Origin of the sequence: Plantactinospora sp. ZYX-F-223, from assembly GCF_039649625.1 — a bacterium.
Classification (GTDB): domain Bacteria; phylum Actinomycetota; class Actinomycetes; order Mycobacteriales; family Micromonosporaceae; genus Plantactinospora.
Genome location: NZ_JBDJAV010000026.1, coordinates 1 through 57,671, shown reverse-complemented (window position 1 = coordinate 57,671; position 57,671 = coordinate 1). Strand labels below are relative to the sequence as shown.

The window sequence follows — 57,671 nt, the reverse complement described above, 5'->3', positions numbered from 1 at the left end:
GCGGGTCGGCGTACCGCCGGGAGGTGACCGAGGCGGTCAGGGTGCCCCGGCCGACGGCGGTGACCACGGCGGTCAGGGTGCCGCCGCGCCCGTCGGCGAGCAGCAGCTCCGCACCGGTACGCAGCCGCTGCACGGTCGCGGCGTGGTGCCCCTCCGGACCGTCCAGCGTGACGGAGTCGCCGGGCGGCAGCGATTCGACCAGGAACAGCGGCGCGCTCACGGCGAGCAGGGTAACCGGTCGTCCGGCCGGGGAAGCTGGCCGGCCGGACGACGCGCCCCTCAGGCGTGGCCGTTGAAGGCGTCCCGCATCCGGGAGAAGAAGCCGCCCTGCTTGGTCAGCTCGGCGACCTCCTCGCCCCGGGTCTTGGCGAACTCGCGCAGCATCCGCTCCTGCTCGGCGTCGAGCTTGGTCGGGGTACGCACGTCGAGGTGCACGTAGAGGTCGCCCCGGCCGGTACCGCGCAGGTGCGGCACCCCCCGGGCCCGCAGCCGCAGCGTCGAGCCCGGCTGGGTGCCCGGCTTGACGTCGACCGGCTCCTCGCTGTCCAGCGTCTTGATGGTCAGCCGGGTGCCGAGCGCGGCGGCGGTCATCGGCACGGTGACCCGGCAGTGCAGGTCGTCGCCCTTGCGGGAGTAGACGTCGTGCGGCCGCTCGTGGATCTCGACGTAGAGGTCGCCGGCCGTACCGCCGCCGGGGCCGACCTCGCCCTGCTGGGCCAGCCGGATCCGCATGCCGTCCTCGACGCCGGCCGGGATCTTGACGGTCAACGAGCGGCGGGTACGCACCCGGCCGTCACCGGCGCAGGTGGGGCAGGCGTGCGGGATGACCGTGCCGTACCCCTGGCAGACGGTGCACGGCCGGGACGAGACGACCTGGCCGAGGAAGGTCCGCTGCACCGACTGCACCTCGCCCCGCCCGCCGCACGCCTCGCAGGTGGCGAGATGGGTGCCGGGCGCCGTGCCGGCCCCGGAGCAGGTGGTGCAGAGCACGGCGGTGTCCACCGCGATCGGCGCCTCCACCCCGAACGCCGTCTCGTGCAGGTCGAGTTCGAGCCGCAGGATCGCGTCGGCCCCGGGCCGGGTACGCGGACGCGGCCCGCGCGCGCCACCCGCCGCCCCGAAGAACGCGTCCATGATGTCCTGGAAGCCGACGAACGGCCCACCGGCACCGCCCGGGCCGGCCCCGGGGCCGCCACCAGGGGCCAGCGGGTCGCCACCGAGGTCGACGATCTGCCGCTTCTGGTCGTCCGAGAGGACCTCGTACGCGGCGTTGATGTCCTTGAACTTCTCGTGTGCCTCCGGATCCGGATTCACGTCCGGGTGGTACTGCCGCGCCAACTTGCGGTAGGCGCGCTTGATGTCGTCGTCGGAGGCGTCCCGGCTGACGCCGAGAATCCCGTAGTAGTCCTTGGCCACTGCGTTCCGTGTCCTCATGTCTGTCTCGCGTTACCGTCCGCCGGTCGTCAGGGTGAGCTTTGGTGGTCAGTTCTGCGCCAGCACGTCGCCGACGTAGCGTGCCACGGCCCGCACCGTGGCGATGGTGCCCGGGTAGTCCATCCGGGTGGGACCCAACACGCCGAGTCCGCCGACGATGGTCGTACCCGGACCGTATCCGGTGCTGACCACCGAGGTGGCCCGCAGATTGTCGATCTCGTTCTCGTCGCCGATGCGTACCTGGAGGGTGTTCGGCTCCACCTCGCCGATCAGCTTGAGCAGGATGACCTCCTCCTCGAGCGCCTCGAGGATGGGCCGCAGCGACCCCTGGAAGTCGAGCAGCCCGCCCCGGGTCAGGTTGGCGGTGCCGGCCATCACGATCCGCTCCTCGTGCCGCTCGACCAGGGTCTCCAGCAGCACCGTGGCGAGCGTGGTCATCGCCGGGCGGAGCCCCGGAGGCACCTCGTCGACCAGCGCCTGGACCAGCGGCGGGGTCTCGGCCAGCTTCTCGCCGCCGAGCCGCTCGTTGACCAGCCGGCGCAGGTCGGTCACGTCGTCGGCGCTGATCGGGGTCGGCAGCTCGACCAGCCGCTGCTCCACCCGACCGGTGTCGGCGATCATGACCAGCATCAGCCGGGTGGTGGAGATCGGCACCAGCTCCAGGTGCCGGACGGAGGACCGGGCCAGGCTCGGGTACTGCACCACGGCCACCTGCCGGGTGAGCTGGGCGAGCAGCCGGACCGTACGGTGCACCACGTCGTCGAGGTCCACCGCGCCGACCAGGAAACGCTCGATCGCCCGGCGCTCGGCCGGGGTGAGCGGCTTGACCCGGGAGAGCCGGTCCACGAAGAGCCGGTAGCCACGGTCCGTGGGGACCCGGCCGGCGCTGGTGTGCGGCTGCCGGATGTAGCCCTCCTCCTCCAGCACGGCCATGTCGTTGCGGACGGTGGCCGGGGAGACCCCGAGCTGGTGCCGCTCGACCAGGGCCTTGCTGCCGACCGGTTCCTGGGTGGCGACGTAGTCCTCCACGATCGCGCGCAGCACGTCGAGCTTGCGGTCGTCGAGACCCATCCTCACCTCCCTGCGACGTCCCGGCCCCGGCTGGGCGAAACGACCGGGGCGGCCACGACGGTCGGGCCAGGTCCGCCCTGGCACTCGACTGTAGCGAGTGCCAGTCTACGACCAAGGCGTACCCGGCGCGATGATCGATTGGAAGGGCTATCCGAACCCGGACAACAGGCTTGCCAGCACACCCTACCCCGGTCGGCCTAGCAGGTACGGTCGGCCATTGTCCAGATTCAATCCGCCGGGCGGCTGGCGCCGGTTGAGCGGGAGTCCTACCGTGACCTCCATGACTGAACCGCCTCGCCCTCCCGGAGAATACGGCGGTCCGCCCCCGGACCCGACCGCCCCGATGAATCCGGGCCAATACCCGACGCCAGGCGAGGGGTACCCCCCGCCCGCCGCACCCCAGTATGGTGCGCCCGGCACGCCCCCGCCGACCTCCGGCGGCGGCACGTACCCGACCTCGGGCGGCGGGACCTACCCGACGTCAGGTGGCGGGACCTATCCGACCTCCGGTGGCGGTTATCCCCCGCCCGGTGGGTACCCGCCACCCGGCGGTTACCCACCCCCCGGCGGCGGTTACCCACCCCCCGGCGGCCAGCCACCGGGCGGCTACCCCGGTACCGGCTACCCGCCACCGGGCGGCTACCCGGGCAACCCGTACGGCGCCCCGGCACCGTCCGGCTACGCCAACAGCGACGAGAAGACCTGGGCCCTGATCGCCCACTTCGGCGGCATCGTGGTCGGCTTCATCGCCTCGCTCGTCGCGCTGCTCGCCAAGGGCAACGAGTCGCCGACCGTACGCGCGCACGCGGTCGAGGCGCTCAACTTCCAGATCACCTGGGGCATCATCTCGATCGTCTCGCTCATCGTCGGGACCTGCACCCTCGTGCTGTTCTTCCTGCCGTTCATCGCCTGGGTGGTGGTGCTGATCTTCTCGATCATCGCCGGCATGAAGGCCAACGAGGGCGTGCTGTACCGCTATCCGATGACCATCCGCATGGTCAAGTAGCCCCGACAGCGCTGTGCTGGCCCGTGCCGGAAACGGCGCGGGCCATCGCACTGTCGGGGCCGGGTCAGGGCAGCAGGTCCCGGACCACCGCGTCGGCCAGCAGCCGCCCGCGCAGGGTGAGCACGGCCTGCCCCGCCTCGTACGCCGCCCCGTCCAGCAGGCCGGTCTCGCGGGCCCGGGCCGCGCCGACCCGCCCCGCGTCGTCCAGCGCCGCCAGCGGCAGCCCGGTGGCGAGCCGGAGCCGGAGCAGCACCTCCTCCACCTGCCGCTCCCGCGCCGACAGCACCTCCCGGGCCTGCCCGGGGGACTGCCCCGCACCGAGTCGGGCCGCGTAGCTCGACGGGTGCTTGACGTTCCACCAGCGGACCCCGCCGACGTGGCTGTGCGCGCCGGGACCGAGGCCCCACCAGTCGCCGCCGGTCCAGTAGAGCAGGTTGTGCCGGCAGGCAGCAGCCGGCGTGCGGGCCCAGTTGGAGACCTCGTACCAGGAGAAGCCCGCCTCGGACAGCGCCGCCTCCGCGGCCAGGTAGCGATCCGCCGCCACGTCGTCGTCCGGGTACGCCAACTCGCCGCGCCGCATCCGGGCGGCCAGCCGGGTGCCGTCCTCGACGATCAGGGCGTACGCGCTGACGTGGTCGACCCCGGCGGCCAGCACCGCCGACAGCGACGCCGCGAAGTCCTCCGCGCGCTCCCCCGGCGTTCCGTAGATCAGGTCCAGGTTGACGTGGGCGAAGCCGACCTCCCGGGCCTCCTGCGCGGCCTCGGTGGCCCGGCCGGCGGTGTGCCGGCGGTCGAGGACCGCCAGCACGGGCGGGGCGGCCGACTGCATGCCCAGGGAGATCCGGGTGTAGCCGGCGGCCCGCAGTTCCTTGAGCGACTCCCGGGTCACCGACTCCGGATTCGCCTCGGTGGTGACCTCGGCATCGGCGGCCAGCCCCCAGGTCCGGTCGATGCCGTCCAGGATCCGGGCCAGGTCGTCCGGGGGCAGCAGGGTGGGCGTACCGCCGCCGACGAAGACCGTGTCGACCCGGGCCGGCGGCCGGTCGGCCAGTACCCGGGCGGCCAGCCGCAGTTCGGCGAGCACCTGGTCGGCATAGCCGTCCCGGCCCGCCGTCCCGCCGAGTTCGGTCGCGGTGTAGGTGTTGAAGTCGCAGTAGCCGCAGCGGCTGGCGCAGAACGGCACGTGCACGTAGACGCCGAAGCCGCGGTCGCCGACCGTGGCCAGGGCGGCGTCGGGCAGCGCCCCGTCGACGGGTACGGGCTCGCCCGCTGGGAGCAGTCCAGGCATATGACTAGTGTGCGGGCATGACCTCAGCCCCTGATCCGCTCGTCCGGGTCTCTACCACGCACGGAGTGACAACTCTCACCCTGGACAGCCCGCACAACCGCAACGCGCTCTCCAGCACCCTGCTCCGGCAACTGCTCGACGCGCTGGGCGCGGCGGCGGCGGACGACGACGTCCGGGTGGTGGTGCTCTCGCACACCGGGCCGGTCTTCAGCTCCGGCGCCGACCTCAAGGAGACGGCGGCGGCGTACCGCGAGGGCACGGTGCCGGTGGCGATGCTCGGTGACGTGCTCGCGGCGATCTGGGAGTGCCCGAAGCCGGTGGTGGCCCGGATCGGCGGGCCGGCCCGGGCCGGTGGCCTCGGCCTGGTCGCGGCGGCCGACATCGCGATCTGCGCCCAGGAGGCGACCTTCGCGTTCACCGAGGTACGGCTCGGGGTGATCCCGGCGGTGATCTCGGCGACCGTGCTGCCCCGGCTACAACCACGGGCCGCCGCCGAGCTGTATCTGACCGGGGACGTCTTCGACGGTCGTCGGGCGGCCGAGATCGGCCTGGTCACCACGGTGACCTCGGCCGAGGCGCTGGACGAGACCGTCGCCTCGTACTGCCTGGCGCTGGTCCGTGGTGCACCCGGGGCGCTGGCCGGGGCGAAGGAACTGCTCCGGCGCGGCACGGCGGAGAGCTTCCGGGCCGATCTGGCGGAGCTGCGCGACCTGTCGGTGCGGTACTTCCACTCCGAGGAGGGGCGCGAGGGCGTCGCGGCGTTCGGCGAGAAACGGCCCGCCCGGTGGGTACCCGGCGGCTGACTCCGGCTCCGCCGGCCCTGACTTGGCCGTGACCGGGTCTGGATTTTGGGCAGTCGAAGTAGGCTGTGTCCGACTATCGGGCAGGGGGTGGCGGTGCAGACTCGGGCCATGGTGGCGGCGGGGGTGGCGCTCGCGGCGGTTGCCGGTTTCGGTGTCTACCTGGGCGCCCGCGAGTTCGGGCACACCCTGCCGATACCCAGCGCCGCCCCGGGCTGCGTGGTCGAGGCGGACGGCCGGGTCACGCTGAACGCCGAGCAGATGGCGAACGCCGCGACCATCGCCGCGGTGGGCGTCCGGCGGGACATGCCGGAGCGGGCCGTGGTGGTGGCGCTGGCCACGGCGTTCCAGGAGTCCCGGCTGCGCAACCTGGCCGGCGGTGACCGGGACTCGGTAGGGCTGTTCCAGCAGCGGCCGAGTCAGGGCTGGGGCAAGCCGGAGCAGATCCGGGATCCGCGCTACGCCGCGACCAAGTTCTACAACGCGCTGAAGAAGGTCCGCGGCTGGGAGCAGATGGAGGTCACGGTCGCGGCGCAGCGGGTGCAGCGGTCGGCCTACCCCCGCGCCTACCAGCAGTGGGCGGACGAGTCCGAGGTGCTGACCCGGGCGCTGCTGGGCAATGCCACCGGCGCGGTGGCCTGCACGGTGGGCCGGGAGCCGGCAATGCGCGGGACCGCGGCGGCGGCGGCGCTGACCGCCGGGCTGAAGCTGGACTGGGGCCGGCTGGAGACGTCGGTTCCGGCCGAGTTGACCGGGCTGGCCGTACCGACGACGGATCAGCAGGTGGGCTGGCGCTACGCGCACTGGCTGGTGTCGCACGCCGACGACCACGGGGTGAAGACGGTGCGCTTCGGCGACCTCCAGTGGACGGCGGACGACGGCACCTGGGCGCCGGTCAAGGGCGCGCCGCCGACCCCGCACCAGGTGGTCGCCGAGGTCTTCACCGACTGAGCCTGCTCAGGCCGCGAAGCGGCACCGATCGCCCGGCGATTTTGTTGCACGACCGGGTCACCGCTAACTGGCAGTGATTGCACAAACGGCCAGATCGGCTCGTATACCCCTATTTTCCAACGGACTTGTTGCGCCCTGTCAGGGTCCGGCTGCCCTGCGTACCTCCGGATGGCCTGCGCCGGACGTACGGCGGAGCGCCGAGATGCGGATCTTGCGGAGGGAGCTACGATCGGCAGCCTGTGTGCTCAGAAGAGTTTCACCCTATGGGGAGGGGACGCGGTGTTCGACTACGGCGGCCGCACTGGCTACGAGCCGATCAGTGACACGGATCGCAAGGAGTTCCACGAGCAGGGCTTCCTGTTGCTCCGCAACGTCCTGACCGAGGACCACCGCGCGGCCCTGGAGGCCGCGGTCGACCGGGTCTACGCCGAGGAGAAGGCGGCCGGCAACACCACCAAGGACGGCACGCTGCACCTGCTGGGCTTCCTGGAGCGGGACGAGCTCTTCGGCGAGCTGCTCACCCACCCGATCGCGTTCCCCTACATGTGGGGTCTCGCGGGGTGGAACATCTACACCCACCACAACCACCTGGACGTGACGCCGCCGGCCCTGGAGCCGGAGAAGCCGTACTGGGGCTGGCACCAGGACGGCTACCGGCAGAACTCGGACCCGGAGACGATGGATCCGAACCTGCCCCGGCCGATGTTCTCGCTCAAGGTCGCGTACGTGCTCTCCGACCTGTCGGAGAAGGGCCGCGGGGCGACCAAGGTCATCCCGGGTAGCCACCTGTGGAACTCGCTGCCGCGCCCGGCCGACCTGACGGTGCACAACCCGGACCCCGAGGGCACCGTCGAGATCACCGCCAACCCCGGCGACGCCTTCATCTTCGACCGGCGCCAGTGGCACTCCCGGTCCACCAATCTCTCCACCATCACCCGGAAGATGCTCTTCGTCGGCTACACCTACCGGTGGATCCGGCCGCTGGACGAGCTGCACCCGGACAAGGACGGCGAGTGGTACCAGAACCGGACCCCGGTGCAGCGCCAACTGCTCGGTGAGGGTACGCACACCGCCAACTACTGGGGCATCAACTGGAACGGGTACGTCGACGACGAGATCCCGCTGCGCAAGGAGCTGAAGGAGCGCGGTCTGCTCGACCGCAGCATCCCCTGGCTGCGCTGACCGTCTCCGACGTGACTGTGGCGGCGCCGCCGGTCCAGCCCGGGCCGGTGGGGCCGCCACTTCGTTTTCGGGCTGTCGAGACAAAGCCCTCGGGCGGCCTGCCGGTGATTTTTTGTCCCGTCCACGGGACCCTTTGCCTAATGACACCGGCGCATAACCGTGGGTAATTCATCGACGGTATTGGCAGTTTTACCGACGCCATCCGGAGTGGCCTGGCACACACCACGCCGGGCGGGGCCGTTGTGCCGATCCGGGCGGGCACCGACGGCAACACGGTCGGCGGGCATTCGACTACGGAAGCGCCGGCCAACGCGACGGAATCGTCAAACCATTCATGTTCGGCCGATGGCCGGACCCGCCGTTCGGTGGGGCTAGCCCAGCCGACCGGACATCCGGTAGACGTCAACGAGAAGTGCCCAGAACTCGTTATTCAACGGCTGGCCCTCGTCGTTGGTCAGCCGGTGCGCCGGGCACTTCATGGTCGGGCTGGCCAGCTCCACGCCGTGCGGCGGGACGCTGCCGAACCGGATCCTCCGCTGGCCCTCCGGGCCGACGGCGCGGAACTTGTCGGGCCCGATCCGGAAGGCACCCCGGACGATGTCCGCGACGGTGAACTTCGGGTGCTGGATCTCCGTCGGGTCGCCCGTCAACTGCCTCATCCGGGCCATCTCCTGCTGGTCGTGCAGGACCGAGAGGCTGGCCAGCATGGATGTGCTGGCCCGCAGGGTGTCCGCCAGTTCCTCCCCGGACAGGCCCAGGGTCTCCCGCGCGTACGTCAGCGCGGACTCCAGGCAGATCAACGCCTCCAGCAGGGCGAGGCTGATGTTGCGCTTGAACTTGTGCCGCAGCGAGGCCGCCAACTCCTCGGCACCGGCACCGGGGCGCGGCACCAGCTGGTCCTCCCAGACGACCGCCTCCCGATGCGCGGCCACGACCGCGACGGCACGCTCCAGCACCGGCGTCGGGTGCGCGAACATGCCGTCGACCAGGTCCCGGAAAAGCTGGTCGAGCCTTTGCAGATTGTCGACGAGGTCCCGCCCCGGTGCGGTACGGCGCAATTCTGTCAGCGCATCGGAATCCCGCAACGCCTGGAACCACTCTTCGACCAGGGGGGTGTACGCCTCAAGGTACAGCGCGACCTTGGGATGCCGATCCGAAAGCTGTAGAGGTGACACCCTAACGCTTCCCGGGAGAGAGTCCGTGGACACTTACAGAGCGTAACATGGGGAGATCATTTGAGCAAATGCGAATGAACGATCACAACTATAGGCGGTGCCGGCCAGTCGATCACGACAGTCGATCGTACGGCCGTGGTGAATTTAGCGGTCCGTGGCAGTCGGCGCCAGACCGTCCGGTCGACGTACCGGTCGGCGGCGGAGTCGGCGGGCCGACAGGCCGGGCCGAGATGCCAGCGGGGCGCCGGCCGACTCGACCGGCGCCCCTTGCTACCGGAGAGCGGGGGGCTCAGTAGCGGCTGATTCGCCGACGGCGGCCGACTCCGGCCACCAGGGCCACCGCGACGGCGGCCAGTGCGACCTGGATCAGCAGCTCCATCCAGTCGATGCCGGCCGTCACGGTCGCGATGCCGGCGGCCCGGGCGATGACCGTGCCGAGCAGCGCGGCACCGACACCGATCAGCATGGTCAGCCAGATCGGCATGTCCTGCCGGCCGGGTACGACCAGACGACCGAGGGCGCCGATGACAAGACCGACGATGAGCGCGGTGATGATACCCCAGACGGTGAGTTCCACGGCCGTCCTCCTTCGGATGCGTCACACGTTGTTGTGGTGACTGCTAGGTTCCCGAAGGCTGAAAAGCTCAAACCGACCTAGGCGCCCAGACGTCGCGCCGCGTCCCGAACCGCCGCATCCATCGTGTCGAAGGCCAGCGGCGGCGGATCCACCAGGGAAAACCAGCTCAGCTCGGCAGACTCGGCCGGATCGAGCACGATCCTCGGGGCGTCCAGGGTGGCCAGGAAAAAGTGGTCGAGGACCGGCAGAATCTCGTCCTGGAACTCGTAGCTGCCGACGTACATGCCGAGATGGTCACCAAGGGTGATCGACACCCCGAGCTCCTCCCGGGCCTCCCGTACCGCCGCCTCCACCGGGTGCTCCCAGCCGTCGCAGAACCCGCCCGGCGTCTCCCACCGGCCGATCATCGGTTCCGCTGCCCGGCGCAGGGCCAGGAAGCGCAGATCCGCGACGTCCGGCCCTGCCCCGGGACCGGCCGGCCCTGCCCCGGGACCGGCCGGCCCGAGCGACGGAGCGCGGTCCAGGATGACGAGGCCGACGGTCGGGCGGGCGTTGACGAAGAGCTGGTAGCCGCACCGGGCACAGGTGGTCGGTGCGGGGCCGGGCAGTGCCGCCGCACACCGGGGACAGAAGGACGCGCCGGGGCCGTACCCCCGGGGAATCACTTCTTGCCGCCGCCCTTGCCGTCGCCGGAGTCGCCGGTGGAGAGGGCGGCGATGAAGGCCTCCTGCGGCACCTCGACCCGGCCCACCATCTTCATCCGCTTCTTCCCCTCCTTCTGCTTCTCCAGCAGCTTGCGCTTCCGGCTGATGTCACCGCCGTAGCACTTGGCCAGCACGTCCTTGCGGATCGCCCGGATGGTCTCCCGGGCAATCACCCGGTTGCCGATCGCCGCCTGGATCGGCACCTCGAACTGCTGCCGGGGGATCAGCTTCTGCAACTTCGCCGCGATGTTGACGCCGTAGTTGTACGCCTTGTCCTTGTGCACGATCGCGCTGAACGCGTCCACCGGCTCGCCGTTGAGCAGGATGTCGACCTTGACCAGGTCGGAGTGCTGCTCGCCGGAGGGCTCGTAGTCCAGCGAGGCATAGCCCTTGGTACGGCTCTTGAGCTGGTCGAAGAAGTCGAAGATGATCTCGGCGAGCGGCAACGTGTAGCGCAGTTCGACCCGGTCGGCGGAGAGGTAGTCCATCCCCTGCAACGAGCCACGCCGCCCCTGGCAGAGTTCCATCACCGCGCCGACGTAGTCGTTCGGGGTCAGCACGGTGGCCCGGACCACCGGCTCGTACACCTCGGCGATCTTGCCGGTGGGGTACTCGCTCGGGTTGGTGACCGTGACCTCCTTGCCGTCCTCCAGGACGACCCGGTAGACCACGTTGGGCGCCGTCGAGATCAGGTCGAGGTTGAACTCGCGTTCCAGCCGCTCACCGATGATCTCCAGGTGCAGCAGGCCGAGGAAGCCGCAGCGGAAGCCGAAGCCGAGCGCGGCCGAGGTCTCCGGCTCGTAGTTGAGCGCCGCATCGTTGAGCTTCAGCTTGTCGAGCGCGTCCCGCAGCGCCGGATAGTCCGACCCGTCGATCGGGTAGAGACCCGAGTAGACCATCGGCTTCGGGTCCTTGTAGCCACCGAGCGCCTCGCTCGCCGGCCGGGCGTTGATGGTGACGGTGTCACCGACCCGGGACTGCCGGACGTCCTTCACGCCGGTGATCAGATAGCCCACCTCGCCGACCCCGAGCGCGCCGGCCTTCTGCATCTCCGGGGAGATCACGCCGAGTTCCAGCAGCTCGTGCACCGTGCCGAGGGACATCATCTTGATCTTGTCGCGAGCCTCGATCCGGCCGTCGACCACCCGGACGTACGTCACCACGCCCCGGTACACGTCGTAGACGGAGTCGAAGATCATGGCTCGGGCCGGCGCGGTCGCGTCACCGACCGGCGGCTTGAACTGCCGGACGATCTCGTCGAGCAGGTACGGCACCCCCTCGCCGGTCTTGCCGGAGACCCGGATGCAGTCGCTCGGATCCACGCCGATCAGGTGCGCCAGCTCCTCGGCGTACTTGTCCGGCTGGGCGGCCGGCAGATCGATCTTGTTGAGCACCGGGATGATGTGGAGGTCGTTCTCCATCGCCAGATAGAGGTTGGCCAGGGTCTGCGCCTCGATCCCCTGGGCGGCGTCGACCAGCAGGATCGCCCCCTCGCAGGCGGCGAGCGACCGGGACACCTCGTAGGTGAAGTCCACGTGCCCAGGCGTGTCGATCATGTTCAGCACGGCCTCTTCGCCCTGCTGGTCGCCCTCCCGCACGGTCCACGGCATGCGGACCGCCTGGCTCTTGATCGTGATGCCGCGCTCCCGCTCGATGTCCATCCGGTCGAGATACTGTGCGCGCATCTGCCGGGGGTCGACCACGCCGGTGAGCTGCAACATCCGGTCGGCCAGCGTCGACTTGCCGTGGTCGATGTGGGCGATGATGCAGAAGTTCCTGATGCGGCCGGGGTCGGTGGCACCAGGGGAGTTCGCGCCGGAGTCGGGCGTCGGTGGCACGGCGGTCCGTTCTGGTTGGCTGACGACGATGGGCTTTCTATGTTCCCATGCCGCCCGGAGATGCCCGGCCGAGGCCGCCGGATCACCACCGCGAGTTCCGTCACCACGCCCGGCGGCGCCGCGAGAGCACCGAGCTGTCGGCCGGGGCGCGAACGGCTGCGGGCGACGCGGTGCCCCGGGGCGTGACGAAATCCCGGCGACGCGACCGGACCAGGGCAGACTTGTGACATGGCCGCCATCTCGGTACCGCCGCGACCGTACGACGCGACCGCCGTCCGGCCGGGCTGGGCCGATCTCCCCGCCGACCTGCGGGCGGCGATCACCGCCCGGCTGGGCGCCCGGGTCAACTGGGCCAGCACCGCCGGCGGCGGGTTCACCCGGGGGTTCGCCGGGGTGTTGCAGACGGTGGCCGGGGACCGGATCTTCGTCAAGGCGGCCTCCCTGGTCGACCAGCGGCACCTCAGCGACTGGTACGCCCGGGAGGCGGCGATCACCGCCGTACTGCCGGCCGGGCTCGCCGTCGCCCGCCCCCGCTGGACACTGACCGCCGCCGGGTACCACGTGATCTGCCTGGACGCCATCGACGGCCGGATGCCGGGGCTGCCCTGGACGCCGGCCGAGCTGGCGGCGACCCTCGACACGTACGCGACCGTCGCGGCGGCGCTCCGGGAGCCCCCGGTCGAGTTGGTGGCGCTGGGCGTACCCCGGCTCGCCGACCTCGCCCGGGCGGACCTGGCCTGGTGGGCCGAGCTGGCCACTGGCCGCGAGACCTTGCCGGACATCCCCGTCGCCGCCCGGCACCGGCTGACCGAACTCGCCGCGCTGGAGGCCCGGCTTCCCGGGTACGCCGACGTGCCGTCGATGATCCACGGCGACCTGCGGGTGGACAACGTACTGCTGGACCCGACCGGGGCCGCCTGGCTCTGCGACTGGACATGGCTCTGCTACGGGCCGCCCTGGTTCGACCTGGCCAGCCTGCTGGTCACCGGGTACGCCAGCGGGCTGGACGCCGACGCCCTGTTCGCCACCCATCCGGCGGCGCAGGACGCTCCGGCCGACGGGCTGGACGCGGCCCTCGCCGCACTGTCCGGATACTGGCTGGTACGCGCGGCGGCCGGCACCGGCACCGGCTCGCCGCACATCCGGGCGCACCAGCGCTGGAGTGGGGAGACCGCGCTCGGCTGGCTGGCCGAACGCCAGGGATGGCATTGAACGGCGCCAGGACGGCGGTGACCCGCAGCGGGACGGCGGGAACCGCAGCGGGACGGCGGAGCCGCGGTGCCGACGGCCAGTGCGCTGTTTTGGCCCCGGCGGGGCGTACCTGGTAACGTGGCTCTTCGCGCGTGCCGACACGGCCGCACTCTGACGTGCGTCGTCGCCCGCGCATCAACGGCAAACGTAACCCTAGCTACCAGGACGAGGCTGTCGCGTGGCGAACATCAAGTCCCAGATCAAGCGCAACCGGCAGAACGAGAAGCGCCGGCTGCGTAACAAGTCGGTCAAGTCGTCGCTGAAGACCGCCATCCGCAAGTTCCACGAGGCGACCGAGAGCGGCGACAGCGCCAAGGCGACCGAGCTCATGCGGGACGCCTCGCGCAAGCTCGACAAGGCGGTCAGCAAGGGCGTGATCCACCAGAACCAGGCGGCGAACCGCAAGTCGGCGATCGCCAAGCGGCTCCAGTCGCTCTCTGCCTGACGGCGGAACACCACACACCTGACGTGTGGCCCCCGAGCCGGTCGGCTCGGGGGCCACACGCGCTTCTTCCCGGGGCCACACGCGCTTCTTCCCGGGGCCACACGCGCTTCTTCCCGGGGCCACACGTGCTTCTTCCCGGGGCGGTCAGCGGTAGCGGCGTCTGGCCGACTGCCGGCTGGTGTCGATCGGATCCTGCCGGGAGAGCCAGCGCCGGTCCGGTCGCCGGTCCAGGCGTTCGGCCAGACCGCTGTTGCGGGCCCGCGCGGTTGCGGCGGCGGATGGTGGCGGTGCGGCCTGTCGGGTCTGCGGCAATCCGGAGCGCGCTCGACCGGCCTCCCACCCCGGGGCGTCGGCCCCACCGCCGTCGGCCCGGTCCGGCGCGGCCGGGTCGGCAGGGGGTCGACGCCGCCCGCCGAATTCCAGCCGGGCCCGGACAACCGCCGTCATGCTGAACGGGCGGGCGACCAGGAACCGGGCCGGCAGCCGGTTACCGAGGGTCCGGCGGTTCGGGGCGTCGGAGGTGCCGGATCCGGAAGTGGTCAACCGGTGGGTCTGTCCGGACTCGACCAGCGACCGCTTGGGCACGCTGGCCCGGCCGACCGCCGGCTGGATCTGCAGACGGAACCGTTCCCGTTCCTGGGCGGGCACCCGAGCCGCCGATCGGAGCACCGCCGCGGCCACCACGTCGTTGACCTTCACCATGACCGCGACGGTCGCGGGCAGGACGAGCACCCCCCACCAGCTCACCAGCTCGGCGAGCGCGAGCAGCAGGCCGAGGGACACGGTGCCCTCGAAGAAGACGAAGCAGAGCATCCCGCCCGGGTCGACGTGCCGGAGCCGCAGCACGCGGGCGTACAGCGGGCGTAGCCGCTCCTCGTCCGCCGGCACCGCCGTCGCCGCAGTCATCGCGATGCGCTTGCCCTGCGGGCGGCCGCGACCGCGACCACGGCACGTTCCAGGGCATAGCCCCGGTCGTCGGAGCCGCCCTTGACGGCGGCGTTGCACTCGGCGGCGGCGTACATGGCGTCGGCCAGCCCTTCCGGGGTCCAGCCCCGGCCGACCCGCTGTGCCTTCTCGATCTTCCACGGTGGCATGCCCAGGCTGCTCGCCAACTGGTACGCGCTGCCCCGGCCCGCCGAGCTGACCCGGGCCACCGTGCGCACCCCGTCGGCGATCGCGTCGGCGATCGGCACCGGGTCCACCCCGACGTGCAGCGCCCAGCGCAGCGCCTCCAGGGCGCCCGGCACATCACCGGCCATCGCCGCGTCGGCGACCGTGAACCCGCTGACCTCGGCCCGCCCACGGTAGTACCGGGCCACCGTGTCGACGCCGATCCGCCCGTCGGTGTCGGCCAGCAACTGGGAGCAGGCGGAGGCGAGTTCGCGCAGGTCGTTGCCGACCGCCGCGATCAGCGCCTCGGCCGCGTCGTCGGTGCACCGGCCGCCGCCGCGCCGGATCTCGTCCCGGACGAACGCGACCCGGTCCCGGTGACCCTTCAGCTTCGCCGCCGGGACGACCTCCGCACCCGCCGCCCGCAAGCCGTCGGCGAATGCCTTGCCCTTGGCCCCGCCGAGGTGCGCGACCACCAACTGCACCTCGGGATCGGGATTCTTCGCGTACGCCAACAGCGCCGCGACCAGGTCCTTCTTGGCGTCCTGTCCAGCCCGGACGACAAGTATCCGCCGACCGCCGAACAGGGACGGTCCGAGCAGCTCGGCGATCTCCCCCGGCCCCAACGCGCCCGCCTCATGGTCGTGTACGTCGACGTCCGGGTCGGCGGCTCTGGCCGCGTCGACCACTCCGGCGACCGCTCTGGTGGCGAGTAGTTCTTCGTCACCGAGCACGAGTACGACCGGGGGAAGGCTAGCGGGGGTCACGAGGTCATCGTCGCACGTGGCGTACGTCCATCGGGCCTGGTCACCCGGCTCGGTGCGGCTGACCCCGCACTTAGTGCAAATCCAGACATTTATCTTAACCCTGGCATTCTTCGCCAGTGGTTGGGGTGACCGAATCGGAGCTTACCGCCGGAACCGACGGTCACGGCGCCACCACGCGGGCCGGGCCCGGCCCCATTCCCACGGGTACACCTGGGCGATCACCGGGTGGACGGATCGCCGGGGATCGAGGCCCCGGACCGCCACCGACAGCCCTCCTCCACCCGGCCGCACCACCGCCACATCCCCGTGCTGGTCGGTCCGGAGCACCCGAGCGCCGGAGCGGGACAGCCGGGCCAGCACCCCGGCATTGGGATGCCCGTATCCGTTGTCGACGCCGACCGGCACCAGCACCACCGCCGGGCGTACGGCGTCGAGGAACGCCGGCTCCTGGTACACCGAGCCGTGGTGAGCGAGTTTCAACACGTCCGCCCGGAGCTGGGCGACCGGCACGAGGTCCAGCAGGGCCTGCTGCTCCTCCGTCTCGGCGTCCCCGGTGAGCAGGATGCTGACGCCGCGTACCTCGGCGCGCAGCACCAGCGAATTGTTGTTCGGGTCCGAACGGGTGCCCCGGATCGGGTACGGCGGCCCGAGCATGGTCAGCGCCACCGGGCCGGCCGCGTAGGTCCAGCCGGCACCGACCGTGCCGACCGGTACGCCGTGCGCGCTGCCGGCGCGCTCCACGGTGGCCCGCCCTTCGGCCGGCTCCAGCCACTGTGGCACCACCACCGCGTCGACCCGCCGTCCCCGGAACACTCCGGCCACCCCGCCCACGTGGTCGGCGTGGAAATGGCTCACCACCAGCAGGGACACCGCCCGTACGCCGAGCCGGCGCAGGCAGCGGTCCACCGCCCCGGGGTCCGGACCGGCGTCCACCACCACCGCCCGGCCGGCACCGACCGGCAGCACGAGGCTGTCGCCCTGGCCCACCGCGCAGGCGGTGACCACCCAGCCGGTCGGTGGCCACCCGGTGGCGACCACCCGCACCGGCAGCGCACCGACCAGCACGGCAGCCGCGACCACCGCGACGAGCCGGCGCACCAGTGGCCGGCGGGTGGCGACCAGCAGGGCCACGGTCAGGGCCCCGAGCAGCAGTCCACCGGCCACCCCGTCCGGCCACGGCAACGTCCCGGCCGGCAGGCGTGCGCCGTACCGCGCCATCAGGACGAGCCACCACGCCGGCCAACTGCCGAGCCACGCCACGGCCTGTGCACCGGCTGGCCAGAGCGGGGACAGCACCGCCGCCGTCACCCCGAGCACCGTGGCGGGCGCCACCGCCGGCACCGCGAGCAGGTTGGCCGGTACGGCCACCAGACTGATCGTGCCGGAGAGTCCGGCCACCACCGGCGCGCAGGCCAGTTGTGCCGCCGCCGGAATGGCCAGCGCCTCCGCCGCACCGGCCGGTACGCCCCGGCGCCGCAGCGCGTCCCGCCACCGCGGAGCGAGCAGCAGCAGACCGCCGGTGGCCAGTACGGAGAGCGCGAACCCCGCGTCACCGGCCAGCTCCGGGTCGACGACCACCAGTACGGTGACCGCGCTGGCCAGCGCCGGCAGGGCGGCTCGCGGTCGTCCGACGGCCAGCGCCAGCAGACCGATCGCCCCCATCGTGCCGGCCCGGACGACGCTCGGCGACGGCCGGGCCAGGATGACGAAACCGACCAGTGCGACCCCACAGAGGGCGGCGGCGAGCCAGGGCCCGGCCCGGGCCCAACGGGCCAGCAGCAGCACCAGCCCGACCACGATCGCCACGTTGGACCCGGAGACCGCCGTCAGATGGGTCATGCCGGTGGTCAGGAAGTCCTCCTCGACCGCGGGTTCCAGCCGGCTGGTGTCGCCGACTACCAGCCCCGGCAGCAACCCGCCCGGTTCGGTGGGCAGCGGCGCGCAGGCCCGTTGCAGCCCGGCCCGCAACGAGCCGGCCGCCCGCTGTGCCAGGGACGGGGTCCCGACGGGCACGGGTGGGGTGCCGACCGTCAGCACGGCGGCGGTGAGGTCGCCGCCGCGTGGCGCCGCCAGCCGCCCGGTGGTGGTCACCCGCTGGCCGGGCAGCAACCCGCGCCAGCCCGGATCGGTGGCCAGCACCAGGATCCGGGCCGGCACCCTGACCCTGCTCCCCTCCCCCTCGGCCACCCAGACCAGCCGGGTTGACAGCAGATATGTCGCCGGCCGGCCGGCGACGCCGCCGATCGACCGTGGATCGTCCCGGACCACCAGCTCGACACTGACCCTGGCCCGCGCCTCGGCCAACTGGCTGACCGGCGGGGCGTCCCGCACCCCGAGTCGGGCGGCCGTGGCCACGCTGCCGCAGACCACGCCGAGTAGTACGGTGACCACCACCCAGCCGTGCCGGTCCAGTGACCCCTTTTCCACCTCCCCCTGCACTCCGGCGAACCGCAAGGTCGGACGCGGTGCGTGAGCGCCGCGCGGTTCAGGTCGAAAAAGGTTCAGTACGGCGAGCGCCCAGCGGGCCGGTCGACACGACGGAGCTGGCCGATGTGACGGCGCCAGTCGAGCCGACAGGGCCAGCGCGGCGACGCCGGCCAGCGCCGCGACCAGCAGGGTCGGGCCCGTCCCGAGCAGGAGCCCGGCCAGCGCCGACAGCCAGGCCCCCACCGCCAGCCCGGCCAGCCGAAGATCAGGCAGCCGCCGATGGCCATCGGCGCCGCCTCCCGCACCGGGTACGGCGGCGGTCGGATCGGGCGGGCTGGCCGGAACGGGCGGCCGGTGGTGGCGGGCCGTCACACCGTCACCAGATCCTTGAGGTCCTCGTAGCGGGCGTCGCCGATGCCGGTGACCTGGCGCAGGTCGGCAACCGAACGGAATCCGCCGTGTTCCTCCCGGTGCGCCACGATGCGCTGCGCGAGCACCGGCCCGACCCCGGGCAGGGCGTCGAGTTGCGCCACGGTGGCGGTGTTGAGGTTGACCTTCCCGCCGCCCGGCTGGGTCCCGGCGGCTCCGGCAGGCGCCCCGGGCGCGACGGCGCCGGCCGGGCCGGCTCCGGGTGGCGGGGTCACCCCGACCAGGATCAGTTCGCCGTCGGTCACCTTGCGGGCGAGGTTGAGCAGCGCCACGTCGACACCGGGCAGCGCGCCACCGGCGGATTCGAGGGCGTCGGCGACCCGCGCACCGGCGGGCAAGCGCACCAGACCGGGGCGGCGCACCTTGCCGGCCACCGCGACCACCACTTCGGCGCCGCCGACCGCGGACCCGGTCACCGACGGTGTCGGCACGAACGCGGGCGCCGAGGACGACACGGCCACGACCGGCTCGCTCCGGGGCCGGGACAGCCAGGCCCAACCGGCCGCGCCGAGCACCACGATCACCGCCAGCACGGCGAGGGCCTTGACGCCACGTCGTCCCGGGTCGAAGGCGCCCGGACCGGCCAGCCGAGCCGGCTCCACCGACGTGTCCGCCGACGGAGCCGGTCCGGAGCCGGCGAGAACGGAGCCGGCGGGAACGGAGCCGGCGGGCGGCCCCTCCGCTGCGGTGGCACGGCCGCCGAGCAGCCGGGCGAGCCGTTGCCGCACCAGTGTTTCGTCGTCGTCGGACACCCGGCGAAGGTAGGTGACCGACACAGCCTCGCGCCGGCCGTACACCGCCGGCTGTGGACAACCGACGCCACTGTGGACAACGCCCTGATCAAGCGACGATGTGCTAAGGGCTGTCGGTGAACCCAGGGTCGCCGGCCGACCCGCTCGCCGGCCGGCGACCCGGCGGGTCAGTTGGGGTTGCCGGCGTGGGTCAGGGTCTCCCAGGCGACGAAGAGGTAGTTCGTCCCGGCCGGACGCTGCCGCTCGGTGAGCTGCTGGGTACGGGTCATCGCGATGCCCCGGCGGTTGTTCAGGGCGTTGAAGGCCACCTCGGTGACCGGGCCGAGCCCCCGGGTCAGGCTGCCGCCGCAGAGCGTCGACGGGACGGCGTCACCCAGTTCGTACTTGGCGTGGAAACCGAGCGCGTGCCGCAACCGGTCCTGGATCTCCGGGTAGATGTCCTGGCCCTGGTGCCGGAGCGTCTCGGCGACATGCGAGATGGCCGAGATCCCGTACCCGGTGTGGGTGAAGTCGCGGCAGGTCTCCTGGGAGAGGCCGTCGGAGAAGACATGCTGGTCGTGCCAGTACGAGACGATCTCGGCCCGGGTGTCGATGCCGCTGCCGACCGGGCCGCGCGGGTACGCCCCGTCGCTGGTCAGGTAGAGGAAGGCCGGCAACCGGTCGCGGAACTTGCCCACCGCCCGGTCGTAGACGGCCCGGTCCTCCAGGAAGACCGCGATCCCGAGCGACGCCTCCATCATGCTCAGTTCCCAGTTGCCGTTGCTGGTCGCGTTGCCGTTGATGATCTCGGGCAGGTAGACGTCGCGCAGCATGGTGCCGAACCGGCTGACGCCGGCTGCGGACCAGCCGCCGTAGGTGTACCGGATGATCTCGGCGGCCCGGGGCCAGCTCGACCCGGCCCAGGCGGTCTGCAACGGTGCGTTGCTGTTGGTGTGGTCCCGGATCGTCGCCGACCAGGCGTCCATGATCTGGATGGCCTTCTCGGCGTACCGGCTGTCCTGGGTGATGTACCAGGCCAGCGCCAGGCTGTACGCGGCCAGCGCGTCCTGCCGCTCGTCGGTGCAGCCGTTGTTGGGGTTGGAGTACGAGCCGCACTCGACGACCGCCCGGGGCTTCGGGGTACGGGTCAGCGAGGCGAAGCCGCTGGCCATCATCTGGTCGTAGGCGCCCTTCCAGGGCTGCGCTCCGGCGGTCACCCGGGCACGGACGAAGTCGAGCTGCGGCCGGCTGACCAGTACGCCGGGGTGGGTGAAGGTGGGCGGCGCCGCGATCCGCACCTCGGTGCCGGGCTGACCGGCCGACCCGGTTGCCGGTGCGGCGGCGCCGGACCCGGGGTAGGGGACGATCGCGACGGTCGACAGCAGTAGCCCGGCGGCGATCATCCGGAGTGTTCTGGGGCGGGGACGGGAACTGGACACGGTGCTCCTCCTGCTCGCGGGGCCGGCGGGTTGACGGCAGCCACAACTCTTAGGAAGGTTTACTGTCCAATAGGATCATCCAGATCGATCCCAGTCAACGCCTATCGACGAAAAGCCGCCCTTTCCCACAAGGCCGAAAGATCGACGCGGAAAGATCCACCAACGCGGGCGGCGGGGACGTCACCTACCGGCGGTGCACCACGACGCAGACCAGTCCCGGCCCGGCATGCGTGGCGATCACCGCTCCGGCCTCCGTGACGTACATGGCCCGGAGCCGGTCACCCAGGCGGGCGCCCAACTTCTCGGCCAGGTCGGCCGCCCGACCAGGTACGGCGAGATGGTGCAGCGCCACCTCGACCTCACCCGGGCCGGCCGCCTCCACGGCGAGGTCGACCAGCCGGGCCAGCCCCCGTCCGGCGGTGCGGACCCGGTCCCGCAACGCGATGCCGCCGTCCGCCACGTGCAGGATCGGCTTCACCGACAGGGCGGTGCCGAGCAACGCCTCGGCCGCGTTGATCCGGCCGCCCCGCCGGAGGAACTCCAGGGTGTCGACGTAGAAGAAGGTGTTGGTCCGGGCGATGGCGTCCAGCGCCGCCCGGCGTACCTCGGTCAGGCCCGCGCCTCGGGCGGCCGCCTCGGCGGCGGCGAGCGCCGGGAAACCGAGACCCATCCCGGTCGACCGGGCGTCGACCACACCGACCCGGGGACCCAGCTCGGCGGCGGCCAGCCGGGCCGCCTCCACCGTGCCGGAGAGTTCCGCCGACAGGTGTACCGAGACGACGGCGTCGGCCCCCTCGGCCAGCAACCGGCGGTACGTCTCGACGAACTCCTCCGGCGCCGGCCGGGACGTACTCATCGCGAACCGCCGGGCGCTCAGCGCCTGGGCCGCGTCCGCCGGCCCGACATCGATGCCCTCCCGGCCCTGCGTCCCGTCCAGCACGACGATCAGCGGCACGACGGTGAGCGGGTGCCGCTCGGCCAGCTCGGCCGGCAGGTAGGCGGTGGAGTCGGTGACAACCGCGACAGGCATTCCGGCACGTTAGCCGATCACCGGCGGCAGGACGACCGACCGGCCACCGAATGGCAGCCCGGACAGCAAACCCCGACGGCAGGCGGCAGGGCACCGCCAGGCGGCAGCCAGCCTCGGATGACGGAGACCGCCGGACGGCGGGCAGAGCGCGCCGCAGCGGGCGGCCGAGCGGAACCGGCTCAGACGGCTGCCGGCGCCGGGCCCTGGGCGACCAGGCCGACGTTGTGCCCGCGCAACTGCCAGCCGCGTACCTCGTCGTGCCGCAACTCGGTCCAGTGGCAGTTGTTCAGCGAGCCGACCGACCGCAGTACGGTCGAATCCCAGCCGAGCAGGTAGCCGCAGCCCTGCCGGGCGCCGCCGCCGTGCGTGGCGATCACGATCGTGCCGCCCGGTACCACATCGGCGGCCTCCTGCAACGCCGTGCCGACCCGCTTGCCGAGGTCGTCGAGGCTCTCCACCTCGCTGCCCGGATCCGGGTCACCGGTCCGCCAGCGGGCGTACTCGGCGGGGAACCGCTGCGCCACCTCGGTCATCAGCAGCCCCTGCCACTGCCCGTAGAACCGCTCCCGGAGCCGGGCGTCGGTGCGGACCGGCAGCCCGGTCAGCGCCGCCAGCGCGGCGGCGGTGTCGGCCGCCCGGCGCAGGTCGCTGGCGACGATCGCGTCCGGACGCAGCGCGGAGAGCAGCGGCGCGGCCTCCGCGGCCTGCTCGCGGCCGAGGTCGTTCAGGGGTACGTCGAGCTGTCCCTGCACCCGGTTGGCGGCGTTCCAGTCGGTGTTGCCGTGCCGCCAGACGATCAGCCGGGTCATTCGGCGATGCCCGCCTCGGCCTCCACCAGGTCCCGATCGACGAACGGGATCGTCGGGCAGTCCTTCCACAGCCGGTCGAGCGCGTAGAACTCGCGCTCCTCGGTGTGCTGGACGTGCACCACCAGGTCGACGTAGTCGAGCAGTACCCAGCGGCCCGCCCGCTCGCCCTCGCGACGGACCGGCTTGGCCTTCTCGGGCAGACCGACCAGTGCCTCCTCGATCGCGTCCACGATCGCGGTCACCTGCCGCTCGTTGGGCGCGGAGGCGAGCAGGAACGCGTCGGTGATCACGAGCTGGTCCGCCACGTCGATGATGACGATGTCCTGCGCCTTCTTGTCGGCTGCGGCCTGTGCGGCAGCCGTTGCCAGCTCACGGGCGCGGTCGGAAGCTGTCACCATTCTCCTTCGATCAACCGTCGGACTCTCCTAGCCTCTCACACGGTGGCACCGTACGGCCCGGCGGTTAACGAACGATGAGCATGAAACCGGGCGGAATCACCCCCGGTACAGCCCCCGTTTGGCGATGTACTGCACCACACCGTCGGGGACGAGATACCAGAGTGGCCCACCGGCGGCCACCCGGGCACGGCAGTCGGTCGAGGAGATGGCCATCGCGGGCACCTCGACCAGGCTGACCGTGTCGGCCGGCAGGTGCGCGTCGGAGAGGACGAAGCCGGGCCGGGTGACCCCGATGAAGTGGGCCAACTCGAACATCTGGTCGAGATCCTTCCAGGAGAGGATCTTCTCCAGCGCGTCGGCGCCGGTGATGAAGAAGAGCTGCACCTTCGGGCCGTACTCGGCGTGCAGGTCGCGCAGGGTGTCGACGGTGTAGGTCGGGCCGCCGCGGTCGATGTCGGCCCGGCTGACCTGGAACCGCGGGTTCGAGGCGGTCGCGATCACGGTCATCAGATAGCGGTCCTCGGCCGAGCTGACCGGCTCGTCGGCCTTCTGCCACGGCTGGCCGGTGGGCACGAAGACCACCTCGTCCAGCTCGAACCGGTCGGCCACCTCACTCGCGGCCACCAGGTGCCCCTGGTGGATCGGGTCGAAAGTGCCCCCCATGATCCCTATCCGCCGGATGTCTGCCTCCACGACTTGATCGTAGGCCCGGACCCGCCGCCCGTTCCGGGGAGCATGAGCCAGATCGCACTTTCCGGCCGATCTCCGAGCGGTGGAGGCGGCGGCGGGCCGGTGCTCACCGCCGCGCGGCGAGCGCCCGGCGCAGGTCGTCGTCCTCGTCGACGACCACCCGGCGCAGGCCGGGCGACAGGTCGTCCCGGGCAAGCAGCGCCGCCGCCAGTTCCCGGGTCCGCGCCGAGACGGCGTACCGCGGATAACCCAGCCCGGCCACCCGGTCGGCCACCCAGGGGGTACGCTGCCGCGCCGCCGCCGGCATCTCGGCGAAGTACCGCTCCACATAGGAGTCGGTCAGGCCGGCCTGCTCCGGCTGCCAGAACCCGCGCGCGGTCGCCTCCAGCAGCCGGTTCGACAGACTCGTCTCCCCGACGAGCAGCCGCCAGGCGTGCTCCTTGGCCGCCGGGTCCGGCAGCGCCGCCCGACAGGTCGCGGCCCACTCCGCCCCGCTGGCGCTGCGGTCCGCGGCCTGCTCGGCGGCGATCTCCGGCTCGCCCGCCGCGCCGAGTACGGCCAGCCGGCGCAGTACCGCCCAGCGCAGCTCGGCGTCGACCGCGAGCCCGTCGGGTACGTCCTTGCCGGCCAGCCAGCCGGTCAGCCGGGCGGTGTCGACGGTCGCGGAGATCCACCCGCGCGCCGCCGCGAGCTGGCCCGAGCCGCCGGGCGGCGCCACCGCGAGCAGCCGGGCACAGGCCCCGGCGAGCTGCTCCAGGGCGGCCGGCCGGACCTCCGGGTCGAGATAACGGTCGAGCAGGTTGCGGGCCCGGGCCAGCACGTCCTGCACCACGGCCACCTCGGTCTCGGCCGGCAGGGCGGCCACCACCAGCGCCACCAGGTCGGCGACCGGCCGTTCCCCGTCGGTCACCGCGTCCAGCGCCTCCGCCCAGAGCAGCGCCCGGGCCAGCGGATCGGCCAGCTCGGGCAGGGCCGCCGGCACGGCGGCGACCGAGCCGGCGTCCAGGCGTACCTTGGCGAAGGTCAGGTCGCCGTCGTTGGGCAGCAGCAGCCGGGCCGCCGGCTGACCGGTCAGCCCGTCGAGCACGGTACGACCGCCGTCCACCGCCGGGTCGAGGTCCACCTCTATCCGGTCCCGCAACCGCAGCCCGGTCCCGGCCGGATCGGAATCGTAGAGCCCGACGCCGATGCGGTGCGGGCGCAGCACCGGATGCTCCGGCGGGGCGCTCTGCACCAGGGCCACCTCGGCGTAGTGCCCGTCGTCGCGCAGGCGTACCTCGGTGCGCACGGTGTTGAGCCGCGGCTGGCGCAGCCACACCTGCGCCCAGCCGGTCAGGTCGCGACCACTGCTGGTGGCGAGCGCCGCGAGCAGGTCGGCGAGGGTGGCGTTGCCGAACCGGTGCGCGGCGAAGTATTCCCGCAGCCCGGCCAGGAACGCGTCGTCGCCGAGCCAGGCGACGAGTTGGCGGAGCACCGAGGCGCCCTTGGCGTACGAGATGCCGTCGAGGTTGGCCAGCGCCTCGGCGGCGTCGACCACCTCGGCCGGCGCGACCGGATGGGTGGAGGGCCGCTGGTCGGCGGCGTACCCCCAGGCCTTGCGGTGCAGCGCGAAGGTGGTCCACGCCCGGTCGAAGCGGGTCGCCTCGGCGGTGACCCGGGTGCCGAAGTACTCGGCGAAGGACTCGTTCAGCCACAGGTCGTCCCACCAGCGCAGGGTGACCAGGTCACCGAACCACATGTGCGACATCTCGTGCGCGATGACGTTCGCCCGGCGCTCCCGCTCGGCGTCGGTCACCGCCGACCGGGGCAGGAACTCGTCCCGGAAGGTGACCAGGCCCGGATTCTCCATCGCACCCATGTTGAACTCCGGCACGAACGCCTGGTCGTACTTGTCGAACGGGTAGCGCACCCCGAAGAGCCGGTGCAGCCGGTCCAGGCACTGCCGGGTGACGGTGAGGATCTCCTCGGCGTCCCGGTCGAGATGGTCGGCGAGCGAGCGCCGGCAGTAGAGGCCGAGCGGGATGCCGTCGTGCTCGGCCCGGCGCACCGAGTACGGCCCGGCGACCAGCGTCACGACGTAGGTGGCCAGCGGCGGGGTCGGGGCGAACACCCACCGTCCGGAGTCCGGAGCGGTGCCGTGCCGCCCGTTGCCGGCCACGGTCCACTCCGGCGGCGCGACGACGGTCAGGGTCACCGGCGCCTTCAGGTCCGGCTGGTCGAAACAGGCGAAGATCCGCTGGGCGTTGTCCATTCCCGACATCGCGTAGAGATAGGTCTCACCGTCGGCCGGGTCGACGAACCGGTGCAGCCCCTCACCGCTGTTCGAGTACGCCATCTCCGCGTCGACCACCAGCGTGTTCTCGGCGGCCAGCCCGGTCAGCGGGTACTGGTTGTCGTCCAGCGCGGCCGGATCCAGGTCGGCGCCGTTGAGTCGTACCCCGAGCAGTCGGGCCGGCCTGACCTCGACGAACGTGCCGGCCCCCGGGGTGGCCGCGCGGAACCGGACCGTGCTGGTCGACCGGAACCGCTCCGCCGGCCCGGTGAGATCCAGTTCGATGTCGTACGACTCCACGGTGAGCAGGGCGGCGCGTTCCGCCGCCGCTACCCGGGTCAGGCTCGGCATCCGCTTATCCTGCACGATGGGTCCGTGGACGGTCCGGTCCCGGGCAGATTCACTCAGGAGGAACCGACGATGGCGCAGCACCCCAAGGGCGATTTCGACCTGTCGCGCGCCGTGTGGCAGCGTGCCGAGGGCGACGACTCCGAGGGCGCGGTCGAGATCGCGTTCGTCGACGATCTGATCGGCATGCGCAACTCCGCCGAACCGGACGGTCCGGTACTGGTCTTCACCCAGGCCGAGTGGGACGCCTTCGTGGCCGGCGCCCAGGACGGCGAATTCGACCTCGACTAGGTACGCACCGGCGGGGACCCGTCGTCGGGCGCGGTGGCAATTCGATTGCCGCCCGACCGGCCGGGTCCTAGCCTGATCCTGACCTCGCGGCTGCTGAACCGTCGAGCACCACAACCGGAGAACGCGGGACCATCCCGCCCAGCTCGCACGCGTACGACCGCGTGCCGATGGCGCGCACCCACTCCTCGAAGCAGCCTGCGAAAGGTCTCTGCACGTGCCGATATCAGCGGCGAACCGACATGATCCACGCCTGGTCAGGGTCGACGACTCCTGGCTGCGCCTACCCAACCCGTACGACGTCCCGGTCGAGATCTGCGCCGGGCCGGACGTACCCGTCGAACCGGTGGCGGTCGACGAACTGCTCACCGTGCTGGAAACCGCCGACACCCTGGGTACGCTGGCCCGGGCCGTACCGGGGCTGGACCCCGAGCCCCGGGTCGAGCGGGTCGTCTGCACCCCGGACTTCCACAAGGGTGCCGGCATCCCGATCGGCACCGTACTGCGCACGGTCGGCGCGCTGATCCCGCAGGCGGTCGGGAACGACGTCAACTGCGGGATGCGGGTGGAGGCGACCTCGCTCACCGTCGACCAGCTCCGCCCGCACCTCGACCGGCTCGAACGCCGGCTGCGGCACCTGTTCTTCGCCGGTGGCCGCCGGATCGGACTGACCCCTGGGCAGCGCGAGGGGCTGCTCCGCGAGGGGCTGCCCGGACTGCTCGCCGACGGCGTACCGGCCGACCCGGTCGGCGCCTGGCGGCAGGTCGGGCCGGACGATCTCGCCGGCCTCGACGGTCGGCTGCACGCCGCCGGCTTCCCGGTCGACTCCGCCGACGACTTCCGGGACTGGATCACCAGCGGCGGCGGGACCAGCTACGACAGCATCATCGGCAGCGTCGGCGGCGGCAACCACTTCGCCGAGTTGCAGTACGTCTCGGAGGTGCGGGACGGCGCCACCGCGTACGCCTGGGGGCTGGCCCCGGGCCAGGTGGTGCTGATGGTGCACAGTGGCTCGCTCTCGCTCGGCCACCAGGCCAACGCCACCGGGCGGGACCTGGCCCGGGCCGCCTGGCCCCGCGCGGTGCCGCTGCCCCGGAACCGGATCCTGCCGATCTCGCTGGACGAGCGCACCGCACCGGCCCGGCAGCGCTATCTGACCGCCTTCGGCAACGCGGCGAACTTCGCGCTCGGCAACCGGTTCTTCCTGGCCCTGATGCTCCGGGCCGGGCTGGCCGAGGTCGCCGGTGAGCTGCGGTCCCGGCTGGTCTACGACGCACCGCACAACCTGCTGTGGCCGGAGCCGGACGGCACGGTACTGCACCGCAAGGGCGCCACCCCGGCCGCCGGAGCGGGCGGTGCCGGCCAGCGCCCGACCGACCTGTACGGCGAGCCGGTGATCGTGCCGGGCTCGATGGGTGCGCCGAGCTACCTGCTGCGGGGGCTGGGCAGTGCCCGGGCGCTGGCCAGTGCCTGCCACGGTGCCGGTCGGAGCATCCCGCGGGGCGCGGCGTCCCGGGGCGGCGACGCCGAACTGGACGCCTTCCTGCGGGAGTTCCGGGTGGTCACCCCGGTCGACCACCGGGATCCGGCGGTCGCCGCGCGGCGGGACATCGTCGACGCCTGGCGCCGGGACCTCAAGCAGGAGGCGCCGTGGGCGTACAAGGAGGTGGGCCCGGTGGTGCGGAGCCTGCGCCGGGCCGGGGTGGCCGAGCCGGTGGCGGAGCTGCGGCCCCTGCTGACCGTCAAGGGCTGACCCGGACAACCGCAGCCCGCCCCGGCGGGGACGGTGTGGACCGGCGGGATCGGTGTGGACGGTGTTGGCGGGCCGGTCGGGCGGACTCTCCTCGCCCGACCGGCCGGACACTCTCCGATGATCCGCCGAGGCGGTGCGTCGGGATCCGGACGGCATCATCCCCAAACATCAGGCGACGTACGGTTAGCCCGTAATCACGAATTGCTCACTCCGGGCGGGACCGGGCTGCCGCGCTCCGCCCCTCCCCCTAGCGTGACAGGTCCTTTGTGCACCGGTCTCGGGCCGGCGCGAAGGTCGCACCGTGCACTACTTGGAGCTGCGCCAAGTTAGGGGAACGAATGCCATCTTCCGCACGACCGTCACCGGTCGCCCGCCTGCTGCGGACAGGAGTCGCGGTCGCGCTGGTCGCCGCGCTGGCCGCGCCCCTCTCCGGTACGGCACCCGCCGCCGCGGTGGTGCTGCCGACCGGCTTCCAGGAGCAGGTCGTCTTCACCGGTCTGAACCAGCCGACCAACATCGAGTTCGCCCCGGACGGACGGATCTTCGTCGCCGAGAAGGGCGGCCGGATCAAGGTGTACGACGACCTCGCCGACACCACCGCGACCGTCTTCGCCGACCTCTCGGCGAACGTGCACAACCAGCACGACCGAGGACTGCTCGGGTTGGCCCTGCACCCGGACTTCCCCACCCAGCCGTACGTCTACGTGCTCTACGCCTACGACGCCCCGCCGGGACAGACCGCGCCGTACTGGAACGACAACTGCGCCTCGGTCGGCGGTACCAACGGCGGGCGGTGCATCGTCACCGGCCGGCTCTCCCGGCTGACCGCCGCCGGCAACACGATGACCGGCACCGAGCAGGTGTTCATCGACGACTGGTGCCAGCAGTACGCCAGCCACGCCACCGGTGACCTGCGGTTCGGCGCCGACGGCACCCTCTACGCCACCGCCGGGGACGGGGCCAGCTACGACCTGGTCGACTACGGACAGCTCGGCAGCCCGCCGAACCCCTGCGCCGACCCGCCCGGCGGCACGATGTCCGCGCCGACCGCCGAGGGCGGCGCGCTGCGCTCCCAGGACTCCCGGACCACCGCCGACCCGACCAGCCTGGACGGCACGGTACTGCGGCTCGACCCGCTGACCGGCGCCGCCGCGTCCGGCAACCCGTCGGCGGCCAGCCCCGACCCGAACATCCGGCGGATCGTCGCGCAGGGGCTGCGCAACCCGTTCCGGTTCACCATCCGGCCCGGCACCAATGAGGTGTGGCTCGGCGACGTGGGCTGGACCCGGTGGGAGGAGGTCAACCGGGTGGTCGAGCCGACCGCCGGGGTAGCCAACTTCGGCTGGCCGTGCTTCGAGGGCGCCGGGCGGCAAAGCGGCTACGACAGCGCCAACCTCGACATCTGCGAGAGGCTCTACAGCGGGGCCGGGCAGACGGCGCCGTTCTACACGTACGACCACGCGGCCCGGGTGGTGGCCGGGGAGGCCTGCCCGACCGGCGGTTCCTCGGTCTCCGGTGCCGCCTTCTATCCGGCTGCCGGCGGCAGCTACCCGGCCGAGTACGCGGGCGCGCTCTTCTTCTCCGACTACTCCCGGGACTGCATCTGGGCCATGTTGCCCGCCGCACCCGGCGGGCTGCCGGTGGCGGCCAACCGGCGTACCTTCGGCAGCGCCGCCGCGAACCCGGTCGACCTGGCCATGGGGCCGGGCGGCGACCTCTACTACGTCGACCACGCCGGTTCGGTGCGCCGGATCCGCTACTTCCCCGGCAACCAGCCACCGGTCGCGTCGATCGCCGCCGCACCCACCTCCGGGACCGCACCGCTGACGGTGAACTTCGACGGCACCGGATCCTCCGACGCCGACCCGGCCGATGCGGGCCGGCTGCGCTACGAGTGGGACTTCACCGACGACGGCACCATCGACGCCACCACGCCGACGGCCTCGCACACCTACCCGGCCGGCGGCCCGTACACCGCCCGGCTCACCGTCTACGACACGCTGAACGCCTCCGGCACCCAGACGGTGCCGATCCAGACCGGCAACAGCATGCCGATCGCGGTGATCGACACCCCGGGCAGCGCCTTCACCTGGGCGGTCAACGACCAGATCAGCTTCACCGGGCACGCGACCGACCCCGACCAGGGCACCCTGCCGGCCAGCGCGCTGCACTGGCGGATGCTGCTGCACCACTGCTACACGCTGGACAACTGCCACACCCACACGTTGCAGGACTTCACCGGCACCAGCGGCAGCATGCTCGGGCCGGACCACGAATATCCGTCCTACCTGGAGCTGGTGCTGACCGCCACGGACAGCGGCGGGCTGTCGCACAGCACCAGCGTGCGGCTCGACCCGAAGACCGTCGACCTGACCTTCGACTCCAGCCCGGCCGGCCTGCAACTGGTGTTCGGCGCGACCGCACAGGCGGCACCGTTCACCCGTACCGTCATCCAGGGGTCGAGCAACACCGTCAGCGCGGTCACCCCGCAGACCCTCGGCGGCGTGCCGTACGTCTTCGGCTCCTGGTCCGACGGTGGGGCGCAGACCCATGTGATCACCGCGCCGACCAGCCCGACCAACTACACCGCCAGCTACAACCCGCAGTCCGGCAGCATCCGGCTCCCGCAGTCGGCGTGGACCGTGGCCGGGGCGGACAGCCAGGAGACGCTGCTGGTCAACGGCCGGGCGACCAACGTACGGGACGGCAACACGTCGTCGATCTGGCATACCCAGCGACTGCTGTCGGCCTCGTCCCACCCGCACTGGATCGACCTCGACCTGGGCAGTGCCCGGACGGTGAACCGGCTGTACTACCTGCCCCGGCAGGGCTCGAACACCGCCGGCCGGATCACCGGCTACGAGGTGTACGTCTCGAACAGCCGGAGCAGTTGGGGTACACCGGTGGCCACCGGCACCTTCCCGAACAGCGCGGCGGAACAGACGGTGACGATCCCGCCGATCAGCGGCCGGTACATCCGGCTCCGCGCCCTCGGTGAGGTCAGCGGCAACCGGTGGACCTCGGTCGCCGAACTCAACGTCGGCGTGGTGCCGACCGGCTGACCCGGACGATCACGGTCCTGGCGACCGGTCGGGGCGGCGACGACGGCCGCCCCGACCGGTCGCCGGGAGCCGCCGGGCGGTCCCGGTCCCTGCTACCGTGGAGGGGTGCGGATGACCTCGAACGGTTGGTGGCTGCCCTGACGGGCGGCCCACGCATCCGCGTACCCGAACAACAGCCAACGGCCGCCCTCCGGGCGGCCGTTTCGCATGTGCTCACCCGGGGGCGGCGGCCAAACCGGTAAGGAGCACCCCATGGCCCCGACCTCATCGCTTCCGGCAGCCACCGCGCTCGCCCCGAACACCCCGGCGGTACGCCGGATCACCGGCCTCAAGCCAACCGGTCACCTGCACCTGGGCAACCTGGTCGGTGCGATCCGGCCGATCGTCGCCGGCCAGTACCGGGCGGAGACGATCGTCTTCCTCGCCGACCTGCACGCGCTCACCGTCACCCACCAGCCGGCGCAGATCCGGGCACTCACCCTGGAACAGGCCACCGTGCTGCTCGCCGCCGGCCTCGACCCGGACCGGGCCTTGCTCTACGTGCAGTCACAGGTGCCGCAGCACACCGAACTGCACTACCTGCTGGAGTGCGCCACCGGCTACGGCGAGGCGCAGCGGATGATCCAGTTCCGGGAGAAGTCGACGCAGCACCGGCAGGTCCGGCTGAGCCTGCTCAGCTATCCGGTGCTGATGGCCGCCGACATCCTGCTGCACGACGTGCAGGAGGTGCCGGTCGGCGACGACCAGAGCCAGCACCTCGAACTCACCCGGACCGTGGCGACCCGGTTCAACGCCCGGTACGGCGACACCTTCACCGTGCCGCGGGCCGTCCATCCGGCGGTGTCGGCCCGGGTGATGGACCTGGCCGACCCGACCGGGAAGATGGGCAAGACCAGTGCCAGCGGGGCGGGCACGATCTTCCTGCTCGATCCGCCCGAGGTGATCCGTCGCAAGGTGCTGCGCGCGGTGACCGACCCGAGCCGGACCGTCGGGTACGACCCGCGGCACCGGCCCGGCGTGGCGAACCTGCTGGAGATCCTGGCATCCTGCCTGGGCGGCTCACCCGCGGCTCTGGCCGCCGACTACCGGTCGTACGCCCAGCTCAAGAACGCCGTCGCCGAGGCGATCGAGGCGATGCTCCGGCCGATCCGGCTCCGCTACGCGGAACTGGCCCGCGACCCGGGCTACGTCCGGCGGGTACTCGCCGACGGCGCCGAACGGGCCCGGGACAATGCCGCCGACACGGTGCACCGGGCAAAACGCGCCATCGGCCTACTCAGCCATTGAACTTTCGCCCTGAACCGCGCGGCGAGTACGCCCCGACTTCCACCTGCGGCCACCACGGACCGCACGGGGCGGGTTGAGGGGTTCGTCGCAAGAGCCGGCCGACCGCGTCGGGAAAGATCGCGCTACCTCAGGGAGGCGGTGGCCTCGGCCCGCCCGGCGAGCCACTGCATCCCTGAAGTGGCCGATCCCGCACCCGGCAGGCGCTTCTCGAAGCAGACGCTGTAGGGGTTGTCGACGTACTCGCCGTAGACCGGGATCTCGACGTAGCCCGACGAGAGATAGAGCTGGATCGCGCCGGGGAGGTAGCTGCCGGTCTCCAGCCGCAGTACGGTGTGCCCGGCCCGCAGGGCAAGCTCTTCGAGCGCGCCGAGCAACTGCCGGGCGAAGCCCTGGCCCCGCTGCGCCGGCCGCACGTACATCCTCTTGACCTCGGCGGTGTCCCGGTCCAGCGGCTGGATCGCGCCGCAGGCGACCGCCCGGCCGGCGACCACGCCCACCAGGTAGCGGGCGTCGTCGTGCGGCATGAACACCTGCCCGTCCAGACCGCCGTCGGCCTCCCGAAGCTCACGCTGCTGGGCCACCACCAGGGCGGCCAGCTCGGGATCCGACGACGCACGCGACTCGATCAGCACACCATCGACGCTAACCACCGGGCATTTCAACAAGGTTTCGGCCAAGTGGCCCCGGTACGGAGCGTAGAGAACTAATCCGCGCCCGCTGCCGTACCGCCGTCCGGCCGGTCCACGGTGCCGTCCGGCGCCGGCTCCTCGGCAACCTCCTCCGGTCGCTGCCGGCGGGCCTTGCGGGCGGCGAGCCGCTCGGCCGCGCTCGGCCGGGTCACCTTCTCGGCCAGCCGGCTGTCGGTGCCCCGCGCGCTCGGCACGTACTCGGCACCGGCGTAGAGCGTCGGCTGCCAGTCGAACTCCCGCTCGCCGATCCGGACCAGGCTGCCCGGCTCGGCACCGGCCCTGGCGAGCTGCTCCTCGACGCCCAGCCGGGCCAGCCGGTCGGCCAGGTAGCCGACCGCCTCCTCGTTGTCGAAGTTGGTCTGCTTGACCCAGCGCTCCGGCCGCTGCCCGCGCACCACGTACGCGCCGTCCGGCGCCGCCTCGATCGTGAAGCCGGCGTCGTCGACCGCGACCGGCCGGATCACGATCCGGGTCGGCTCCAGGTCGGGCGCCACCGCCCGGGACTGCTCGACCAGTTCCGCCAGTGCGAAGGTCAACTCGCGCAGCCCTTCCCGGGTCACCGCCGAGACCTCGAAGACCCGCAGGCCACGGGCCTCGATGTCGGGCCGGACGATCTCGGCGAGATCCCGCCCGTCCGGTATGTCGATCTTGTTGAGTACGACCAGCCGGGGCCGGTCGGCCAACCCGCCGTACTCGGAGAGTTCGGCCTCGATGGCGTCGATGTCGGCCAGCGGATCGCGCCCCGGCTCCGGGTTGGCCGCGTCCACCACGTGCACCAGCACCGCGCAGCGCTCGATGTGCCGCAGGAACTCCAGCCCGAGCCCCTTGCCGGTGGCTGCCCCGGGGATCAGGCCCGGCACGTCGGCGACGGTGAAGGTGTGCTCGTCGACCCGGACCACGCCGAGGTTCGGCACCAGCGTGGTGAACGGGTAGTCCGCGATCTTCGGCTTGGCCGCCGAGAGCACCGAGATCAGCGAGGACTTGCCGGCCGACGGGAAGCCCACCAGGCCAACGTCGGCCACGCTCTTGAGTTCGAGTACGACGTCCAGCCGGTCCCCCGGCTCGCCCAGCTCGGCGAAGCCGGGCGCCTTGCGCCGGGCGTTGGCCAGCGAGGCGTTGCCCCGGCCACCCCGGCCACCCCGGGCCACCTCGAAGGTGGTGCCGGCACCGACCAGATCGGCCAGCACCGAACCGTCCATGGCGTGCACAACCGTCCCGTCCGGGACCTTGAGCACCAGGTCCTGCCCATTGGCACCGTCCCGGTTGGAGCCGGCGCCGCCCTTGCCGTTATCGGCCTTGACGTGCGGCCGGAAGTGGAAGTCGAGCAGGGTGTGCACCTGGGGGTCGACCACCAGCGACACGCTGCCGCCGTGCCCGCCGTTGCCGCCGTCCGGCCCGCCGAACGGCTTGAACTTCTCCCGATGGATCGAGACGCAACCGTGCCCGCCGTCACCGGCCTGCAGGTGCAGTACGACCCGGTCAACGAACGTCGTCACGCTGCCAATCCTTTCATCGGCGCCGACCGGCGGCGCCGGATACCGCACAGGTCGTCCGCCCGGCCGGAGGGCCGGGCACGGGTCGACCGGTGCCCGAGAAACGGCGGAGCGGGCCCGGACACCAGGTCCGCGGCCCGCTCCGCCGGAAAGCTGACGTTACCGCTCGGACGGCACGATGCTGACGACCTTGCGGCCGCGCTTGGTGCCGAACTGGACCGCACCGGCGGCCAGCGCGAACAGCGTGTCGTCGCCGCCGCGACCGACCAGGTCACCGGGGTGGAACTTGGTGCCCCGCTGCCGGATCAGGATCTCGCCGGCGCTGACGACCTGCCCACCGAACCGCTTGACGCCGAGTCGCTGCGCCGCGGAGTCGCGACCGTTCCGCGAGCTGGACGCACCCTTTTTGTGAGCCATCTGAGGACGACCTGTCTTTCCGCTGGGGCTTACTTGCCGTTGGTGATGCCGGTCACCTTGACCTGGGTCAGCGGCTGGCGGTGACCCTGGCGCTTGTGGTAGCCGGTCTTGTTCTTGAACTTGTGGATCCGGATCTTCGGACCCTTGGTGTGTGCGGCGATCTCGCCGGACACCGCGACCTTGGCCAACTGCGCGGCGTCGGTCACCAGGGTGTCCCCGTCGACGAGGAGGACGGCGGCGAGCTTGATCGCGTCGCCGGGCTGGCCAACCAGCTTCTCGACCTCGATCACGTCGCCCTCGGCGACCTTGTACTGCTTGCCGCCGGTCTTGACGATCGCGTACATCGGACGCGGACTCCCTGTCGTTGAGGCTGCGGGTGGGTGTTCGCGACGGCCAACTCGACCGCACTGGGGTGCGGGGCGGGCACGCGAGAACGTGGCACGTAATCAGCGCCGCAGGCTAGCGTACGCCATGCCGGGCCGCTCACCCAAACCGGGCCCGCTCCCGGGGCCGGTCGGCGCGCCCGCGACCAGGCTCGCCGCCCTCCCCATGCCGGATGAGACCGCGCCGGGCGAGAGCCGGAGTGGCCAGCCCTGCCCCGGGCCGGTCGGGTCAGCTCGGGCAGAGCGCGTCCAGCCGCTGCTGCAACTCCTGGAGCTTGTTCTCGTCGACCGACTCGACGGTGGCCTTCATCGTGCCGATCTCGGTCGCGATCTCGGCCAGTACCGTCTTGAGCCGTTCGTCGGTGGCCCGGGCGGACTGCTCCCGCATCGCGTTGCCCCAGGTCTGCAACGCCGCCTCCGCCTTGCGCTGCGCCGCCTGCGCCCCGGCGGAGTCGCCGGTACTCGTTGCCTGGAGCGACTTGCCCAGTTCGGAGACGAAGGTCTGCACGGAGGAGGTGGCGGCCTCGGTGGCGGCCGCGCAGACCTCCCTGCCGTTGCCCCCGGCCGGACGGGTGTCCACCGCCGGTGACCCACCCGGGCTGGTGCCCGGCGTCGCGGCACCCGACGACGGTGCTCCGGCCGACGGGCCGCCGGACGGGCCGGGTGCGGCGGCGCCGTCCCGCTCACCCGAGCAGCCGACCGCCGCGAACAGCGCGGCGGCGATAGCGGCGGTCACCAGCAGGCGTCGCATGGTCTTCTCCTCCGGGGGTGCGGCTGGCCCCGCGCGACCGGCGCCGACGGTGGTCGGCGACCGGTCGGGGGACCGCGAGGGAGTGACCAGCGTAGCCACCGCCGGCATCAGCGGACCAAACCCGTCTTCCCGGGCAGCCCGGTCAGGGACGGGTACGGCGGCGGGTGCCGCCGCGTCGGGCCCGGCGACGACTGCCGCCGATCTCCGCAGCCTCGGCCTCCGCGTCCAGGTCAACGGTGTCCTCGATACCGTCCGGGTCGCCGGCACCGGCCAGCCGCATCGACTCGGCCGGCGCGGCCTCGGCGATGTCGTCGGCCCCGGGGGTCTCCGCCTCGTAGCGGGACAGGTCGTATCCCATGGTGTCGTCGTAGTCCTCCGAGACCTCGACGACCACCCGCTCCGGGGCGGCCGCCTTGCGGCCCCGGCGCCGACCGCCGGCCGGCGCCTCGGAGACCGGGGTCGAGGCCGGTGCCGGGGTACCGGTGGCCGAGGCGACCGCCTTGACCTTGTCCCCCGCGCCCGAGCGGGACTTCTCCGACACCGGCTCGGTGTGAATGATCACGCCCCGGCCCTTGCAGCAGTCGCAGGTCTCGCTGAACGCCTCCAGCAGTCCGGCACCGATCCGCTTCCGAGTCATCTGGACCAGGCCGAGCGAGGTGATCTCGGTCACCTGGTGCTTCGTCCGGTCCCGGCCCAGGCACTCGGTGAGCCGGCGCAACACCAGCTCCCGGTTCGACTCCAGCACCATGTCGATGAAGTCGATCACGACGATGCCGCCCAGGTCGCGGAGCCGGAGCTGCCGGACGATCTCCTCGGCCGCCTCCAGGTTGTTCCGGGTGACCGTCTCCTCCAGGTTGCCGCCGGCACCGGTGTACTTGCCGGTGTTGACGTCGATCACCGTCATCGCCTCGGTACGGTCGATCACCAGGTGGCCGCCGGAGGGCAGGAAGACCTTCCGGTCCAGCCCCTTGAGGATCTGTTCGTCGATCCGCCGCTCGGCGAAGACGTCCGCCGTACCGGTGTGCCGGCGCAGCCGGGGCACCAGGTCGGGCGAGACGTGCGAGAGGTACGACTCGACCATGTCGTACGACTCGTCGCCCTGCACGACCAGCTCGCGGAAGTCCTCGTTGAACAGGTCCCGGACGACCCGGATCACCAGGTCGGGCTCCTCGTAGAGCAGCACCGGGGCGCCGCCCTCGGCCGCCTTGGCCTGGATGTCCTCCCACTGCGCCTGGAGTCGCTTCACGTCCCGGGCCAGCTCGTCCTCGCTGGCACCCTCGGCGGCGGTCCGGACGATCACACCGGCGCCGTCCGGCACCAGCTTCTTCAGGATGTCGCGCAGCCGCTTGCGCTCGGTGTCCGGCAGCTTGCGGCTGATCCCGGAGGCGTTGCCGTGCGGCACGTAGACCAGGTGCCGCCCGGAGAGCGCGATGTGGCTGGTCAGCCGGGCGCCCTTGTGCCCGATCGGGTCCTTGGTGACCTGCACCAGCACCGAATCGCCGGAGCGCAGCGCCTGCTCGATCGAGCGGGCCCGCCCCTCCAGGCCGGTGGTGTCCCAGTTGACCTCGCCGGCGTAGAGCACCGCGTTGCGGCCGCGCCCGACGTCGACGAAGGCCGCCTCCATGCTGGGCAGCACGTTCTGCACCTTGCCCAGATAGACGTTGCCGGCCATGGTGCCGGCGGAGGCGCGGGTGACGTAGTGCTCCACCAGCACCCCGTCCTCCAGTACGGCGATCTGGGTCCGGTCGCCGCGCTGGCGTACCGCCATCACCCGGTCGACCGCCTCCCGGCGGGCCAGGAACTCCGACTCGCTCAGGATCGGCGGCCGGGTACGCCGCTGCTCACGACCGTCCCGGCGGCGCTGGCGCTTGGCCTCCAGCCGGGTCGAGCCGGAGACGCCCTGCACCTCGTCCACGGTCTTCCGGGGCTCGCGGATCTTGATAACGGTGTGTACGCCGTCGTCGGCCGCACCGTCGGTGTCTCCGGCGCCCTTGCGCCGGCGCCGGCGGCGGCGGCGGGTCACCCCGTCACCGGCCTCGCCGTCCTCGTCCTCGTCCTCGTCGGCCCCGGCCTCGACCCCCGCCTCGGCCACCGGCTCGTCGCCCTCCTCGGCATCGTCCGCGGTGCCCTTGCCCCGACCCCGACCCCGGCGACCACGCCGCCGACGACGCCGGGCCGCTGCGGTCTCCTCGTCCTCGTCCTCCTCGGAGTCGATGACGTCCAGGGCCTCCTCGTCGGCGACGCCCTCGGCCTCGGCCTCCGGCTCGGCTTCCAGCACGGCCGGCTCGCCGGCACGCCGGCCCCGGCGGCGCCGCCGGACGCCCTCGACCGGCTCGACCGGCTCACCCTCGGCCTCGGCCTCGGTCGGCCGGGTCGACGGAGCGGGCTCGACCACGCCGGCCCGGGCCGGCGGAGTCTCCGGCTCCGGGGCCATGAACAGCACGGTGGGCGCGGAGAGCGCGGCGCGGCGCCGGCGTCCCCGGGGCGCCTCCTCGGCCGCCGGCTCGGCCTCGGCCGGGCCGCCGGCCACCGGGCGACCGGCGCCGCCGGTCGACTCCGGCGTGGCGGGAGCGCCGACATCGGAGCCGGTCACCGGGACCTCGCCGGCCGCCGGGGCGCTCTCGGCGGCCACGGGTGGGGTGACGGACGTCTCGGTCGGCTCGGCGAGAGGTGCCGCCGCCTTCTTCCGGCGGGTACGGGTCACCTTCACCGGCGGTACGGGTTCGACCGCCGCGTCGTCAGGGCCGGCCGCAGGCGTACCCGGGTCAGCGGCCGCGGTCGTCTCGCCGGCCGCACTCGTCTCGCCGGCCGGAAGTCCGGTGTCGTCCTTCTTGTCCGCCGTGGTGGCCTTGCGGCGCCGACGGGTCGCCTTCGGTGCGGACTCGATCTCTGCGGCCACCGGTGCCAGCACCTCGGCGTCGGACGCCTCTCCGCTGGTCGTCCGGGCCGTGCTGGGCGCCTCGGCCGGTACGCCGGTCGGCGCCGACTCACTCGTCGTGCTGGACGTACGGCGCCGGGTGGTACGCCGCCGCGTGGGCCCCTCGGCGCTGCCGCCCTGCGCGGTCGCGGTCTCCGCACCGCCGCCCTGCGCGGCCGCGGCCTCTCCGGTGGCGCTCTGCGTGCTCGTGCTCTCGGTGCTGCCGTTTGCGGTGGTGGCGTCGACGGCCGGCTCCGCGCCGGTCCGTTCTCCGCCCTCTGGCTCGTTCTCGAGCATGGACGTTCTCCAGTTCTGGCTTCCCCGGGCGCGGGTGAGCGCTGCCACGCAGGGTTGCCGCAAAGTATTTCCGGTGACGCGTCGAGGTGACCGGGTCGCCGAAGTCTGCCTACCTGACCGCCGGCCGGACGTCCGGCTGGCGTTCGCCGATGGCGTTCCCGTCGCGATCCGCCTCCAACGGATCGACGATCTCCCCCTGCGCGGTCAGCGTGCCCTGCGCCAGCCGGGTCGCCCTCGGCGGCACCGGCGGCTCCAGGTCGGCCACCACGCGGAGGCCGGAAAGGACGTCATCGGGTCGTACGGACGGGGTGACCTGCCGCACGACCACTTCGAGTATCGCACACGGTACGCCCGCGACCCCGGAAGGTGCCTCGGTCCTCTCGATCACATCGATGGTCGTGACAGCGGCCCGGGTGTCGAAGACGCGTCGGCCCTGCTTGGTCATCCGCTCGACGAGCACCTCGGACGCGGCCAGAAAGGTCGACACGGCGGCACGGACGACATCCGGCGCGACACCGGGCAGTTCGATCCGCCAGCGTGAGGCGTCGATCCGGTCGGCCAGGCTGCCGCTGCCGGCCACCACCGCGTCCAGTACGTCGAGTCCGGGCGAGAGCACCGCGTCCAGAGCGGCCCGGAGATCGGCCGGATCCACCGGCCGCTGGAGCCCGATCTCCAGGTACTCCGCCTCGCTGGCCACCCCGGTCGGGGCCGCGCTGGCGTAGGAGATTTTCGGGTGCGGGGTGAAGCCCTGGGAGAACGCCACCGGTACGCCGGCCCGACGCAACGCGCGCTCGAAGGCCCGAGCGAAGTCCCGGTGCGAGGTGAACCGCAGCGGTCCACGCTTGGCGTACCTGATCCGGACCCGCTGTACGACCGGCGCCTGGCCGCCCTCCGGCTGTGGTTTCCTGCTGATCGTGCCGCTCCTCGGATCCGGATGGTCTCAGGTGGGCCGCTCCCCCGGGAGTGGACTGCTCCGGGGAACGGTCGGGGTCAGTGTCCGGCGCCGGCCGGCGTCCGCAGGCCGGTGTTCACCGGCGTCAGCGGCAGCAACTTCTTGCCGGTCGGGCCGATCTGGATCTCGGTGTCCATGGACGGGCAGACGCCGCAGTCGAAGCACGGGGTCCACCGGCAGTCGTCCTGCTCGTACTCGGTGAGGGCGTCCTGCCAGTCCTGCCAGAGCCAGTCCTTGTCCAGCCCGGAGTCGAGGTGGTCCCAGGGCAGCACCTCGGCCTGCTCCCGCTCCCGGACGGTGTACCAGTCGAGGTCCACCCCGAAGGCCGGCAGCACCTCGGCGGCGGCGTCCACCCAACGCTGGTAGGAGAAGTGCTCGCTCCAGCCGTCGAACCGGCCGCCGTTCTCCCAGACCCGCCGGATCACCGCACCGACCCGGCGGTCACCCCGGCTGAGCAGCCCCTCGATCAGCGACGGCTCGCCGTCGTGATAGCGGTAACCGATCGCCCGGCCGAGCGACCGGTCCGAGTTGATCGCCTGCTTGAGCAGCTTGAGCCGGTTGTCGATCACCTCGGGCCGCTCCATCCGGGCCCACTGGAACGGCGTGTGCGGCTTGGGTACGAACCCGCCGATCGAGACCGTGCAGCGGATGTCCTTGGAGCCGGTGGCCGCCCGACCGGCCTTGATCACCTCGTGCGCGAGCCGGGCGATCTGCAGGACGTCCTCGTCTTCCTCGGTCGGCAGCCCGCACATGAAGTAGAGCTTCACCTGCCGCCACCCGTTGGTGTAGGCGGTGACCACGGTGCGGATGAGGTCCTCCTCCGACACCATCTTGTTGATCACCTTGCGGATCCGCTCCGAGCCGCCCTCCGGGGCGAAGGTGAGCCCGGTACGCCGGCCGTTGCGGGACAGTTCCTGGGCCAGCTCGATGTTGAAGGCGTCGACCCGGGTCGACGGCAGCGAGAGCGAGACGTTGGTGCCCTCGTACTGCTGGGCCAGGCCGGAGCACATGTCGCCGATCTCCGAGTGGTCGGCCGACGACAGCGACAGCAGCCCCACCTCGGAGAAGCCCGAGTATTCGAGGCCGTCCCGCACCATCTGGCCCACGGTGGTGATGGAGCGTTCCCGGACCGGCCGGGTGATCATGCCCGCCTGGCAGAACCGGCATCCCCGGGTGCAACCCCGGAAGATCTCCACCGCGTACCGCTCGTGCACCGTCTCGGCGAGCGGCACGATCGGCTTCTTCGGGTACGGCCAGGCGTCCAGGTCCATCGTCGTCCGCTTGTGTACCCGGAACGGCACGTCCGCCCGGTTCGGCACGACCCGCTGGATCCGGCCGTCAGGCAGGTAGTCGACGTCGTAGAAGCGCGGCACGTAGACGCTCTCGGTCCGGGCCAGCCGGAGCAGCAGTTCGTCCCGCCCGCCGGGGCTGCCCTCCGCCTTCCAGGCCCGGACGATCTCGGTGATCTCCAGAACCGCTTCCTCGCCGTCGCCGAGCACCGCCGCGTCGAGGAAGTCGGCGATCGGCTCCGGGTTGAACGCGGCGTGCCCGCCGGCCACCACCACCGGGTGCTCGTCGGTGCGGTCGGCGGAGAGCAGCGGGATGCCGGCCAGGTCGATCGCGGTGAGCAGGTTGGTGTAGCCGAGTTCGGTGGCGAACGAGATCCCGAACAGGTCGAACGCGCCGACCGGCCGGTGCGCCTCGACGGTGAACTGCGGCACGCCGTGCGCCCGCATCAGCCGCTCCAGGTCCGGCCAGACCGCGTACGTCCGCTCGGCCAGCACGTCCGGCAGCTCGTTGAGCACCTCGTAGAGGATCTGCACCCCCTGGTTCGGCAGGCCCACCTCGTACGCGTCCGGATACATCAGCGCCCACCGGACGACCGCCGACTCCCAGTCCTTCACCACCGCGCCCAGTTCGCCGCCGACGTACTGGATCGGCTTGCTGACCTGGGGCAGCAACTGCTCGAGCTGCGGCCAGACCGTCATCGCCGCTGACCTTTCCGCGGCGGACGACGCGGCGCTCATGGAACCTCCCGGGACACTCCGCTGGAACACCAACCATCCAGAGTACGCGTCACCCCCGCGACCCGGTCCGGTGGTCCCCGCGCCCGCCGGGCGCGGCGTTTCCGCCGGAAAGCTCTCCGCGTGCCGGCTCGTCGCGATTTCCCCCACCGTCGGCGACACTCGTACGATCCGGCGCGGAACGACCGGTTGGTCGGGCGGTACTAACCTCGAACGGGCGCGAGAGGAGACCCGCACAATGTCCCAACCGCAGCCGGAGGAGACCGTACCGGCGGGCCGAGCCACGCCGGCCGGGCCGCCCCCGGCCGAGGGATCGGCGACCGTGGCATCCGGCGACCCGCAGGCTCGGGCCGCTGACCAGCAGGACGGCCGAACCGGTGACCAGCAGGACAGTCGAGCCGGTGACCAGCAGCACCGTCAGGCCGGCGACGAGCACGGTCACGCCGGTGAGCCGGACGACACGGCCGTCGACGTCCCGGTGGAACCGGACGGGTCCGGCAACGCCGACCTCGACCAACCGACCCTGCCCACGCCGCCACCCGAGACCGCTGGCGCCGCGCCCACGCCGCCACCCGAGACCGCTGGTACCGCGCACCCCACCCCACCGGCCGACTCCGTGCACGCCGCGCCAGCACCGGCCGCCGTCGACGAAGGGTCCCCAGCCGAAGAACCACAGCCGGCGGCCGCCACCGAACGTGCCGAGCCCGAAGACGCGCCACGCACAGTCAGCACCGAGCATGCGGCGGCGGACCGACCGCCGGCAGCCGACGACGACGCACCCACTCGCCGTACCCCGCCGCCCGACGCCACCCGGATCGACCGGCCCGCCGACGACGACGGCGGCTCGGGTCCGGTCGAGGGCGGTGTGCCGGCGTCGCCGTCCGAGGACGACGGACCGGCCCCGACCAGGGTGGCAGCGCCGCGCTGGACCGGCTCTGCGGCCGTACCACCGCCCCGGCCCCGGCCCCGCAAGCGTCGCTGGTTCCGGGGCGAGGCCGAGGACGCGGATGTTCCGGCGGCACCGACGGTTCGTACCCGACCGGCCGATCCGACCCTGCGGATGCCGGGGGTCGAGGCGGACGAGGACGAGATCCCCACCCCGGTCGACCCCTGGGCCGGTGCCGCCGACGACCCGTGGGAGGCGTACCCGCCGGTCGGTGGCCACCAGGCAGCGGCGAGTCATCCACCGGTCGGCTACGACCCACCGGTCAGCCCGCCCCCGGCCCGGCAGTTGCCGGTGACCCGGCGTTTCCCCGCGCCGACCGGTCCACCGCCACCACCGCGCGCGGTGCCGCCACCACACCCGTCACCACCACCGCCGCCACCGCCACCGCCGGCGCGGGCCGCCCGACCGCCGGCCCCGCCCGCACCACGAAAGCAGCCGCCGCCACCGGTCGCGCCGCCCCGACCGCCGAAACAGCGGCGCCGGCCGGAGGCGCCGCCGGTCCGGAAGGCGCCGCCCGCCCCGGCCCCCCTTCCTCCGGTACGCCGCCGCCGGCGCTGGCCCAGGGTGATGTTCACGCTCACCCTGCTCACCATCGCCTGCTGCTGCGGCGTTCCGGCGTACTACGCCAAGCCGATCTGGGACCAGTACCCGGCCTCGGCGCTGGATCCGCTGCCGAGCGAGGTACTGGACCTGCGACTGGTGGACAACGCGACCGGCCGGGAGACCGCCGAGCAGTTGAAGCAGGAGGTCCAGGGGCGGAACTGGTTCACCGGCGGCGAGGCGTTCGCCGGGGTCTACCGGGCCTCGAACGGCAAGCAGGTGGTCATCTTCGGCAGCACCGGCTTCCGGCTCAGCCCCGAGTCGGCGGTGCAGGAGGAGGTCACCCGGCTCCAGAACGAGTACGCGGTCACCTCGGTCGAGTCGGTGCCGACCGGCGTACGCGGCGAGTACCGCCGTTGCGGCACGGGTGAGGCCGACGGCGAGGATGTGGTGGTCTGCACGTGGGCGGACCATGGCAGCTCGGCCACCGCGCTGTTCACCCGGCTGTCGATAGCGGACAGCTCCGAACTGCTCAGCACGCTGCGCGACAGCATCATCGTGCGCGACCCGGTCGGCTCGGGCAGCGGCAGCGCCAGTACCGGATGATCCGGCTGCCATGGACGGCGAGCGGTCGCGGACGGCACGGCGGCCGGCTGCCTACGAACCGCCGTTCTCGGCCCCGTTGCGGGCCGGCGCGTACCGGGGCACGTACTCCTGCCCGGTCAGCTTCTGGATCTCCGTCATGATCTCGTCGGTGATCTGCCGCAGCGAGGTCCGGTCCGTCGGGCGGCCGACGAAGTCCATCGGCTTGCCGAACCGGACGGTCACCTTGCCGGTGCCGAGCCGGGGCAGCCGGGCCCCGATCGGCTGCACCCGCTCGGTGCCGATCATCCCGACCGGGATCACCGGCACCTCGGCGGCCAGCGCCAGCCGAGCCACCCCGGTACGCCCCCGGTAGAGCCGCCCGTCCGGTGACCGGGTGCCCTCCGGATAGATTGCCACCAGGTCACCGGCGCGCAGCACCGGGATCGCCCCGTCGAACGCGGAGAGTGCCGCCCGGCCGCCGGCCCGTTCCACCCGGATCGCGCCGAGCCCGCTGATCACGGAGCGGGTGACCCAGCCCCGCAGCCCGGTGCCGGTGAAGTATTCGGACTTGGCCCAGAAGGCGAGGTGCCGGGGCACCACCGAGCCGAGGAACAGCTCGTCGGCGACCGAGAGGTGGTTGCCCGCGAAGATCGCGCCGCCGGTCGCGGGGACGTTCTCCAGGCCCTCCACGGTCGGACGCCAGGCAACCCGCATCGCGGTGCCGACGGTGTACTGGCCGATGGTGTAGAGCAGCGGCACGGGACCTCCGGCGGTCAGGGTAGTCGGGCGCTGTCACGTTAACCGACGCCCGACCGGTCCGCGTAGGTGACCGTCGCGATCACCCACCCGGACCGGGTCGGGCGGCACCCGGCGACGCACCGGGAATCCTCAGCGGCGGCGTACCGCCACCGTCACCCGGCCGCCCTCGCCGACCTCACCGGCGAATCCGTCGACCTGATCGGCGAAGTCGACGGAGTCAGCCTGGTCGGCAAAGCCGATCGAGTCGGCCAGCACCTCCCGGGCCACGAAGTCCCGGTACGCCTCGACCGCCGCGGCCACCTCCGCCGGAGCGGCGAGCAGCACGTCGATCCGGTCCGACACGTCCAGCCCCGCGTCCCGGCGGGCCTGCTGCACCACCCGTACGACGTCCCGGGCCAGCCCCTCCGCGGCGAGTTCCGGGGTGACGGCGGTGTCCAGCACCACCACGCCCTCCCCACCGGGCAGCGGTGCGGAGTGCTCGGCGTCGGCGGGGACCAGCTTCAGCTCGTACTCGCCCGGCTCCAGCCGCACCCCGGCCGCTTCCGGTACCCCGTCCACCAGCGCCCAGTCGCCGGACTTCACCGCCTTGATCACGGTCTGCACCTGCTTACCGACCCGGGGGCCGAGCGCCCGGGGCACCACCGTGAGCACCTGCTCGCAGTAGCTGGCCAGCTCGTCGCTGAAGGTGACCGCCTTGACGTTCACCTCGTCCGCCACCAGGTCGGCGAAGGGCCGCAGGGCGGCCGCCGCCGGGGTGGCCACGGTCAGCGACGGCAGCGGCAGCCGGACCCGCAGGCCCTTCGCCTTGCGCAGCGACAGCGCCGCCGAGGCGACGTTCCGGATGGCGTCCATCGCGGCGACCAGCTCGTGGTCGGCCGGGAACTCGGCGGCGTCCGGCCAGTCGGTCAGGTGCACCGACCGCTCCCCGGTCAGCCCCCGCCAGACCTCCTCGGCGGTCAGCGGGGCCAGCGGGGCCAGCACCCGGCTCACCGTCTCCAGCACCGTGTAGAGGGTGTCGAAGGCATCCCGGTCACCGGACCAGAACCGGTCCCGGGACCGCCGGACGTACCAGTTGGTCAGCGCGTCCAGGAAGGACCGGACCGTGCCGCAGGCGCCGGAGATGTCGTAGACGTCGAGCTGCCCCTGCACCGCCTCGACCAGTTCCCGGGTCTTGGCCAGCACGTAGCGGTCGAGCAGGTGCGTCGAGTCGGTACGCCGGACCGCCGAGTATCCCTCCGCGTTCGCGTAGAGCGAGAAGAAGTACCAGACGTTCCAGTACGGCAGCAGCACCTGGCGTACCGAGTCCCGGATCGTCGTCTCGCTGACCACCACGTCGCCGCCGCGCAGCACCGGCGAGGACATCAGCGTCCAGCGCATCGCGTCCGAGCCGTAGCTGTCGAACATCTCGTAGACGTCCGGATAGTTGCGCAGGCTCTTGGACATCTTGCGCCCGTCCGAGCCGAGCACGATGCCGTGTACCACGGCGTTGCGGAACGCCGGCCGGTCGAAGAGCGCGGTCGCCAGCACGTGCATGGTGTAGAACCAGCCCCGCACCTGCGGGACGTACTCGACGATGAAGTCACCCGGGTAGTGGTGCTCGAACCACTCCCGGTTCTCGAACGGGTAGTGCACCTGGGCGAACGGCATCGAACCGGACTCGAACCAGCAGTCCAGCACCTCCGGCACCCGGCGCATGGTGGAGCGCCCGGTCGGGTCGTCCGGGTTGGGCCGGGTCAGCTCGTCGATGCCGGGCCGGTGCAGGTCGGTGACCTTGACCCCGAAGTCGGCCTCCAGTTCGGCGAGCGAGCCGTAGACGTCGACCCGCGGGTACTGCGGGTCGTCCGACTTCCAGACCGGGATCGGCGAGCCCCAGAACCGGTTGCGGCTGATCGACCAGTCCCGGGCGTTCGCCAGCCACTTGCCGAACGAGCCGTCCTTGACGTGCCCGGGCGTCCAGTCGATCTGCTGGTTCAGCTCCAGCATCCGGTCCTTGACCTTGGTCACCGCCACGAACCAGGAGGAGACCGCCTTGTAGACCAGCGGGGTGTCGCAGCGCCAGCAGTGCGGGTACGCGTGGGTGTAGGTGTCCTGCCGGAGCACCACCCCGCGCTCCTTCAGCTCCCGGATCACCGGCTTGTTGACGTCGAAGACCTGCTCGCCCTGGTACGGCGGGACCAGCGCGGTGAACCGGGTGTGGTCGTCCACGGTCACCACGGTCGGGATGCCGGCCGCGTTGCAGGCCTTCTGGTCGTCCTCGCCGAAGGCCGGGGCCAGGTGCACCACCCCGGTGCCGTCCTCGGTGGTGACGAACTCCGCACCGAGCACCTGGTAGGCGTTCGGCCCGCCCTGGCTGACCAGGAAGTCGTAGAGCGGGGTGTAGCGGCGGCCGACCAGGTCCCGGCCGTACACGGTGCCGACCTGGGTGTAGCCGTCCAGCTCCTTCGCGTACGCCCCGAGGCGGGCGGCGCCGACGACGTAGCGCTGGCCGTCCCGCTCCAGCACCGCGTACTCGATGTCCGGGCCGACCGCGAGCGCGAGATTCGACGGCAGCGTCCACGGCGTGGTGGTCCAGACCCCGACCCGGACCGGCCCGCGCAGCGGTTCCGGGGCGGACCCGTCCGGGGTCAACTCGAACCAGACGGTCAGGGTCGGGTCGTGCCGGTCCCGGTAGACGTCGTCCATCCGGGTCTCGGTGTTCGACAGCGGGGTCTCGCAGCGCCAGCAGTACGCCAGCACGCTGAACCCCTCGTAGACCAGCCCCTTGTCGTGGAGCTGGCGGAACGCCCACATGACGCTCTCCATGTAGCTGAGGTCGAGCGTCTTGTAGTCGTTGCCGAAGTCGACCCACCGGGCCTGCCGGTTGACGTACCGCTCCCAGTCGCGGGTGTAGGCCAGCACCGAGGTCCGGCAGGCGTCGTTGAACCGCCCCACGCCGAGGTCGAGGATCTCCGCCTTGGTGGTGATGCCGAGCTGCTTCTCCGCCTCCACCTCGGCCGGCAGGCCGTGGCAGTCCCAGCCGAAGCGTCGCTCCACCCGCCGGCCGCGCATCGTCTGGTATCTCGGTACCAGGTCCTTGACGTAGCCGGTCAGCAGGTGGCCGTAGTGCGGCAGCCCGTTGGCGAACGGCGGGCCGTCGTAGAAGACGTACTCGTTGGCGCCGTTCGGCCCGGGATCGCGGGCCTCGACGCTGGCCTCGAAGGTCTTGTCGGCCACCCAGTGGTCGAGCACGCGCTGCTCGACCGCCGGCAGCTCCGGACTGGCCGGCACGCCCGTGCCGGCGGGGGCGTTCTTCGGGTACGCCATCGCGGGTCGCTCTCCTCGTCGCAGCTCACTGACCGTGGTCTGCGAGGACGAGCCCTGGTAACGCCGGAAGCCGGCGCGCCCGTGGGCCCGCGGTACCACCCCGCTTGGCGGTCGGTGATCGACCACCCGCTCGTTGGCCGGCTGTGACGGGCCGGTCCCGTCCGGTTCTACTGGGGTGTTTCCACCTGTTCTTCCGGAGGCTCGCCGGTGATGGCCGGGTCGACGCCTGTGCCCGTCAACGATACTCGACCCCCGCGCCGCCCCCCACCCGATATCCCGGGCGGCGCACCGTCCCGCCCGAGCGGGACCCCGCGGCCCGGGCCTGCCGGGTTAACCTGCCCCGACAATGCGGATGGGGGCGGATATGCGTACGGCACCGCTGCTGGCCGGCGTGACGGCGCTGCTCGCCCTCACCGCCTGTACCCCGCAACCGGCCCGGCCGGCCCCACCGACTCCACCGCCGGCCTCGACGGTGCCGCCCAGCGTCGCGCCCGGGCCGCCCTTCCAGCCCGAGGCGGTGCTCGCGGCCCTGGCGACGGCGGTCCAGCCCCGGGGCAGCGTCCCGCCGCCGGAGCTGCTCGCCGAGGAGGAACTCGGCTCGGTGGAAATCACTCCGTGTCGGCTGTTCACCGCCGAGGCCCGTCCCGGGGAGTCGTTCACGCCGCCAGAACCGATCTTCGCCGGGTCGCTCGAGGTCAATCCGACCGCCTCGTTCGCTGGGGTCCAGCAGCCGACCACGGTGATGGAGGTCACGGTGACCGGGTTCGCCAGCGCGGCAACGGCAGAGCGGGTCGCCGCTCGGGCCCGCTCGGTCCGCTGTACCCCGGAGTTCGTCCTCAGCTACACCACCACCGAGGCCCGCCGCGCCGCCACCGTGGTGCGGGTCGGCGCCCGTCCGGCCCGGCTCACCACGGGTACGGTGCCCGGCCCCCACCCTGGGCAGCAGTTGGGCTTCATGCCCGGCGAGGCCCATCTGCTCCTCGCGCACGGTCCGCTGCTGCTCACCGTCGGGGTACTCAAGCTCGGGCCGGGCAGCAGCGGCCCGGCGGTGACCGCGTTGGCCCGGCAGACCGCGTTCGAGGTCACCACGGCCGCGCTCGGGGCACTTCCACTGACCGCCACACCCGCCAACAGCCCCTCCTGAGCGGCCGCCGCGACCGACTCCACCCCGGCCGGCGACCGACTCGCTCCGGCCGGCAGCGCCGGCAGGCCCAGCTCGGCCGCGGCGACCGCGAGCGCCCGGCCCGCCATCCGGGTCAGGTCAACTCGGGGAACCAGAGCGCGATCTCCCGGCGGGCGGTCTCGACCGAGTCGGCCGCGTGCACCAGGTTCTCCCGGGACGAGCAGGCCAGGTCGCCACGGATCGTGCCGGGGACCGCCCGGCGCCCGTCGGTCGCGCCGACCAGGCCGCGGACCATCTCGACCACGCCGGAGCCGGAGAGCACCAACGCGACCAGCGGGCCGGAGGTCATGAACTCCCGCAGCGCCGGATAGAACGGCTCCGCCACCTGCTCCGCGTAGTGCAGGTCGGCAAGCCGGTCGTCCATCCGGCGCAGCAGCATCGCGTCGATGCCGAGGCCCTTGCGCTCGAACCGGCCGAGGATCTCGCTGACCAGCCTCCGCCGCACCGCGTCAGGCTTGATCAATACGAGGGTACGCTCGGTGGAACCGCTGCTGACCACGGACACCCCTCGGTACGGCCGGAGAGCTGGGCACCGCCAGGGTATGTCGGCGCCGCCCGGCCGCGACGCCGGAGGTCAGCACGTTCGGCCAGCTCACGGCCGACCGATCCGGCGGCGAGGGCCGCACACCGGCCCCGGGTCGTTCCATTCCCGCCAGATCCGGCCTAGCCTGGCCTTAACCAGGGAGGTCCACTGTGGCAGATGGTCGTCGCCGCCAGGTCGCGCCGGTGCGCAAGCTGGTCGCCGCTGTGCTGGGCACCTTCGCCACCTTCGTCATCCTGTTCGGCTTCGGGATGCGCAGTTGGGCGATCGCCGTACTCGGGGTGGCGCTGCTCGCCCTGGCCATCGCGCTCGTCGCGTTCACCGCCGTACGCAGCGGCCCCCGGGCCTGGGTGACCGGCATCGGGCACGTGCACAGCGTCACCGAGCCGCCCGCCTCGTCGACCTTCGGCCGGTGTGAACTCCAGATCGTGATCGACGCGCCGGGGGTTCCGGGCCGCTCGGTGCGGATCCGCGACCCCCGGGTACCGGTGTCGAAGTGGCCGGATCCCGGCGCCACCCTGCCGATCATGGTCGCGATCGACGACCAGCGGCACGTCCGGATCCTCTGGGACGAGGTGCTGACCCACGCCGAGGCGGCGGCGAGCGGCGATCTGCCGCCGGAGTTCCACGATTTCGACCAGGGCGACGACGACATCCTGATCGAGCAGGAGGCGCCGCCGTGGGCGCGGGGCGGACGGGACGACCCGTACTCCGCCGCACCGCCCGGCGGCGGGCCGGCCGCCGAGGACCTGACCGAGGACGATCTCGCCCCGCTCCGGGACGACCTGGAGCCGCGCCGGGACGACCGGGGTACGCCCCGCGAGGAGCCGGTGGTGATGCGGCAGACCCCCGGCGGGACGATCGTGCTGGAGGGGACCCTGGTCGACCCGCCGTCCACCGCGCCACTGCCCCGCCGCCCCCGGCCGACCCCCGGTCCGGGCGCCCGGAACCGCCGGCCCCGCCCGGCCCCGGCCGCCGCACCGGTCGCCGACGTGCCGCCGGCGCCGCGCTCACCCGAGCCGGACGTGCCTGCGACCGGGACCGGTGTCGACGGCACCGGGCCGGATACTCCGCCGATCCCGGAGGCCCGGTCCGCTGGCAGCCCGCCGAGCGGCCCGGCACCGACCGAACCGGACCCGGAGTCGCCCCGAACCACCCCCGAGCCCACGGCGGCGGACTCCGGCCGGTCGGCCACCGCCGCCGGTGGCCCCGGTACCGGCGACACCGGCCCGGCCGACACCTCGCACGACGAGATCGACATACCGCTGGACGATCCCGATCCGGATCTCGACCCGGATCTCGATGCCGACGCGGACCCTGACCTGGACCTCGACCCGCGGGCCGGCGCATCGGCGGCCGACGACCTCGCGGTCGCCTCGGACGACGAGGCGATCCTGGCCGACCTGATCGCCACCCAGCCGCCGGCCCGGCTCGGCGGGTCCGGCCCGATCGCCGGGGTCGGGATCACCCTGCTGGTCACCGACCTCGAGCGGTCGATCGCCTTCTACCGGGACCTGCTCGGCTTCTTCGAGATCGACGGCGGCGAGGGTAACGCCATCCTCGCCTCCGGGGCGACCCGGCTGGTGCTGCGGGCGATCCGCGAGGTAGCCCCGATCAACCGGCGGCTGGTCCACCTCAATCTCGAGGTGAACGACGTGACCGCGTTCTACGAGGAACTCCTTGCCAAGGGCGTGAAGTTCACCTACGCACCCCGGGCGGTCAACCGGGGCGCCAAACTCGAACTCTGGGCCGCCGCGTTCCGGGACCCGGACGGGCACGGGATCGCCCTCACCCAATGGCGGAGCCGGGCCACCGGCTGAGCCGGCGGGCCGGGTCAGCCGAGGATGACCCGGCGGACGTGCAGCACGTACGCCCAGACGCCGACGAAGATCAGCCCCAGCGCGCCGAGTGACCAGTGCAGGAAGCCGGCGAGCAGCAACAGCCCCTGCAGGACGGTGGCGGCGTGCCAGGCCCACGGCCGGCGTAGGCAGCCGGCCAGTACGACCGCCAGCACCGCGAGCCCGACGACCACCCCGATCGCGCTGCCGCCCAGCTCGCCGCCGAGCAGTCGGATCGGCTGGATCGCGAGCAGCAGCACCAGCGTCTCGACGCTCAGCGTGAGGGCGCCGAGGCCGCGTACTGCCCGGTCCGGGTCCCGCAGTCCGGACGGACGGCCGCCAGGCGTACCCGTCGGGCCGCCGTGCCCGGCGGAGCTGGCCGGGCCGGCCGGCCCGCCATCCTCGACCCGGCCCGACGGCTCCGCGGACCCGGTGGGCGGCCCGGTACGGCCAGCCGGCTTTGCCGCCTCGTCCGGGGCGCTCATCGCTTCAACAGCCGTCGCGCGTCGGCCACGGTGACCACCGAGCCGGTGACCAGCACACCCACCCCGCTCAACTCCCCCTGCACGTCGGACTCGGCCAGCGCCACGGCGGCCTCGATCGCGTCCGGCAGATCCGGAGCCACCTCGACCCGGTCCGGCCCGAAGACCTCGACCGCGAGTTCACCAAGTGCCGCGGCCGGCATCGCCCGGGGCGAGCTGTTCCCGGTCACCACGATCGCGTCGACCACTGGTTCGAGCAGTTCGAGCAGACTTCCCGCGTCCTTGTCCTCGAGTACGCCGACCAGCGCGATCAGCCGGCTGAACGCGAACTCCTCCTGGAGCGCGGTGACGGTGGCCGCCATGCCGTGCGGGTTGTGCGCCCCGTCCAGCAGGATCGTCGGGGCGGACCGGACCCGCTCCAGCCGGCCGGGTGAGTCGGCGGTGGCGAAGCCCTGACGGACGGTCTCGACGTCGAGCTGGCGGGACGCGCCCGCGCCGAGGAACGCCTCGACGGCGGCGAGCGCGATCGCGGCGTTCTGCGCCTGGTGTGCCCCGTGCAGGGGTACGAAGACGTTGTCGTAGACCCCGCCGAGGCCCTGCAACGAGAGCACCTGGCCGCCGACCGCCATGCTCCGGCGCAGTACGCCGAACTCGCCGCCCTCTCGCGCGATGGTGGCGCCGACCTCGGCGCAGCGCTCCAGGATCGGTTCGGCGGCCTCCTCCGGCTGGACTGCCGAGATCACCGTCGCGCCCTTGTGGATGATCCCCGCCTTCGCCAGCGCGATGTCTCCGATGGTGTCGCCGAGCCACTCGGTGTGGTCGAGCCCGATCGGGGTGATCACCGCGATTCCGGCACTCAGCACGTTGGTGGAGTCCTCCGCACCACCGAGCCCGACCTCGACCACCGCCACGTCGACCGGAGCGTCGGCAAAGGTGGCGAAGGCGAGCGCCGTGGTCATGTCGAAGTACGTCAGCGGCTCGTCGGCGCGCTCGTCGACGAGCCGGGCCAGCGGCGCCACCTCGCGGTAGACCGATACGAAGCGTTCCTCGCCGATCGGCTCGCCGTCCAGGCTGATCCGCTCCCGCACGGTCTCCAGGTGCGGGCTGGTGTACCGCCCGGTGTGCAACCCGAAGGCCCGGAGCAGCGAGTCGATCATCCGGGCCGTCGACGTCTTGCCGTTGGTGCCGGTCAGATGGATCGCCGGGTACGCCCGCTGCGGGCTGCCGAGCACGTCGAGCAGTTCCTCGATCCGCCCGAGGTCGAAGACCATCCGGGTGTAGCCGCGGCTGGACAGTTCCGCCTCGACCTGGGCGAACTCGGCCGCCCGCTCCGCGCGCTCACTCACCGCGACCCTCGCCCCGCACCGTACGCCCCCCGCCCGTTACGCCGAACCGCCGCAACCCCGACCCCCGAAGTCTCGACCGCCGCGATCCTGACCGCCGCGACCCTGACCGCCGTACACCGTCGATCCGCACCCGCACACCCGCTATCCGCGCCCGCTCGATCCGCACCCGCAGTCGCCCCACTCGTCCGCTCCCGGCCCGCACCCGTTGCCGGTCAGCCCAGCGCCGCCAGGGCACTGGCGATCCGTTCCAGGTCCGCCTCGGCCGCCGCCAGCCGGTCCCTGATCTTGTCGACCACCGGGGCCGGCGCCTTGTCGAGGAAGGCCGGGTTGTCGAGCTTCGCCCGGGCCTGACCGATCTCCTTCTCGGCCGCCGCCCGGTCCTTGGTCAGCCGGGCCCGCTCGGCGGCGACGTCGATCGAACCCCGGGTGTCCAGGGCCACCGTCACCGCGCCGGAGACGGCGAGGGTGGCACTGGCCCGGAAGTCCGGGGCCGCCTCGTCCAGCCGGACCAGCGAACGGATCAGCGGCTCGTGCGCGGCGATGCCGGCTCCGGCGAGCCCGTCGAGCCGGGCCGCCACCCGCTGCGCCGGGCGCAGCCCCTGGTCGGAACGGAACCGGCGGATTTCGGTGACCACCCGCTGGAGTTCGGTCACCTCGCGCTCCGCCGCCTCGTCGCGCAGCGCCGGCACGGCCACCGGCCAGGCGGCGGTCATCACCGACGGCCCAGCCGGGTCGGAGCTGGCGTTCTCGGTACCGGCCAGCGCGGTCCAGAGCTCGTCGGTGACGAACGGCACCACCGGGTGCAGCAGCCGCAGCAGCCGGTCGAGCACGTGTCCGAGCACCCGGCGGGTGACCTCGGCCGGCTCGCCACCGGCGGCCAGCACCGGCTTGGCCAGCTCGACGTACCAGTCGCAGACGTCGTCCCAGGCGAAGTGGTAGAGCACGTCGCAGACCTTGGCGAACTCGTACGCCTCGAACTGCTCATCCACCTCGGCGGTGACCTGCTGCAACCGGGAGAGGATCCACCGGTCCACGGTCGACAGGCGGGCCGGCTCCGGCAGCTCGCCGGCCACGTGCGCGCCGTTCATCAGGGCGAACCGGGTGGCGTTCCAGAGTTTGTTGCAGAAGTTGCGGGAGCCCTGGCACCACTCGTCGCTGACCGGCACGTCCTGGCCGGGGTTCGCGCCCCGGGCCAGGGTGAACCGGGTGGCATCGGCGCCGTACCGCTCGATCCAGTCCAGCGGGTCGACCACGTTGCCGAAGGACTTCGACATCTTCTTGCCGTACTGGTCGCGCACCATGCCGTGCAGGGCGATCACGTCGAACGGCTGCCGGCCGTCCATCGCGTACAGGCCGAACATCATCATCCGGGCGACCCAGAAGAACAGGATGTCGTAGCCGGTCACCAGCACACTGGTCGGATAGAACTTCGCCAGGTCGGGTGTCTGCTCCGGCCAGCCGAGCGTGGAGAACGGCCAGAGCGCGCTGGAGAACCAGGTGTCCAGCACGTCGAGATCCTGGTGCCAGCCCTCGCCGGTCGGCGGTTCCTCGTCCGGGCCGACACAGCGCACCTCGCCGTCCGGGCCGTACCAGACCGGGATCCGGTGCCCCCACCAGAGCTGCCGGGAGATGCACCAGTCGTGCATGTTGTCGACCCACCCGAAGTACCGCTTGGCCATGTCGGCGGGCTCGATCTTGACCCGGCCGTCCCGCACCGCGTCGCCGGCCGCCCGGGCCAGCGGTCCGGTGTTGACGAACCACTGCAACGACAGTCGCGGCTCCACCGTCGTACGGCACCGCGAGCAGTGCCCCACCGCGTGCACGTACGGCCGCTTCTCGGCGACGATCCGGCCCTGCTCGCGCAGCGCGGCGACGATCGCCGGCCGGGCCTCGAACCGGTCGAGTCCCTCGAACGGGCCGGGCGCGGTGATCACGCCCCGCTCGTCCATCACCGTCAGGGACGGCAGGTCGTGCCGCTGGCCGATCTCGAAGTCGTTCGGGTCGTGTGCCGGGGTCACCTTGACCATGCCGGTGCCGAAGCTCGGGTCGACGTGCTCGTCACCGACGATCGGGATGCGCCGCCCGGTCAGCGGCAGCTCGACCTCGGTGCCGATCAGGTGCTTGTACCGCTCGTCGTCCGGGTGCACCGCGACGGCGGTGTCGCCGAGCATGGTCTCGGCCCGGGTGGTGGCGACCACCACGTCGTCGCTGTACCGGATCGAGACGAGTTCACCGTCGTCGTCGGTGTGTTCCACCTCGATGTCGGACAGGGCGGTGAGGCAGCGCGGGCACCAGTTGATGATCCGCTCCGCGCGGTAGATCAGGCCGTCGTCGTAGAGCTTCTTGAAGATCGTCTGTACCGCCCGGGACAGCCCCTCGTCCATCGTGAAGCGCTCGCGGTCCCAGTCCACGGAGTCGCCGAGCCGGCGCATCTGGCCGAGGATCTTGCCACCCGACTCGGCCTTCCACTGCCAGACCCGCTCGACGAACTTCTCCCGACCCAGGTCGTGCCGGGACAGCCCCTCGCCGGCGAGCTGGCGTTCGACCAGGTTCTGGGTGGCGATGCCGGCGTGGTCCATGCCGGGCAGCCAGAGCGCCTCGTAGCCCTGCATCCGCCGCCGCCGGGTGAGCGCGTCCATCAGGGTGTGCTCGAAGGCGTGGCCCATGTGCAGTGACCCGGTCACGTTCGGTGGCGGGATGACGATGGTGAACGGGGGCTTGTCGCTGTCAGCCGAGGCCCGGAAACGCCCGGCCGCTACCCACTCCTCGTACCGCCGACCTTCTACCTCGCCCGGCTGGTACTGGGCGGAAAGGGTCGGGGCCGGGGCGCGGTTCGCATCCAGAGTCTCGGTCACCCTCGAAGTCTACGAGCCTGCGCGCCAGGCCCGTCGTGCGCCACCTCCCGGTCGCGTACGGTGGCGGCTATGTCCGATGCCCCCCGCACCGATCGGCATGGCACGGCCGATTCCGGCGCCATCGAGATCACGTCGGAGCCGATCGTGCTGGACCACTCGGTCGGCCGGGACTCCGAGGCGGTCGACATCACTCCGGCGCTCGATGCCGAGCCGGGCGCCGCCGGGCCGGCTGGCAAGCCGTCGTCCCGACGCCGGAGAGTCGTCCTCGGCTCGGTGCTCGCAGTCACCCTTGCCGGAGCCGCCGTCTTCGGCAGCGCGAGCTGGCGGATCCTGCAGCAGAAGGATGCCACCCTCGCCACTCCGGTCGAGGTCGCCGGTCTCACCCGGGACGAGAGCGAGGGTGCCCGGGCAACCATCGAATACCTCCGCACCGCCGTCAACGCCGAGATCAACTTCGCCGAGAGCTTCGGCGCCGTCTACACCGATCCGGCCGGCCCAGACCGCAGCGTCCTGCTCTTCGGCGGTACGACCCTCGTCTGGCAGCCCGAACGGGATCTGGACCGCCTTTTCGACCTGGCTTCCGAGGAGGACAGCCCGGTCGCCGACATCCGCGAGGTGGATGCCGGTGCGCTCGGCGGAGTGATGAAGTGCGGTACTGCCCCGATCCGGGACGGGGAGCTCGTCTTCTGCGGCTGGGCCGACCACGGCAGCATCGCGATGGGCATGTTCGCGGGCCGTTCCCTCGACGAGTCCGCGGCGTTGCTCCGCGATATCCGGGACACCGTCCAGAGCCGGGACTGATCTGCTG

General features: G+C 72.3%; 44 protein-coding genes and 2 pseudogenes (1 of these 46 running past the window's edge). 14 read left to right on the top strand and 32 right to left on the bottom strand.

Going from position 1 to position 57,671, the window contains the following annotated elements:
• The 3 genes from AAH979_RS25200 to hrcA form a co-directional block, all read right to left on the bottom strand.
• Positions 1 to 220, bottom strand: partial view of a 16S rRNA (uracil(1498)-N(3))-methyltransferase gene (locus tag AAH979_RS25200; protein WP_346260596.1) — the 5' end (the start) only. Its footprint begins 524 nt before the window's first position; only the first 220 of its 744 coding nucleotides appear in the window; it begins with the start codon at positions 218 to 220; the stop codon falls past the left edge of the window.
• Positions 221 to 279: 59 nt separating this feature from the next.
• Positions 280 to 1,416, bottom strand: a complete 1,137-nt coding sequence (dnaJ, locus tag AAH979_RS25195) for a molecular chaperone DnaJ (protein WP_318398586.1) — start codon at positions 1,414 to 1,416, stop codon at positions 280 to 282.
• Between the two features lie 66 nt (positions 1,417 to 1,482).
• Positions 1,483 to 2,505 carry a heat-inducible transcriptional repressor HrcA gene (gene hrcA, locus AAH979_RS25190; RefSeq protein WP_346260595.1) on the bottom strand — a complete coding sequence of 341 codons (1,023 nt, stop codon included), beginning with the start codon at positions 2,503 to 2,505 and terminating at the stop codon, positions 1,483 to 1,485.
• A 280-nt stretch (positions 2,506 to 2,785) separates the two neighbouring features.
• Between hrcA and AAH979_RS25185 the strand changes: the two genes are divergently transcribed.
• A complete protein-coding gene (locus AAH979_RS25185) occupies positions 2,786 to 3,511 on the top strand; it encodes a DUF4870 domain-containing protein (protein ID WP_346260594.1) in 726 nt (241 codons plus the stop codon).
• A gap of 64 nt (positions 3,512 to 3,575) precedes the next feature.
• On the opposite strand, the gene hemW is transcribed toward AAH979_RS25185, so the two are convergent.
• Positions 3,576 to 4,799 carry a radical SAM family heme chaperone HemW gene (gene hemW, locus AAH979_RS25180; protein WP_346260593.1) on the bottom strand — a complete coding sequence of 408 codons (1,224 nt, stop codon included), beginning with the start codon at positions 4,797 to 4,799 and terminating at the stop codon, positions 3,576 to 3,578.
• A 17-nt stretch (positions 4,800 to 4,816) separates the two neighbouring features.
• Between hemW and AAH979_RS25175 the strand changes: the two genes are divergently transcribed.
• From AAH979_RS25175 to AAH979_RS25165, 3 genes are all read left to right on the top strand, one after another.
• Positions 4,817 to 5,602, top strand: coding sequence for an enoyl-CoA hydratase family protein (locus AAH979_RS25175; RefSeq protein ID WP_346260592.1), 786 nt, complete (start codon positions 4,817 to 4,819; stop codon positions 5,600 to 5,602).
• An 87-nt stretch (positions 5,603 to 5,689) separates the two neighbouring features.
• Positions 5,690 to 6,550 (top strand): hypothetical protein, encoded by an 861-nt coding sequence (locus AAH979_RS25170; RefSeq protein WP_346260591.1) that lies wholly within the window; start codon positions 5,690 to 5,692, stop codon positions 6,548 to 6,550.
• A gap of 279 nt (positions 6,551 to 6,829) precedes the next feature.
• Positions 6,830 to 7,732, top strand: coding sequence for a phytanoyl-CoA dioxygenase family protein (locus tag AAH979_RS25165; RefSeq protein WP_346260590.1), 903 nt, complete (start codon positions 6,830 to 6,832; stop codon positions 7,730 to 7,732).
• A gap of 371 nt (positions 7,733 to 8,103) precedes the next feature.
• On the opposite strand, the gene AAH979_RS25160 is transcribed toward AAH979_RS25165, so the two are convergent.
• From AAH979_RS25160 to lepA, 4 genes are all read right to left on the bottom strand, one after another.
• On the bottom strand, positions 8,104 to 8,907 hold the full coding sequence (locus AAH979_RS25160) for a hypothetical protein (protein ID WP_346260589.1): 804 nt from the start codon (positions 8,905 to 8,907) through the stop codon (positions 8,104 to 8,106).
• 289 nt (positions 8,908 to 9,196) lie between these two features.
• Positions 9,197 to 9,484 carry a GlsB/YeaQ/YmgE family stress response membrane protein gene (locus tag AAH979_RS25155; protein ID WP_346260588.1) on the bottom strand — a complete coding sequence of 96 codons (288 nt, stop codon included), beginning with the start codon at positions 9,482 to 9,484 and terminating at the stop codon, positions 9,197 to 9,199.
• Between the two features lie 77 nt (positions 9,485 to 9,561).
• Positions 9,562 to 10,149 carry an NUDIX domain-containing protein gene (locus AAH979_RS25150; protein ID WP_346260587.1) on the bottom strand — a complete coding sequence of 196 codons (588 nt, stop codon included), beginning with the start codon at positions 10,147 to 10,149 and terminating at the stop codon, positions 9,562 to 9,564.
• The gene (gene lepA, locus AAH979_RS25145) at positions 10,146 to 12,026 is read right to left on the bottom strand and encodes a translation elongation factor 4 (protein ID WP_346260586.1); all 1,881 of its coding nucleotides are present in this window, start codon (positions 12,024 to 12,026) and stop codon (positions 10,146 to 10,148) included. Before lepA ends, AAH979_RS25150 begins: the two co-directional genes overlap by 4 nt.
• A 228-nt stretch (positions 12,027 to 12,254) precedes the next feature.
• Between lepA and AAH979_RS25140 the strand changes: the two genes are divergently transcribed.
• Together AAH979_RS25140 and rpsT are read left to right on the top strand one after the other, a co-directional pair.
• Positions 12,255 to 13,238 (top strand): phosphotransferase, encoded by a 984-nt coding sequence (locus tag AAH979_RS25140; protein ID WP_346260585.1) that lies wholly within the window; start codon positions 12,255 to 12,257, stop codon positions 13,236 to 13,238.
• A 217-nt stretch (positions 13,239 to 13,455) separates the two neighbouring features.
• Entirely contained in the window at positions 13,456 to 13,722 is a 267-nt protein-coding gene (rpsT, locus tag AAH979_RS25135; RefSeq protein WP_107269985.1) for a 30S ribosomal protein S20, read from the top strand.
• Between the two features lie 588 nt (positions 13,723 to 14,310).
• Here rpsT and AAH979_RS25130 read toward each other — a convergent pair.
• The 10 genes and pseudogenes from AAH979_RS25130 to pepN form a co-directional block, all read right to left on the bottom strand.
• Positions 14,311 to 14,628, bottom strand: a pseudogene (locus AAH979_RS25130) (hypothetical protein); the annotation flags it as partial.
• Positions 14,625 to 15,599 (bottom strand): DNA polymerase III subunit delta, encoded by a 975-nt coding sequence (gene holA / locus AAH979_RS25125; RefSeq protein WP_318398568.1) that lies wholly within the window; start codon positions 15,597 to 15,599, stop codon positions 14,625 to 14,627. The pseudogene AAH979_RS25130 and the gene holA, both read right to left, overlap by 4 nt.
• A gap of 243 nt (positions 15,600 to 15,842) precedes the next feature.
• Positions 15,843 to 18,398, bottom strand: a pseudogene (locus AAH979_RS25120) (ComEC/Rec2 family competence protein); the annotation flags it as partial.
• Positions 18,395 to 19,207 carry a ComEA family DNA-binding protein gene (locus AAH979_RS25115; RefSeq protein ID WP_346260584.1) on the bottom strand — a complete coding sequence of 271 codons (813 nt, stop codon included), beginning with the start codon at positions 19,205 to 19,207 and terminating at the stop codon, positions 18,395 to 18,397. The gene AAH979_RS25115 and the pseudogene AAH979_RS25120, both read right to left, overlap by 4 nt.
• Before the next feature lie 167 nt (positions 19,208 to 19,374).
• A complete protein-coding gene (locus AAH979_RS25110) occupies positions 19,375 to 20,625 on the bottom strand; it encodes an alginate lyase family protein (protein ID WP_346260583.1) in 1,251 nt (416 codons plus the stop codon).
• Between the two features lie 184 nt (positions 20,626 to 20,809).
• On the bottom strand, positions 20,810 to 21,655 hold the full coding sequence (locus AAH979_RS25105; RefSeq protein ID WP_346260582.1) for a DegV family protein: 846 nt from the start codon (positions 21,653 to 21,655) through the stop codon (positions 20,810 to 20,812).
• Positions 21,656 to 21,834: 179 nt separating this feature from the next.
• Positions 21,835 to 22,464 carry a histidine phosphatase family protein gene (locus AAH979_RS25100; RefSeq protein ID WP_346260581.1) on the bottom strand — a complete coding sequence of 210 codons (630 nt, stop codon included), beginning with the start codon at positions 22,462 to 22,464 and terminating at the stop codon, positions 21,835 to 21,837.
• A complete protein-coding gene (gene rsfS / locus AAH979_RS25095) occupies positions 22,461 to 22,859 on the bottom strand; it encodes a ribosome silencing factor (RefSeq protein WP_101371445.1) in 399 nt (132 codons plus the stop codon). The genes AAH979_RS25100 and rsfS overlap by 4 nt, the downstream gene beginning before the upstream one ends.
• A 99-nt stretch (positions 22,860 to 22,958) precedes the next feature.
• Entirely contained in the window at positions 22,959 to 23,555 is a 597-nt protein-coding gene (gene nadD, locus AAH979_RS25090; RefSeq protein WP_346260580.1) for a nicotinate-nucleotide adenylyltransferase, read from the bottom strand.
• 103 nt (positions 23,556 to 23,658) lie between these two features.
• Entirely contained in the window at positions 23,659 to 26,175 is a 2,517-nt protein-coding gene (gene pepN / locus AAH979_RS25085) for an aminopeptidase N (RefSeq protein ID WP_346260579.1), read from the bottom strand.
• A 69-nt stretch (positions 26,176 to 26,244) separates the two neighbouring features.
• Between pepN and AAH979_RS25080 the strand changes: the two genes are divergently transcribed.
• The 4 genes from AAH979_RS25080 (at position 26,245) to trpS (ending at position 32,562) form a co-directional block, all read left to right on the top strand.
• Complete coding sequence (locus tag AAH979_RS25080; protein WP_101371446.1) at positions 26,245 to 26,463, top strand: DUF397 domain-containing protein; 219 nt, start codon at positions 26,245 to 26,247, stop codon at positions 26,461 to 26,463.
• Between the two features lie 214 nt (positions 26,464 to 26,677).
• A complete protein-coding gene (locus AAH979_RS25075; protein WP_346260578.1) occupies positions 26,678 to 28,213 on the top strand; it encodes an RtcB family protein in 1,536 nt (511 codons plus the stop codon).
• Positions 28,214 to 28,551: 338 nt separating this feature from the next.
• Positions 28,552 to 31,275, top strand: a complete 2,724-nt coding sequence (locus tag AAH979_RS25070) for a PQQ-dependent sugar dehydrogenase (RefSeq protein ID WP_346260577.1) — start codon at positions 28,552 to 28,554, stop codon at positions 31,273 to 31,275.
• Positions 31,276 to 31,527: 252 nt separating this feature from the next.
• Positions 31,528 to 32,562 (top strand): tryptophan--tRNA ligase, encoded by a 1,035-nt coding sequence (gene trpS, locus AAH979_RS25065; protein ID WP_346260576.1) that lies wholly within the window; start codon positions 31,528 to 31,530, stop codon positions 32,560 to 32,562.
• Between the two features lie 122 nt (positions 32,563 to 32,684).
• Here trpS and AAH979_RS25060 read toward each other — a convergent pair whose 3' ends face one another.
• The 8 genes from AAH979_RS25060 to AAH979_RS25025 form a co-directional block, all read right to left on the bottom strand.
• On the bottom strand, positions 32,685 to 33,194 hold the full coding sequence (locus AAH979_RS25060) for a GNAT family N-acetyltransferase (RefSeq protein ID WP_346260575.1): 510 nt from the start codon (positions 33,192 to 33,194) through the stop codon (positions 32,685 to 32,687).
• A 71-nt stretch (positions 33,195 to 33,265) separates the two neighbouring features.
• The gene (obgE, locus tag AAH979_RS25055; protein WP_346260574.1) at positions 33,266 to 34,747 is read right to left on the bottom strand and encodes a GTPase ObgE; all 1,482 of its coding nucleotides are present in this window, start codon (positions 34,745 to 34,747) and stop codon (positions 33,266 to 33,268) included.
• A gap of 156 nt (positions 34,748 to 34,903) precedes the next feature.
• Positions 34,904 to 35,161, bottom strand: coding sequence for a 50S ribosomal protein L27 (rpmA, locus tag AAH979_RS25050; protein ID WP_101367567.1), 258 nt, complete (start codon positions 35,159 to 35,161; stop codon positions 34,904 to 34,906).
• Between the two features lie 29 nt (positions 35,162 to 35,190).
• Positions 35,191 to 35,505 (bottom strand): 50S ribosomal protein L21, encoded by a 315-nt coding sequence (gene rplU, locus AAH979_RS25045; RefSeq protein WP_346260573.1) that lies wholly within the window; start codon positions 35,503 to 35,505, stop codon positions 35,191 to 35,193.
• Positions 35,506 to 35,773: 268 nt separating this feature from the next.
• Positions 35,774 to 36,295, bottom strand: coding sequence for a hypothetical protein (locus AAH979_RS25040; protein WP_346260572.1), 522 nt, complete (start codon positions 36,293 to 36,295; stop codon positions 35,774 to 35,776).
• A gap of 142 nt (positions 36,296 to 36,437) precedes the next feature.
• Positions 36,438 to 39,509 carry an Rne/Rng family ribonuclease gene (locus AAH979_RS25035; RefSeq protein ID WP_346260571.1) on the bottom strand — a complete coding sequence of 1,024 codons (3,072 nt, stop codon included), beginning with the start codon at positions 39,507 to 39,509 and terminating at the stop codon, positions 36,438 to 36,440.
• 109 nt (positions 39,510 to 39,618) lie between these two features.
• Positions 39,619 to 40,365 (bottom strand): TIGR03936 family radical SAM-associated protein, encoded by a 747-nt coding sequence (locus tag AAH979_RS25030; RefSeq protein ID WP_346260670.1) that lies wholly within the window; start codon positions 40,363 to 40,365, stop codon positions 39,619 to 39,621.
• Between the two features lie 134 nt (positions 40,366 to 40,499).
• Positions 40,500 to 42,488 carry a TIGR03960 family B12-binding radical SAM protein gene (locus tag AAH979_RS25025; RefSeq protein WP_346260570.1) on the bottom strand — a complete coding sequence of 663 codons (1,989 nt, stop codon included), beginning with the start codon at positions 42,486 to 42,488 and terminating at the stop codon, positions 40,500 to 40,502.
• A gap of 235 nt (positions 42,489 to 42,723) precedes the next feature.
• Here AAH979_RS25025 and AAH979_RS25020 point away from each other — a divergent pair, with 235 nt between their 5' ends.
• Positions 42,724 to 44,577 carry a hypothetical protein gene (locus tag AAH979_RS25020; RefSeq protein WP_346260569.1) on the top strand — a complete coding sequence of 618 codons (1,854 nt, stop codon included), beginning with the start codon at positions 42,724 to 42,726 and terminating at the stop codon, positions 44,575 to 44,577.
• Between the two features lie 51 nt (positions 44,578 to 44,628).
• Here the strand turns inward: AAH979_RS25020 and AAH979_RS25015 are convergent, their stop codons facing one another.
• On the bottom strand, positions 44,629 to 45,315 hold the full coding sequence (locus AAH979_RS25015; protein WP_346260568.1) for a lysophospholipid acyltransferase family protein: 687 nt from the start codon (positions 45,313 to 45,315) through the stop codon (positions 44,629 to 44,631).
• Positions 45,316 to 45,444: 129 nt separating this feature from the next.
• A complete protein-coding gene (gene ileS, locus AAH979_RS25010) occupies positions 45,445 to 48,618 on the bottom strand; it encodes an isoleucine--tRNA ligase (RefSeq protein WP_346260567.1) in 3,174 nt (1,057 codons plus the stop codon).
• A 364-nt stretch (positions 48,619 to 48,982) separates the two neighbouring features.
• On the opposite strand from ileS, the gene AAH979_RS25005 reads away from it, so the two are divergent.
• A complete protein-coding gene (locus AAH979_RS25005) occupies positions 48,983 to 49,762 on the top strand; it encodes a hypothetical protein (protein ID WP_346260566.1) in 780 nt (259 codons plus the stop codon).
• Between the two features lie 112 nt (positions 49,763 to 49,874).
• On the opposite strand, the gene ndk is transcribed toward AAH979_RS25005, so the two are convergent.
• Complete coding sequence (ndk, locus tag AAH979_RS25000) at positions 49,875 to 50,300, bottom strand: nucleoside-diphosphate kinase (protein WP_346260565.1); 426 nt, start codon at positions 50,298 to 50,300, stop codon at positions 49,875 to 49,877.
• A 194-nt stretch (positions 50,301 to 50,494) separates the two neighbouring features.
• On the opposite strand from ndk, the gene AAH979_RS24995 reads away from it, so the two are divergent.
• A complete protein-coding gene (locus AAH979_RS24995; protein WP_346260564.1) occupies positions 50,495 to 52,162 on the top strand; it encodes a VOC family protein in 1,668 nt (555 codons plus the stop codon).
• A 14-nt stretch (positions 52,163 to 52,176) separates the two neighbouring features.
• On the opposite strand, the gene AAH979_RS24990 is transcribed toward AAH979_RS24995, so the two are convergent.
• From AAH979_RS24990 to AAH979_RS24980, 3 genes are all read right to left on the bottom strand, one after another.
• Positions 52,177 to 52,665 (bottom strand): DUF4233 domain-containing protein, encoded by a 489-nt coding sequence (locus tag AAH979_RS24990; protein ID WP_346260563.1) that lies wholly within the window; start codon positions 52,663 to 52,665, stop codon positions 52,177 to 52,179.
• Positions 52,662 to 53,933 carry a folylpolyglutamate synthase/dihydrofolate synthase family protein gene (locus AAH979_RS24985; protein ID WP_346260669.1) on the bottom strand — a complete coding sequence of 424 codons (1,272 nt, stop codon included), beginning with the start codon at positions 53,931 to 53,933 and terminating at the stop codon, positions 52,662 to 52,664. The genes AAH979_RS24990 and AAH979_RS24985 overlap by 4 nt, the downstream gene beginning before the upstream one ends.
• Before the next feature lie 287 nt (positions 53,934 to 54,220).
• Positions 54,221 to 56,863: a valine--tRNA ligase gene (locus AAH979_RS24980; RefSeq protein WP_346260562.1), complete on the bottom strand. Its 2,643-nt coding sequence runs from the start codon at positions 56,861 to 56,863 to the stop codon at positions 54,221 to 54,223.
• 69 nt (positions 56,864 to 56,932) lie between these two features.
• Between AAH979_RS24980 and AAH979_RS24975 the strand changes: the two genes are divergently transcribed.
• Positions 56,933 to 57,664 (top strand): hypothetical protein, encoded by a 732-nt coding sequence (locus AAH979_RS24975; protein WP_346260561.1) that lies wholly within the window; start codon positions 56,933 to 56,935, stop codon positions 57,662 to 57,664.
• Positions 57,665 to 57,671 lie beyond the last annotated feature (7 nt).

What these genes read in the sequence shown, in the direction of transcription:
- hrcA (WP_346260595.1), bottom strand. Translation starts at nt 2,505, where the DNA reads ATGGGTCTCGACGACCGCAAGCTCGACGTGCTGCGCGCGATCGTGGAG.
- AAH979_RS25185 (WP_346260594.1), top strand. Translation starts at nt 2,786, where the DNA reads ATGACTGAACCGCCTCGCCCTCCCGGAGAATACGGCGGTCCGCCCCCG.
- hemW (WP_346260593.1), bottom strand. Translation starts at nt 4,799, where the DNA reads ATGCCTGGACTGCTCCCAGCGGGCGAGCCCGTACCCGTCGACGGGGCG.
- AAH979_RS25175 (WP_346260592.1), top strand. Translation starts at nt 4,817, where the DNA reads ATGACCTCAGCCCCTGATCCGCTCGTCCGGGTCTCTACCACGCACGGA.
- AAH979_RS25140 (WP_346260585.1), top strand. Translation starts at nt 12,255, where the DNA reads ATGGCCGCCATCTCGGTACCGCCGCGACCGTACGACGCGACCGCCGTC.
- AAH979_RS25105 (WP_346260582.1), bottom strand. Translation starts at nt 21,655, where the DNA reads ATGCCTGTCGCGGTTGTCACCGACTCCACCGCCTACCTGCCGGCCGAG.
- AAH979_RS25100 (WP_346260581.1), bottom strand. Translation starts at nt 22,464, where the DNA reads ATGACCCGGCTGATCGTCTGGCGGCACGGCAACACCGACTGGAACGCC.
- pepN (WP_346260579.1), bottom strand. Translation starts at nt 26,175, where the DNA reads ATGCCGAGCCTGACCCGGGTAGCGGCGGCGGAACGCGCCGCCCTGCTC.
- AAH979_RS25080 (WP_101371446.1), top strand. Translation starts at nt 26,245, where the DNA reads ATGGCGCAGCACCCCAAGGGCGATTTCGACCTGTCGCGCGCCGTGTGG.
- AAH979_RS25070 (WP_346260577.1), top strand. Translation starts at nt 28,552, where the DNA reads ATGCCATCTTCCGCACGACCGTCACCGGTCGCCCGCCTGCTGCGGACA.
- trpS (WP_346260576.1), top strand. Translation starts at nt 31,528, where the DNA reads ATGGCCCCGACCTCATCGCTTCCGGCAGCCACCGCGCTCGCCCCGAAC.
- rpmA (WP_101367567.1), bottom strand. Translation starts at nt 35,161, where the DNA reads ATGGCTCACAAAAAGGGTGCGTCCAGCTCGCGGAACGGTCGCGACTCC.
- rplU (WP_346260573.1), bottom strand. Translation starts at nt 35,505, where the DNA reads ATGTACGCGATCGTCAAGACCGGCGGCAAGCAGTACAAGGTCGCCGAG.
- AAH979_RS25040 (WP_346260572.1), bottom strand. Translation starts at nt 36,295, where the DNA reads ATGCGACGCCTGCTGGTGACCGCCGCTATCGCCGCCGCGCTGTTCGCG.
- AAH979_RS25035 (WP_346260571.1), bottom strand. Translation starts at nt 39,509, where the DNA reads ATGCTCGAGAACGAGCCAGAGGGCGGAGAACGGACCGGCGCGGAGCCG.
- AAH979_RS25025 (WP_346260570.1), bottom strand. Translation starts at nt 42,488, where the DNA reads ATGAGCGCCGCGTCGTCCGCCGCGGAAAGGTCAGCGGCGATGACGGTC.
- AAH979_RS25020 (WP_346260569.1), top strand. Translation starts at nt 42,724, where the DNA reads ATGTCCCAACCGCAGCCGGAGGAGACCGTACCGGCGGGCCGAGCCACG.
- ileS (WP_346260567.1), bottom strand. Translation starts at nt 48,618, where the DNA reads ATGGCGTACCCGAAGAACGCCCCCGCCGGCACGGGCGTGCCGGCCAGT.
- AAH979_RS25005 (WP_346260566.1), top strand. Translation starts at nt 48,983, where the DNA reads ATGCGTACGGCACCGCTGCTGGCCGGCGTGACGGCGCTGCTCGCCCTC.
- AAH979_RS24990 (WP_346260563.1), bottom strand. Translation starts at nt 52,665, where the DNA reads ATGAGCGCCCCGGACGAGGCGGCAAAGCCGGCTGGCCGTACCGGGCCG.
- AAH979_RS24985 (WP_346260669.1), bottom strand. Translation starts at nt 53,933, where the DNA reads ATGGTCTTCGACCTCGGGCGGATCGAGGAACTGCTCGACGTGCTCGGC.
- AAH979_RS24975 (WP_346260561.1), top strand. Translation starts at nt 56,933, where the DNA reads ATGTCCGATGCCCCCCGCACCGATCGGCATGGCACGGCCGATTCCGGC.